Annotated in this window: 50 protein-coding genes, 1 tRNA gene and 1 pseudogene (1 of these 52 cut by a window edge); 19 read left to right on the top strand and 33 right to left on the bottom strand. The window is 67.0% G+C overall.

What is annotated here, in order from left to right; translation table 11 throughout:
* Positions 1 to 1176: the 5' portion of an alkaline phosphatase PhoX gene (locus tag AZG88_RS13780; RefSeq protein ID WP_061698009.1), read on the bottom strand. It extends 237 nt beyond the left edge of the window; only the first 1176 of its 1413 coding nucleotides appear in the window; its start codon is at positions 1174 to 1176; the stop codon falls past the left edge of the window.
* 177 nt (positions 1177 to 1353) lie between these two features.
* Here AZG88_RS13780 and AZG88_RS13775 point away from each other — a divergent pair, with 177 nt between their 5' ends.
* The 3 genes from AZG88_RS13775 to AZG88_RS13765 all read left to right on the top strand — a co-directional run bounded on the left by AZG88_RS13775 (position 1354) and on the right by AZG88_RS13765 (position 3213).
* The gene (locus tag AZG88_RS13775; protein WP_095867030.1) at positions 1354 to 1671 is read left to right on the top strand and encodes an ArsR/SmtB family transcription factor; all 318 of its coding nucleotides are present in this window, start codon (positions 1354 to 1356) and stop codon (positions 1669 to 1671) included.
* Entirely contained in the window at positions 1668 to 2168 is a 501-nt protein-coding gene (locus tag AZG88_RS13770) for an SRPBCC family protein (RefSeq protein WP_061698008.1), read from the top strand. The genes AZG88_RS13775 and AZG88_RS13770 overlap by 4 nt, the downstream gene beginning before the upstream one ends.
* A 61-nt stretch (positions 2169 to 2229) precedes the next feature.
* Positions 2230 to 3213 (top strand): sigma-70 family RNA polymerase sigma factor, encoded by a 984-nt coding sequence (locus tag AZG88_RS13765; protein WP_061698007.1) that lies wholly within the window; start codon positions 2230 to 2232, stop codon positions 3211 to 3213.
* 3 nt (positions 3214 to 3216) lie between these two features.
* On the opposite strand, the gene AZG88_RS13760 is transcribed toward AZG88_RS13765, so the two are convergent.
* Both AZG88_RS13760 and AZG88_RS13755 read right to left on the bottom strand, forming a co-directional pair.
* The gene (locus AZG88_RS13760) at positions 3217 to 3621 is read right to left on the bottom strand and encodes a VOC family protein (RefSeq protein WP_061698031.1); all 405 of its coding nucleotides are present in this window, start codon (positions 3619 to 3621) and stop codon (positions 3217 to 3219) included.
* Positions 3622 to 3717: 96 nt separating this feature from the next.
* Positions 3718 to 4389: a type 1 glutamine amidotransferase gene (locus AZG88_RS13755; RefSeq protein ID WP_061698006.1), complete on the bottom strand. Its 672-nt coding sequence runs from the start codon at positions 4387 to 4389 to the stop codon at positions 3718 to 3720.
* A gap of 335 nt (positions 4390 to 4724) precedes the next feature.
* On the opposite strand from AZG88_RS13755, the gene AZG88_RS13750 reads away from it, so the two are divergent.
* The gene (locus tag AZG88_RS13750) at positions 4725 to 6116 is read left to right on the top strand and encodes a WS/DGAT/MGAT family O-acyltransferase (protein WP_061698005.1); all 1392 of its coding nucleotides are present in this window, start codon (positions 4725 to 4727) and stop codon (positions 6114 to 6116) included.
* Between the two features lies 1 nt (position 6117).
* Here AZG88_RS13750 and AZG88_RS13745 read toward each other — a convergent pair whose 3' ends face one another.
* Complete coding sequence (locus AZG88_RS13745; RefSeq protein ID WP_005238102.1) at positions 6118 to 6414, bottom strand: SelT/SelW/SelH family protein; 297 nt, start codon at positions 6412 to 6414, stop codon at positions 6118 to 6120.
* Positions 6415 to 6552: 138 nt separating this feature from the next.
* On the opposite strand from AZG88_RS13745, the gene AZG88_RS54985 reads away from it, so the two are divergent.
* Positions 6553 to 6678 carry a hypothetical protein gene (locus tag AZG88_RS54985; RefSeq protein WP_257014312.1) on the top strand — a complete coding sequence of 42 codons (126 nt, stop codon included), beginning with the start codon at positions 6553 to 6555 and terminating at the stop codon, positions 6676 to 6678.
* A gap of 39 nt (positions 6679 to 6717) precedes the next feature.
* Here the strand turns inward: AZG88_RS54985 and AZG88_RS13740 are convergent, their stop codons facing one another.
* The gene (locus tag AZG88_RS13740; RefSeq protein WP_061043873.1) at positions 6718 to 7491 is read right to left on the bottom strand and encodes a serine aminopeptidase domain-containing protein; all 774 of its coding nucleotides are present in this window, start codon (positions 7489 to 7491) and stop codon (positions 6718 to 6720) included.
* Positions 7492 to 7628: 137 nt separating this feature from the next.
* Here AZG88_RS13740 and AZG88_RS13735 point away from each other — a divergent pair, with 137 nt between their 5' ends.
* The 5 genes from AZG88_RS13735 to AZG88_RS13715 are packed head-to-tail and all read left to right on the top strand — an operon-like array spanning position 7629 to position 13753.
* A complete protein-coding gene (locus AZG88_RS13735; RefSeq protein ID WP_007300648.1) occupies positions 7629 to 8606 on the top strand; it encodes an ABC transporter permease in 978 nt (325 codons plus the stop codon).
* Positions 8603 to 9529, top strand: a complete 927-nt coding sequence (locus tag AZG88_RS13730; protein WP_005238098.1) for an ABC transporter permease — start codon at positions 8603 to 8605, stop codon at positions 9527 to 9529. Before AZG88_RS13735 ends, AZG88_RS13730 begins: the two co-directional genes overlap by 4 nt.
* Complete coding sequence (locus AZG88_RS13725; RefSeq protein WP_061698004.1) at positions 9526 to 11382, top strand: dipeptide ABC transporter ATP-binding protein; 1857 nt, start codon at positions 9526 to 9528, stop codon at positions 11380 to 11382. Before AZG88_RS13730 ends, AZG88_RS13725 begins: the two co-directional genes overlap by 4 nt.
* 30 nt (positions 11383 to 11412) lie before the next feature.
* Positions 11413 to 13098, top strand: a complete 1686-nt coding sequence (locus tag AZG88_RS13720; RefSeq protein WP_061698003.1) for an ABC transporter family substrate-binding protein — start codon at positions 11413 to 11415, stop codon at positions 13096 to 13098.
* Positions 13099 to 13147: 49 nt separating this feature from the next.
* Positions 13148 to 13753, top strand: a complete 606-nt coding sequence (locus AZG88_RS13715) for a hypothetical protein (RefSeq protein ID WP_061698002.1) — start codon at positions 13148 to 13150, stop codon at positions 13751 to 13753.
* Positions 13754 to 13757: 4 nt separating this feature from the next.
* On the opposite strand, the gene AZG88_RS13710 is transcribed toward AZG88_RS13715, so the two are convergent.
* The 6 genes from AZG88_RS13710 to AZG88_RS13685 all read right to left on the bottom strand — a co-directional run bounded on the left by AZG88_RS13710 (position 13758) and on the right by AZG88_RS13685 (position 20780).
* A complete protein-coding gene (locus tag AZG88_RS13710; protein WP_061698001.1) occupies positions 13758 to 14126 on the bottom strand; it encodes a hypothetical protein in 369 nt (122 codons plus the stop codon).
* 110 nt (positions 14127 to 14236) lie between these two features.
* Entirely contained in the window at positions 14237 to 16096 is a 1860-nt protein-coding gene (locus AZG88_RS13705; RefSeq protein WP_061698000.1) for a glycosyltransferase, read from the bottom strand.
* Between the two features lie 13 nt (positions 16097 to 16109).
* Positions 16110 to 18038 carry a cellulose biosynthesis cyclic di-GMP-binding regulatory protein BcsB gene (locus tag AZG88_RS13700; RefSeq protein WP_061698030.1) on the bottom strand — a complete coding sequence of 643 codons (1929 nt, stop codon included), beginning with the start codon at positions 18036 to 18038 and terminating at the stop codon, positions 16110 to 16112.
* The gene (locus tag AZG88_RS13695) at positions 18035 to 19231 is read right to left on the bottom strand and encodes an NAD-dependent epimerase/dehydratase family protein (protein WP_061697999.1); all 1197 of its coding nucleotides are present in this window, start codon (positions 19229 to 19231) and stop codon (positions 18035 to 18037) included. The genes AZG88_RS13700 and AZG88_RS13695 overlap by 4 nt, the downstream gene beginning before the upstream one ends.
* Positions 19232 to 19347: 116 nt before the next feature.
* Complete coding sequence (locus AZG88_RS13690; protein ID WP_005238086.1) at positions 19348 to 20331, bottom strand: TIGR00341 family protein; 984 nt, start codon at positions 20329 to 20331, stop codon at positions 19348 to 19350.
* The gene (locus AZG88_RS13685; protein WP_061697998.1) at positions 20325 to 20780 is read right to left on the bottom strand and encodes a DUF6069 family protein; all 456 of its coding nucleotides are present in this window, start codon (positions 20778 to 20780) and stop codon (positions 20325 to 20327) included. Before AZG88_RS13685 ends, AZG88_RS13690 begins: the two co-directional genes overlap by 7 nt.
* A 287-nt stretch (positions 20781 to 21067) precedes the next feature.
* On the opposite strand from AZG88_RS13685, the gene AZG88_RS13680 reads away from it, so the two are divergent.
* Positions 21068 to 22963: an alkyl/aryl-sulfatase gene (locus AZG88_RS13680; RefSeq protein WP_061697997.1), complete on the top strand. Its 1896-nt coding sequence runs from the start codon at positions 21068 to 21070 to the stop codon at positions 22961 to 22963.
* Positions 22964 to 23006: 43 nt separating this feature from the next.
* Here AZG88_RS13680 and AZG88_RS13675 read toward each other — a convergent pair whose 3' ends face one another.
* From AZG88_RS13675 to AZG88_RS13650, 6 genes are all read right to left on the bottom strand, one after another.
* Positions 23007 to 24281: a zinc metalloprotease gene (locus AZG88_RS13675; protein ID WP_061697996.1), complete on the bottom strand. Its 1275-nt coding sequence runs from the start codon at positions 24279 to 24281 to the stop codon at positions 23007 to 23009.
* Positions 24282 to 24303: 22 nt separating this feature from the next.
* Positions 24304 to 26241 (bottom strand): DNA/RNA non-specific endonuclease, encoded by a 1938-nt coding sequence (locus AZG88_RS13670; protein WP_061697995.1) that lies wholly within the window; start codon positions 26239 to 26241, stop codon positions 24304 to 24306.
* An 83-nt stretch (positions 26242 to 26324) separates the two neighbouring features.
* Positions 26325 to 29282 (bottom strand): CHAT domain-containing protein, encoded by a 2958-nt coding sequence (locus AZG88_RS13665; RefSeq protein ID WP_061043883.1) that lies wholly within the window; start codon positions 29280 to 29282, stop codon positions 26325 to 26327.
* 12 nt (positions 29283 to 29294) lie between these two features.
* Positions 29295 to 30695: a lipase/acyltransferase domain-containing protein gene (locus tag AZG88_RS13660; protein WP_061697994.1), complete on the bottom strand. Its 1401-nt coding sequence runs from the start codon at positions 30693 to 30695 to the stop codon at positions 29295 to 29297.
* Positions 30696 to 30818: 123 nt separating this feature from the next.
* Positions 30819 to 31388 carry a dCTP deaminase gene (gene dcd / locus AZG88_RS13655; protein WP_005238072.1) on the bottom strand — a complete coding sequence of 190 codons (570 nt, stop codon included), beginning with the start codon at positions 31386 to 31388 and terminating at the stop codon, positions 30819 to 30821.
* A 9-nt stretch (positions 31389 to 31397) separates the two neighbouring features.
* Positions 31398 to 32066, bottom strand: a complete 669-nt coding sequence (locus AZG88_RS13650) for a TetR/AcrR family transcriptional regulator (protein ID WP_082833303.1) — start codon at positions 32064 to 32066, stop codon at positions 31398 to 31400.
* An 86-nt stretch (positions 32067 to 32152) separates the two neighbouring features.
* Between AZG88_RS13650 and AZG88_RS13645 the strand changes: the two genes are divergently transcribed.
* Both AZG88_RS13645 and AZG88_RS13640 read left to right on the top strand, forming a co-directional pair.
* Entirely contained in the window at positions 32153 to 32977 is an 825-nt protein-coding gene (locus AZG88_RS13645) for an oxygenase MpaB family protein (RefSeq protein ID WP_061697992.1), read from the top strand.
* Between the two features lie 96 nt (positions 32978 to 33073).
* Positions 33074 to 33147 (top strand) — tRNA-Gly (locus AZG88_RS13640).
* Between the two features lie 122 nt (positions 33148 to 33269).
* On the opposite strand, the gene AZG88_RS52555 is transcribed toward AZG88_RS13640, so the two are convergent.
* The 3 genes and pseudogenes from AZG88_RS52555 to AZG88_RS13625 all read right to left on the bottom strand — a co-directional run bounded on the left by AZG88_RS52555 (position 33270) and on the right by AZG88_RS13625 (position 36778).
* Positions 33270 to 34268 (bottom strand): hypothetical protein, encoded by a 999-nt coding sequence (locus AZG88_RS52555; RefSeq protein ID WP_197487820.1) that lies wholly within the window; start codon positions 34266 to 34268, stop codon positions 33270 to 33272.
* 772 nt (positions 34269 to 35040) lie between these two features.
* Positions 35041 to 35280, bottom strand: a pseudogene (locus AZG88_RS49825) (Lrp/AsnC family transcriptional regulator); the annotation flags it as partial.
* Between the two features lie 577 nt (positions 35281 to 35857).
* Complete coding sequence (locus AZG88_RS13625) at positions 35858 to 36778, bottom strand: helix-turn-helix transcriptional regulator (RefSeq protein ID WP_061043912.1); 921 nt, start codon at positions 36776 to 36778, stop codon at positions 35858 to 35860.
* Between the two features lie 168 nt (positions 36779 to 36946).
* On the opposite strand from AZG88_RS13625, the gene AZG88_RS13620 reads away from it, so the two are divergent.
* From AZG88_RS13620 to AZG88_RS13605, 4 genes are read left to right on the top strand one after another with little or no spacing between them, the layout of a single operon-like run.
* Positions 36947 to 38203: an MFS transporter gene (locus AZG88_RS13620; protein WP_061697989.1), complete on the top strand. Its 1257-nt coding sequence runs from the start codon at positions 36947 to 36949 to the stop codon at positions 38201 to 38203.
* A gap of 35 nt (positions 38204 to 38238) precedes the next feature.
* Positions 38239 to 38589 (top strand): cyclophilin-like fold protein, encoded by a 351-nt coding sequence (locus AZG88_RS13615; protein ID WP_063886805.1) that lies wholly within the window; start codon positions 38239 to 38241, stop codon positions 38587 to 38589.
* Between the two features lie 29 nt (positions 38590 to 38618).
* Positions 38619 to 39644, top strand: coding sequence for a zinc-dependent alcohol dehydrogenase family protein (locus AZG88_RS13610; protein ID WP_197487819.1), 1026 nt, complete (start codon positions 38619 to 38621; stop codon positions 39642 to 39644).
* A 45-nt stretch (positions 39645 to 39689) separates the two neighbouring features.
* Positions 39690 to 40808, top strand: coding sequence for an alpha/beta hydrolase (locus AZG88_RS13605; RefSeq protein ID WP_061697987.1), 1119 nt, complete (start codon positions 39690 to 39692; stop codon positions 40806 to 40808).
* Positions 40809 to 41615: 807 nt separating this feature from the next.
* Here the strand turns inward: AZG88_RS13605 and AZG88_RS13600 are convergent.
* The 3 genes from AZG88_RS13600 to AZG88_RS13590 all read right to left on the bottom strand — a co-directional run bounded on the left by AZG88_RS13600 (position 41616) and on the right by AZG88_RS13590 (position 45017).
* Positions 41616 to 42278: a GntR family transcriptional regulator gene (locus tag AZG88_RS13600; RefSeq protein WP_061697986.1), complete on the bottom strand. Its 663-nt coding sequence runs from the start codon at positions 42276 to 42278 to the stop codon at positions 41616 to 41618.
* A gap of 171 nt (positions 42279 to 42449) precedes the next feature.
* On the bottom strand, positions 42450 to 43832 hold the full coding sequence (locus AZG88_RS13595; protein ID WP_061697985.1) for an MFS transporter: 1383 nt from the start codon (positions 43830 to 43832) through the stop codon (positions 42450 to 42452).
* A gap of 303 nt (positions 43833 to 44135) precedes the next feature.
* Positions 44136 to 45017: a DUF1932 domain-containing protein gene (locus AZG88_RS13590; protein ID WP_061697984.1), complete on the bottom strand. Its 882-nt coding sequence runs from the start codon at positions 45015 to 45017 to the stop codon at positions 44136 to 44138.
* A 351-nt stretch (positions 45018 to 45368) separates the two neighbouring features.
* On the opposite strand from AZG88_RS13590, the gene AZG88_RS13585 reads away from it, so the two are divergent.
* Both AZG88_RS13585 and AZG88_RS49815 read left to right on the top strand, forming a co-directional pair.
* Positions 45369 to 46016, top strand: a complete 648-nt coding sequence (locus tag AZG88_RS13585; RefSeq protein WP_061698029.1) for a 4-carboxy-4-hydroxy-2-oxoadipate aldolase/oxaloacetate decarboxylase — start codon at positions 45369 to 45371, stop codon at positions 46014 to 46016.
* 29 nt (positions 46017 to 46045) lie between these two features.
* Complete coding sequence (locus AZG88_RS49815; RefSeq protein ID WP_082833302.1) at positions 46046 to 46438, top strand: WhiB family transcriptional regulator; 393 nt, start codon at positions 46046 to 46048, stop codon at positions 46436 to 46438.
* Between the two features lie 447 nt (positions 46439 to 46885).
* Here the strand turns inward: AZG88_RS49815 and AZG88_RS53585 are convergent, their stop codons facing one another.
* The 10 genes from AZG88_RS53585 to AZG88_RS13525 all read right to left on the bottom strand — a co-directional run.
* Entirely contained in the window at positions 46886 to 47374 is a 489-nt protein-coding gene (locus AZG88_RS53585; protein ID WP_231913984.1) for a hypothetical protein, read from the bottom strand.
* Positions 47350 to 47640, bottom strand: a complete 291-nt coding sequence (locus AZG88_RS53580) for a hypothetical protein (protein WP_005243463.1) — start codon at positions 47638 to 47640, stop codon at positions 47350 to 47352. Before AZG88_RS53580 ends, AZG88_RS53585 begins: the two co-directional genes overlap by 25 nt.
* 698 nt (positions 47641 to 48338) lie before the next feature.
* Positions 48339 to 49793 carry an aldehyde dehydrogenase (NADP(+)) gene (locus AZG88_RS13560; RefSeq protein ID WP_231913983.1) on the bottom strand — a complete coding sequence of 485 codons (1455 nt, stop codon included), beginning with the start codon at positions 49791 to 49793 and terminating at the stop codon, positions 48339 to 48341.
* A gap of 17 nt (positions 49794 to 49810) precedes the next feature.
* On the bottom strand, positions 49811 to 50569 hold the full coding sequence (gene rpiA, locus AZG88_RS13555) for a ribose-5-phosphate isomerase RpiA (RefSeq protein WP_025432007.1): 759 nt from the start codon (positions 50567 to 50569) through the stop codon (positions 49811 to 49813).
* Between the two features lie 24 nt (positions 50570 to 50593).
* On the bottom strand, positions 50594 to 51244 hold the full coding sequence (locus AZG88_RS13550) for an HAD family hydrolase (protein ID WP_061697980.1): 651 nt from the start codon (positions 51242 to 51244) through the stop codon (positions 50594 to 50596).
* On the bottom strand, positions 51241 to 52773 hold the full coding sequence (gene xylB / locus AZG88_RS13545; protein ID WP_061697979.1) for a xylulokinase: 1533 nt from the start codon (positions 52771 to 52773) through the stop codon (positions 51241 to 51243). Before xylB ends, AZG88_RS13550 begins: the two co-directional genes overlap by 4 nt.
* On the bottom strand, positions 52773 to 54209 hold the full coding sequence (locus AZG88_RS13540) for an aldehyde dehydrogenase family protein (RefSeq protein ID WP_231913981.1): 1437 nt from the start codon (positions 54207 to 54209) through the stop codon (positions 52773 to 52775). The genes xylB and AZG88_RS13540 overlap by 1 nt, the downstream gene beginning before the upstream one ends.
* A gap of 26 nt (positions 54210 to 54235) precedes the next feature.
* Positions 54236 to 55186 (bottom strand): C-terminal binding protein, encoded by a 951-nt coding sequence (locus tag AZG88_RS13535; protein WP_061698028.1) that lies wholly within the window; start codon positions 55184 to 55186, stop codon positions 54236 to 54238.
* A 1-nt stretch (position 55187) separates the two neighbouring features.
* On the bottom strand, positions 55188 to 56375 hold the full coding sequence (locus AZG88_RS13530; RefSeq protein ID WP_005243473.1) for a fumarylacetoacetate hydrolase family protein: 1188 nt from the start codon (positions 56373 to 56375) through the stop codon (positions 55188 to 55190).
* Between the two features lie 55 nt (positions 56376 to 56430).
* A partial coding sequence (locus tag AZG88_RS13525; protein WP_231913980.1) for an SDR family NAD(P)-dependent oxidoreductase occupies positions 56431 to 57193 on the bottom strand: 763 nt, incomplete at its 5' end.

The raw sequence follows: 57193 nt of genomic DNA, 5'->3' as shown, positions 1-57193 counted from the left end.
GTCGGGCCCGTCGTAGTTTCCGGTGTCGACAGAGGGATCGGGATTGACGCCGAACAGGGTCTTCAGCGTGACGGTCTGCTTCGCCGGGTCGTAGAACCACACCTGGCCGTCGTGCTCGGCGACGCTGCCGTCGCTGGTCCGCGCGTAGCTGGCGACGAAGTAGGCGCCGCCGTCGCCCCACCACTGTCCCTCCAGCTTGCGGCTCCGGGTGACGACGTCGTTCCCGAACTGCTCGCGCACCGACGTGCTCGTCGCGTCACGGTCCGGCACACCTACCCACTGCACGGTGTACACGGTTCCCGGCTCGGTGGCCTGCGACAGGTCGGGGACGTGGGTTCCGCCCTGGAAGCACGCCATCGCTTGGAGAGCGCCCGCGGTGTCGCCGCCCGGAGACTGCGCGAGTTCACGCAGCGCGTTCGGCCGGCCCCGGAAACCCTGCGGCGGCGTCCACCGGTAGTACAGTCCGTTCGGCCCGGACGCGTCCTCCGTGAGGTAGATGGTGCTCGACGCCGGATCCACCGCCACGGCCTCGTGCGCGTACCGGCCCAGGAACTTCAGCGGCACAGGACTTTTACCCTTGTTCGCGTCCTGGCTCGCCGGGTCCACCTCGAAGACGTAACCGTGGTCGAGCAGGAACCCGTCCTCCCCCGCCCGCGCCTCCGTCTCCTCGCAGGTCAACCACGTTCCCCACGGGGTGATGCCGCCCGCGCAGTTGTTCACGGTGCCCGCGACGCTGACGTACTGGCCCTGCCGTGCCCCGTCGGCGCCGACCGCGGTCGTGGTCGTGCCGCCGCGCGCGCCCGTGTCGTACGTCAGTCCGTCGAGAGCGGGCACGCCGAACGGTTCGTCGCTGCCGATCTCGTGATTGGTGACGAGTGTGGAACCGCCGGGTCGCGCGAACACCCCGATGGCGTCGGGATCGCTCGGCACCGGTACGCCACCGTCCAACTGCGTCTCACCCGACCGGGCGACGACGGTGTACGAAAAACCCACCGGGAGCGAGAGAATGCGGTTCGGGTCCGGCACGAGCGGTCCGTAGCCGATCGCCTGTCCCGGTGCTGCGGACGCGAACGCCGGCCGGACGAGGGCTTCGACGCTTCCGGCGAGTGCCACACCGAGGCCGGTGAGCGCGGTGCGACCGAGGAATCCGCGGCGGTTGAGTGGTGCAGTGGACACTGTCTGAAACCTCCATGGTGACGAACCGGGACCTCCGGACGGTAGGTACCGCGTTGCCCTGCTTCGTGGACGCACCGTGGCGGGCGCATGAACCGGGCGAGAACTTCCCCCTGTGAGTACTTGTTAACCGCCTCACGGGCGTTGACATGTGACTAAATGGTCACCTATTGTCGATTCATGGACGACGATCACGTCTTCAAGGCGCTGGCCGATTCGACCCGCCGCCTGATACTCGACCGATTGTTCGCCCAGGATGGTCAGACGCTCACCGAACTCGAGTCGCAGGTCGAGATGACGCGATTCGGGGTCATGAAGCATCTGCGTGTACTCGAAGACGCGGGACTCGTCGTCACGCGCCGCGCCGGCCGGGAAAAACTTCACTATCTCAATCCTGTGCCGATACAGCTGATCCACAACCGGTGGATCGACAAATACACCGAGCGTCACACCAGTGCGCTCGCTCAGCTGAAAGCCGAACTGGAGGAAGAGAAATGACTACCGCCGACGCATTCCAGATCTACGCGGTCTATATCAAGGCGACACCGGAGGCCGTCTGGGACGCCATCACCAAACCCGAGTGGTCGCAGCAGTACGGATACGGCGGCCTCGTCGACTACGACCTCCGCGCGGGCGGTGCGTTCCGATCGCGCGCGGACGACGCGATGAAGGAATACCCGGGCGTGCCGGACGTGATCGTCGACGGCGAGGTGATCGAATCCGATCCGCCGAAGAAGCTGGTGCAGACGTGGCGGATGCTGATGGACGCCGACAACGTGGAGGGGTTCACCACCCTGACCTACGAGATCGTGCAGTCGAGCCGGCCCGGAGTGGTGAAACTGACTGTCACACACGACCTCACCAACGCACCGGGTCTGGCCGAGATGGTCGCGGGCAAGCGGGAGTCCGAGGGCGCGGGCGGCGGCTGGAACGAGGTGCTGAGCGGAATGAAGACGCTGCTCGAGACGGGGCAGCCGATGGTGAACTGGGGCTGAACGCCGCGTCGGCGGGCGCGAGGGCCCGACATCTGTCGGACGGCCGCAGTAAGCTCCAACCATGACGGCTGCGCAGTCGCTCGACGGGGATTTCCTCGCACTCGCCGACCCTTACCGGCGCGAGTTGCTCGCCCATTGTTATCGCATGATGGGCTCACTTCACGACGCCGAAGACCAGATGCAGGAGACCTTCATCCGGGCCTGGCGGGGGTACGACGGCTACCAGCAGCAGGCCTCGCTGCGGACGTGGCTGTACAAGATCGCCACCAACACGTGCCTGACGGCCCTGCAGAGTAAATCCAAGCGTCCGCTGCCGAGTGGGCTGGGCGCGCCCGACTCCGACCCGACCGCCGACCTCGTCGAACGACACGAGGTGCCGTGGCTCGGACCGCTCCCCAACCGCCTCATCGACGACGACGCGAACGATCCCGCCACCGTCGTGACGTCGCGCGAGTCGGTGCGGCTGGCGTTTATCGCCGCCCTTCAGCATCTTCCTGCACGGCAGCGTGCGGTTCTCGTCCTCCGCGACGTGTTGCAGTGGAAGGCGTCGGAGGTCGCGGCGGCTCTCGGTACCACCACGACGGCGGTCAACAGCCTGCTGCAGCGTGCACGTGCGCAACTCGAACTGGCCACGCCGACGGCCGACACTCTCGTGGAACCGGAATCACCCGAGGAGCGCGACCTCCTCGACCGCTACGTCGCCGCGTTCGAGGACTACGACATCGACGCGATCGTCGAACTGTTCACCAAGGACGCCGTCTGGGAAATGCCCCCGTTCGACGGCTGGTATCGCGGGGGCGCCTCGATCGGCACCCTGATCAGCGGAAACTGTCCGGCCAAGGGGCCGGGCGACATGCGCCTGCTGCCCACGGCGGCCAACGGACAGCCGGCCCTCGGCCTGTACATGCGCGGGGAGGACGGCGTCCACCGTCCGTTCCAGCTCCACGTCCTGGACGTCACGGCTGACGGGGTCTCCCATGTCGTCTGCTTCTTCGACGTCGATCTGTTCGAGAAGTTCGGACTAGCGGAGACCCCGCCCGCCTGATCCCTACGCCGGCACGGCGGCCGGATCCATCCACATGACCTCCCAGACGTGACCGTCCAGGTCGCGGAACGCGCGTCCGTACATGAAGCCTTCGTCCTGGAGCTTGCCCCACGACGTCCCGCCGGAGGCGAGGGCCTTGTCGACGAGGCGGTCGACCTCTTCGCGGCTGTCGGCGGAGATACACATGAGGGCCTCGACGGACTTGGAGGTGTCGCAGATGCCGCCCTCGATGAAGTCCTTGAACCGGGACTCGACGAGGAGCATCACGGACGTGTGCTCGTTGATCACCATGGCGGTGCAGGAGTCGTCGCTGAACGTTGAGTTGAACTCGAAGTCGAGTCCGGCGAAGAACGTCTTGGTCGCGTCGAGGTTCTTGATCGGCAGGTTCACGAAGAGCATCCGGGACATGTGATTCTCCTTCTCGGGTTCCGCCCAGTGCGGAAGATCATCGGTACAGACCGCGGCGGTGCGCAAAACTCATCGGCGACCGCTTGCCCGATCCTCTCAGCTGTCGGCGAGGTCGAGGAACGAGCCGATCATGATCCGTCCGGCCGCTTCCACGTCGTCCAGGTGTTCCCCCGACGGCGCGGTGCCCGGCGGCATGTGGGCGTGTATCACCGGCAGCTGCGCGCGGGTCAGTTCGACGTGGAACTGCAACCCGTACGCCCGGCGGCCGATCGCGAACGCCTGATTCTCGTAGAGGTGGCTGCTCGCCAGCCCGACCGCGCCGGCGGGGAGGTCGAAGGTGTCGCCGTGCCAGTGGACGACGGGCACCTCGGCGCCGGCCGAACCGAAGACGGGATCGCGCGTCCCGTCCTCGGACACCGTGACCGTCCCGGCACCGTTCTCCGGGGTCGGCCCCCGGCGGATCGCGCTGCCGAACGAGGCGGCGAGAAGCTGCGCGCCGAGGCAGATTCCCAGCATTGGAAGTCCGGCGTCCACAATTTCTTTGATGAAGTTTCGCTCTCGCGGAAGTTGCGGGTGGGTAACGTCGTCGAGTGCGCCCATCGGACCGCCCATCACTACGAGGCCGCCGACGTCGTGAAGGGCCGGGAGCTCCGACGCCCGGTACATGGGGTACTCGGTGTACCGAATTCCCCGCTCCGCCAGCAAGGTACCGACAAGCGCCGGTCCTTCGAACGGCACGTGCTTGACAACCGCCCATGGCTTGTTCATGCCACAATTCTTACCGAGTAGGGACTTTCGACCCTATGCAGGCCCGGATTCGCGAATTCCGCACTGAGTGCACAAAATTCGGATGTTCACACGGAGTTCACGTTCGGTGTACTCCACCCGAATGACACCATCCAAACTGGACGCTTGTCTAGTGGCATGGCTCACGCGAAACCTGTAGAAATACGAGCGTCACTCTTTCGTGACCCGTCCCATATCAATTAGTTATCCGGTGGTGGTCCCTGACAAACGGAACGTCACCATCTCCCGTTACCTCAGACCACAGACGAGCCCTCCCGCGATCCGGGAAGTCGTCTACGGGATGGAAAGGGCCCTAGATGCCGCTCCCCATGTCCCCTCTCGACTCGATGTTCCTTCTCGGAGAGTCCCGTGAGCACCCGATGCATGTCGGCGGCGTAGAGATCTTCCAGCTCCCGGAAGGCGCCGACACCTACGACATGCGCGCGATGCTCGACCGCGCGCTCGCCGACGGCGACGGGATCGTCACGCCCCGGCTCGCCAAGCGAGCCCACCGGTCCTTCTCGACGCTCGGTCAGTGGAGCTGGGAGACCGTCGACGACATCGACCTCGGTCACCACATCCGGCACGACGCGCTGCCCGCCCCCGGGGGCGAGGCCGAGCTGATGGCACTGTGCTCACGGCTGCACGGATCGCTGCTCGACCGCAGCCGCCCGCTGTGGGAGATGCACCTGATCGAGGGGCTGAGCGACGGACGGTTCGCCGTCTACACCAAGATCCACCACGCGGTCGCCGACGGCGTCACCGCGATGAAGATGCTGCGCAACGCGCTCAGCGAGAACTCCGAGGACCGGGACGTGCCGGCCCCGTGGCAGCCGCGGGGACCGCGGCCGCAGCGGACGCCGTCGAAGGCGTTCAGCCTGTCGGGACTGGCCGGTTCCACGTTCCGCGCCGCCCGCGACACCGTCGGTGAGGTCGCCGGGCTCGTGCCCGCGCTCGCCGGCACCGTGTCCCGCGCCTTCCGCGACCAGGGCGGCCCGCTCGCCCTGTCCGCACCCAAGACCCCGTTCAACGTGCCGATCACCGGTGCCCGCCAGTTCGCGGCGCAGTCGTGGCCGCTCGAACGTCTCCGGCTCGTCGCCAAGCTGTCCGACACCACCATCAACGACGTCGTGCTCGCGATGTCCTCGGGATCACTCCGCAGCTATCTCGAGGATCAGAACGCCCTGCCCGCCGAGCCGCTGATCGCGATGGTGCCGGTTTCGCTGAAGAGTCAGCGCGAGGCGTCGAACGGCAACAACATCGGGGTGCTCATGTGCAACCTCGGCACCCACCTCCCCGACCCGGCGGATCGCCTCGACACCATCCGGACGTCGATGCGCGAGGGCAAGGAGGCGTACGAGACGATGAGTGCGACGCAGATCCTCGCGATGAGCGCTCTCGGCGCGGCACCGATCGGCGCGAGCATGCTGTTCGGGCACAACTCGCGGGTGCGCCCGCCGTTCAACCTCATCATCTCCAACGTTCCGGGTCCCAGCTCGCCGCTGTACTGGAACGGGGCGCGGCTCGATGCCATCTACCCGCTGTCGGTACCCGTCGACGGCCAGGGCCTGAACATCACCTGCACCAGCAACGACGACATCATCTCGTTCGGGGTCACCGGCTGCCGCAGCGCGGTGCCCGACCTGAAGTCGATCCCCGCCCGGCTGGGGCACGAACTGCGCGCCCTCGAGCGCGCGGTCGGAATCTGACCTAGGGACTCTTGCGGTCGCTGTGCCCGAGGTGGCGGTCGGGCGCCACCCGGTCCCGGACCAATTGCTTGAGCACGGTGATGTCGGGGAAGCCGCCCTGCTCCTTGCGGTCCCAGATCAGTTCGTCGTCGACGGTGATGCGGAAGATCCCGCCGGTGCCGGGGACGAGCGCGACCTCGCCGAGGTCCTGCCCGAACGTGCCGAGTAGTTCCTGCGCCATCCACGCTGCCCGCAACAGCCACTGGCACTGGGTGCAGTAGGTGATCGCGACCCGGCCGTCTGCGCTGCTCGTCGTCATCGTGCCAGGTTAGCCGAAGGTGCTCCCCCGCTTGCTGTTCGAGTTGCACGGAGGACACCTGTTCGTCATGCGGACGTCAGCATCGTGAGGCAGACTGTCGATCGCCATGCTGTGCCCCCTCGACGAAAGGAAGCCGCCATGTCCACCGCGCTCGAAGAATCGCGTCGCCACGCCATCGAGCTGACCAACGAGAAGATCCAGGCCGTCAAGGACTTCTTCACCAACATCTTCCACCTGGACACCACGCACCGCACCGAGGCCTGAACACGTGGGGAGGCCTTCGCCGAGAAGGCCTCCCCGTGTTCACCGGATCGTCTCGAAGAACTGCACGACCTCCGCGGTGCGGAAGTGGTCTTCCGAGACGTGCGGTCCGCTCACCTCGACGAACTCGACGGCGTCCGAGCCGCGGCGGAGCATCTCGACCCACGGTCCCGTGACGCCGGCAATGTTCGCCACCTCGTCCTCCCGCGACGCGTACACCCGAATCGGCACTCCGACATAGTCTCCCGGCTCGTGCCGGACAGCGTCCCAGTGCTCCGTCTTCGGTTCGAGGTCGTGCCCGTCCGCGGACACGCGGAAGGCGTCCCGCACGGTGTCGCGTCCGTGTTCGCCCCGGTCCCACACCGCGCGGAGCGACAGGGACGGAGCGATGAACACCGCGCCGTCCCACGCGACCTCCCGCAGGCGAACTGCGTTGGCGGCGGCGTTGCCGCCCATCGATTCGCCGATGAGGAATCGGGCTGTTACCGGCCACCGACGGGACACCCACTCGTCCAGTGCGACCACGGCGTCCTGCGCCAGCCGGTTTCCCCACTGGTCGCCGTGCAGGTACGGGCTGGCGACCAGGTAACCGGCGTCCAGCAGGCCGTCCCGCAGGGCCGCGCGATCGTCGATCGACCTCTCGTCACCCGTACGCCCGTGCAGGTAGCACGCGACCGCGGACGGCGTCACCCCGCGCGGCACCGCGACCAGCGCCCGATCGCCGGAGCGCGGGACGGTCACCGCGTGCTCCTCGTACGTCGTGAGGTGTGCCGTGCGCCTCGTCAGCGGTTCGGCGGACCCGGCACGAAGTATCACCCCGCCACGCTAACAAGCGGGGACGCGACGTGCCTGGCGGCGATCTCCGACCCGGCGCCGGTTTCGCCGAGTCGAGCTGACGTCCGACGCCACGCTCCTATAATTTCAAGCCTGAGCCCTAGTTGCGAGGGGGACGGATGGCCGGCTTCCTGCTACGACGAGCGCTCAATTACGTGGTGCTGTTGCTGCTGGCGTCGTTCCTGACGTTCAGCCTCGCCTCGCTCACATTCCGTCCGCTCGACAGCCTGGAGCAGCGCAACCCCCGGCCACCCCAATCGGTGATCGACGCGAAGGCCGCCGAACTGCATCTGGACGACCCGATCCCGGTGCGGTACGCGAACTGGCTGGGCGGCGTGGTCCACGGCGACTTCGGCACCACCATCACGGGTCAGCCGGTGTCGGACGAGTTGGGTCGCCGGATCCTGGTGAGCATGCGGTTGCTGATCCTCGGTTCCGTGATCGGAGCGGTGCTGGGTGTGCTGATCGGCGCCGCCGGTGCAATTCGGCAGTACAAGTTCAGCGACTATTTCACCACCGTCCTGTCGCTGCTGATCCTCAGCGCGCCCGTGTTCCTCGTCGCGACCCTGCTGAAATACGGTGCTCTCCAGATCAACTCGGCCACCGGAAGCCAGATCTTCCTGTACACCGGCGAATCCTCGGCCAGCACGATCACCGGGTTCTGGCCGCAGTTCGTCGACCGGGTGCAGCATCTGGTGCTGCCGACCATCGCGCTGGCGTTGGGCAGCATCGCCGGCTACAGCCGGTACCAGCGCAACGCGATGCTCGACGTTCTGGGCAGCGACTTCATCCGGACCGCGCGGGCGAAGGGACTGACCCGGCGGGCGGCACTGCTCAAGCACGGTCTCCGGACGGCGCTGATCCCGATGGCGACGCTGTTCGCCTACGGATTCGGGGCGCTGGTCGTCGGCGCCACGTTCACCGAGACGATCTTCGGCTGGCACGGTATCGGCGAGTGGATCGTGATCGGCATCGACAATCAGGACACCAACATCGTCGTGGCGATCACATCGTTCACCGGGCTGATCGTGCTGTTGTCGGGCCTGCTGTCGGACGTGGTGTACGCGGCGCTCGACCCGAGGGTGCGTGTCGGGTGACCGAGATCCAGATCGCGTCCACCGATGCGGCGGTGTCGGCCGTCGGTCGCCGGACCCTGCTGTGGCGGCGGTTTCTCCGGAACAAGCCCGCCATCGCCGGGGTGTGCGTCCTGGTGCTGTTGTTCGTGGGCAGTTTCGTCGGGCCGTACCTGCTCCCCTACGACTATCAGCAACTCGACTACACCGCGCTGCTGCAGCCGCCGAGCGCCGAACATCCGTTCGGCACCAACCAGATCGGCCAGGACGTTCTCGCCCAGACGTTGCGCGGGCTGCAGAAGTCGCTGATCATCGGAATCTGCGTCGCGATCTTCTCCACCGCCATCGCGGCGCTCGTCGGTGCGCTGGCAGGGTACGTCGGCGGCTGGCCCGATCGGGTGATCATGTGGCTGGTCGATCTGCTGCTCGTCGTTCCCAGCTTCATCATCATCGCCGTGTTCACTCCGCGGCTGAAGTCCTCGAGCTCGATCGCCCTGCTGATCCTGCTGCTGGCGGTGTTCGGCTGGATGATCACCGCCCGGATGGTCCGGGGGATGACGCTCAGCCTGCGCGAGCGGGAATTCGTCCAGGCGGCCCGGTACATGGGTGCCCCCACCCACAAGATCATCACCAGCCACATCGTTCCGAACATCGCGTCGATTCTGATCATCGACGCGACCCTGAACGTCGGTGCCGCGATCCTCGCCGAGACCGGGCTCAGTTTCCTCGGGTTCGGCGTCCAGAAGCCGGACATCTCCCTCGGGTCGCTGATTGCCGACGGCACCGAATCCGCGCTCACCTACCCGTGGCTGTTCCTGTTCGCGGGCGGACTGCTGGTGATCACCGTGCTGTCCGCGAACCTGGTGGGCGACGGTCTGCGCGACGCGGTCGACCCCAGCTCGACGCGCGCCCGGTCCCGCAAGCGGAAGACGAAGGCGAAGCGGTGACCGGGCAACCGCTGCTCGAGATCGAGAACCTGCGGGTCAGCTTTCCCAGCGAGGAGGGCCGCGTCGAGGCGGTGCGTGGTGTCAGCTACGGCGTCTCCGACGGCGAGGTGCTGGCCATCGTGGGTGAGTCGGGTTCGGGTAAGTCGGTGGCGTCCCTCGCCGTGATGGGTCTGCTGCCCGAGCACGCGCGCGTCACCGGCTCCATCCGTGTGCAGGGCCGCGAGTTGCTGGGCATGGGTGACAAGGAGCTGTCGGCGCTGCGCGGGAAGACGGTCAGCATGGTGTTCCAGGACCCGCTGTCCGCGTTGACACCGGTGTACCGGGTCGGTGACCAGATCGCCGAGGCGCTGCTCGTCCACGGCCGGGCGAGCAGCAAGAAGGATGCCGCGCAGCGGGCTGTCGACCTGCTCGACCTGGTCGGGATACCCGATCCGGCGGTGCGCGCCAAGGCCTTTCCCCACGAGTTCTCCGGCGGCATGCGCCAGCGCGTCGTGATCGCCATCGCCATCGCCAACGACCCCGCGCTGATCATCTGCGACGAACCGACCACCGCCCTCGACGTGACCGTGCAGGCGCAGATCCTGAACCTGCTGCGCAAGGCCCGCGACCTCACCGGCGCCGGCGTCGTGATGATCACCCACGACATGGGCATCGCCGCGACGCTGGCCGACCGCGTGGTGGTGATGTACGCGGGCCGGGTGGTGGAGTCGGCGTCGGTGCGCGAACTGTTCGCCGAACCCCGGATGCCCTACACCGCAGGGCTACTCGTGTCCGTGCCGCGGATGGATGCGCCGATCCGGAGCCGCCTGGTCTCGATCGCCGGTGCCCCGCCCGCGCTGCATTCGCTGCCACCCGGCTGCACGTTCGCACCGCGCTGCCCGCTCGCGGTCGACGCCTGTCGGCTCGCCGAGCCGGAACTCGTCTCCACCGGACGCGGTCATCAGGCGGCGTGCATCCGCGTCGACGAGACGCGCACCCGAGACCTGTTCACGGCGTATCGGCGGGACCAACCGGTCCCCGCCCCCACCGCCGAGACGGCACCCGAGCACCGCGTGGTGTTGCAGGTGGCCGATCTCGTGAAGACGTATCCGATCACCAGCGGTCTGGTGTTCCGCCGCAAGCGGGGTGAGATCCGGGCGGTCGACGGCATCAGCTTCGACATCCGCGCCGGCCGCACGCTGGCGCTGGTGGGTGAATCCGGCTCCGGAAAATCGACCACGTTGACGCAGATTCTCGACCTGGCCGCGCCGGAATCCGGTTCGATCGCGGTGCTGGGCGCCGACGTCGCGGCGCTGGGGCCACACGAGAAGCGTGCGATCCGGCGCAAGATGGCGGTCGTCTTCCAGGATCCGACGGCGTCCCTGGACCCCCGGCTGCCGGTGTTCGACGTTCTCGCCGAGCCACTCCGACTGGACGGCCGCAGGCGTGAGGAGGTCGGCCGCCGGGTACCGGAGTTGCTCGACCTCGTCGGGTTGCGACGCGAGCACGCCGATCGCTATCCGGCCGATTTCTCGGGCGGCCAGAAGCAGCGGATCAGCATCGCCCGGGCGCTCGCCCTCGATCCGGAACTGCTGATCCTGGACGAGCCGGTCTCGTCGCTCGACGTCTCGATCCAGGCCGGGGTGCTCAACCTCCTGCGCGATCTCCAGGAGCAGCGGGGCATGTCGTACCTGTTCGTCTCCCACGACCTGTCGGTGGTCCGCAACATCGCGCACGACGTCGCGGTGATGTACCGGGGCAGGATCGTCGAGTCGGGGGCAGCGCAGACGATTTTCGAGGCTCCGCAGCACGAGTACACCCGGGCACTCCTCGAGGCAATTCCCGTTCCGGATCCGACGTATTTGGCACACTGAGCTCAGCGAACTTCGAGGAAGGGCACATCCATGATGATTCGTTCGGCGCGCACCCGCCTCGCGGTATCGTTCCTGGCCATCGGCCTGATTCTCGGCGGCTGCGGGGGTTCGGACACCGGTGGTGTCGAGGCCGGGTCCGGGTCGATCGGCACCACCAACGACATCAACCCGCACGACCCCAGCGAACTGCGCGACGGCGGAAACCTGCGGTTGGCGTTGTCGGGTTTCCCCCCGAACTTCAACACCCTGTCCAACGACGGCAACGACACCGAGATCGGCGCGATGCTGAAGCCGATGATGCCCCGCGCGTTCAGCACCGACGCCTCGGGAGCGCTGTCGGTGAACCACGACTACTTCACCGACGTCGCGCTCACCGGCACCGACCCCCAGCAGGTCACGTACACGATCGACCCGAAGGCAGTGTGGTCCGACGGCACCCCGATCACGTGGGCGGACATCCAGTCCCAGGCCGCGGCGCTCAGCGGGAAGGACAAGGAATTCCTGATCGCGAACACGTCCGGGTTCGAGCGCGTGGACAGGGTCGAGCGCGGCGTCGACGACCGTCAGGCGGTGATCACGTTCGCCGAGCCGTACGCCGAATGGAAGGGCCAGTTCGCGGGCAATTCGATGCTCTACCCGAAGTCGGTCACCGCGACCCCCGAGGCGTTCAACGAGAGTCTGCGCGACGGGGTCACGCTGACGTCGGGACCGTTCCGGATCGCGTCGATCGACAGGGCGCAGAACCGAATCACACTGGGCCGCAACCCCGCATGGTGGGGCAACACTCCGAAACTCGACACCATCACCTACAGCGTGCTCGACGACTCGGCGCGAATTCCCGCGCTGCAGAACAACGAGATCGACGCGTCCGGACTGGGCACCATCGACGAGGTGAAGACCGCGCAGAGTTCGGCAGGCATCGCGATCCGCCGGGCACCGGGAAACCAGTTCTCGCACATCACGTTCAACGGCGCGGAGGGGTCGATCCTCGCCGATCCGGAATTGCGGGTGGCGCTGTCCAAGGGCATCGACCGGCAGGGCATCGCGACCGCGATCCAGAACGGTCTGGTCGACGATCCCCAGCCGCTGAACAACCACGTCTACCTCAACGGCCAGGAGGGCTACCAGGACAACAGCGCAGCCGTCTCCTTCAACCCCGAGGAGGCCGCGAGGCGGCTCGACGAACTCGGCTGGAAACTCAACGGCGAGTTCCGGGAGAAGGACGGGCGCAGGCTCGAGATCCGCGACGTGATGTACCAGTCGACCACCTGGGTCCAGATCGCCCAGATCCTTCAGCAGAACCTCGCGCAGATCGGCGTCAAGCTGAACATCGACACCCGTGGCGGCACCGGGTTCTTCACCGATGTCATCCAGCCCGGAGACTTCGACATCGCCCAATTCTCCTGGGTGGGTGATCCGTTCCCGCTCAGCGGCCTGCCGCAGATCTACGCGTACAACCCTGACGACCTGCAAGGCAACTACGGCCGGATCGGTTCGCCCGAACTGAACGCGCTGATCGAGCGGACGATCTCGGAACTCGACCCGCAGAAGGCGATCGAACTGGCCAACGAAGTGGACACCGCGGTGTTCGAGGAGGGATTCTCGCTGCCGCTGGTGCAGGCGCCGGGCAACGTCGCGGTGCGCGACAACCTGGCGAACTTCGGCGCCGCCGGCCTCGCGTCCTACGACTACACCACGATCGGCTTCCTGAATTAGCGGGTTCGAGGCCGCCCGCTACCCCGTTGCCGTCGGCGCGTGCGCGCTGGTGGTGTGCGGCGGGTTCGCCGTGGTCGCCGACGCCGATCAGCTCAGCGCACTGGTCGTGGTGGCGGCGACGGTGCTCGGTGTCACCGGTTACACGTGGTTCGCTGCCACCCGTTCGGGGTCGGAGCCGGGTCGCCCTGCCACGGTGCACCGGGTCCGCCAGCAGCATCGGCTGACCAGCAGGTCCTGGATCGAGGTCCGTCAGGAACCGGGTTCACTGTGGATTCCGGTGTTCTTCGATCCCGCGCTGATCACGATGCCGACCCCGACCGCGGCGACGGTGCACGACGCGGGGCGTCGCCGTGTCGTGGTCTGGGAAGGCTGTCGACTCCTCCCGTCCGGGCGAGCGCGTCGTTCGGAGCCGGCCGGGCGGTTGATCGACAACCCGTCGCGCCCGGATCCGGACGGCCCGGTGCGTGCCAGGGCAGCCGCTCGACCGGCGCGCCGGATCGTCCTCGACGCCCAGTTCGCGGTGGCGGCACCGTTCGTCGGGGCACTGTGGGTGTACGTCGCGGGCGGTGGGCTTCCGGCGTTCGCCGGCGCGACCTGTGTGGCTGCGGCTGTCGCGGTGTGGTTGGCGGCCGTCCGCGGCTCCGACCCCAGCTGAGGGGTCAGGACATGGTGACGCCCGCGCTGACGAAGCACGGCAGCAGTCCGGCGATCTCGCTCAGCACGGGGCCGAATCCCACGGCTGCGGGCACCGGGTCGTTGACGAACGCGACACCCCGGAATCCGGTGGTGAGGTTGGTGAACTGCACCACGGCACCGTTCCACTGCGCGAGCGGCGCGGCGGTGGTGTACCGGATCCGGTCGGGCGCGACCCGCTCCGCGTTGAACGTCAGCCACGCGCCGGGGGCGCACGTCGACATCGAGCCGGGAACGAAGGGCACCGCCGAGGCGGCCGCGGGCACTGCGAAAGACAGTGCGCCGGCGGCGGCGATCACTGCACCCAACCGGCCCACCATTTGTCGAGTAGACATCGGAATTCCTTTCGGGGCGCGCCAATCCGTCTCCCCGAGTACGGCGGAACCGCGTCACTGAGTGTGAATACCAGGTCAGTGAATTATATCTCCGCAGGTAGGTCCCACCGCTAGGGTGAACGACCCACTCGTGGGCCGAATGCCGTCGTGTAGCGCCGCAGCCGGGTGGGGATCCGCGGGTGCATCGGCGGGTAGATGAGGCTGAGGGTGGATGCCAGGGTGAAGTAGCTGCGCAGCAGGCGGAAACAGAGGTAGGCGGGGATGTACCTCACCGAACTCGGCCGCCAGATCAAACAGACGACGACCGTCATGATCATGGACATGCCCAACATGGTGGCGACGACGGGTTGCCATTGCAGCGTGGTGAACGTCGATTGAAACACGAATCCGGCGATGACCGCGAAGAGGAGAAGTGGTGCCAGCATGGCCCTGCGGGCGGCGTTGACCAGGTTGAACGGCAGCACGAAGGTGCCGATCATGGTTTGCCGATCCAGCAGGATCGCCCGATTGCGGGCGGAGAGGTGGTAGATGCTGCGGAACCATCGGGTTCGCTGTTCGCGAAGGTGGGCGTAGGACGCGGGGGTCTCGCTGTAGTACACGGCCTTCGGATCGGCCACGCTGTGGTAGCCGGCCGCGGTCAGGCGCATGCAGATGTCGGTGTCTTCGCCGTTCATTCCCTGCACCATGCCGCCGACCTCGAGCACCTGGCTCCGGCGGTAGATGGCGAACATACCCGGGATGCCCATGACGCCCTGGTAGCCGTCGAGGGACACCTGGAAGAAGCCGTGCCGCATGTACACCTCGACCAGACGGCACTTGTCGATCCACGTTTTCTCGTCGCGGGGCATCGGAATACCACCGACGCAGCCGACCCGGGGATCGGCGAAGTGTCGCATCGCAGTCTCCAGGCAGCCCGGCCCGATCACCGTGTCGGCGTCGATGCGCACGACGAACTCTTCCTCGATGTGTTCGAGACCCACGTTCAGGGCGACGGCCTTGCCCGGTGTCGGGCAGTCGAGCACAGTGCCGGCGATGTTGGCGCACTCGCGGATGACCTGTTCGGCCACATCGTGTGTGGCGTCTGTCGAGGCGTTGTCGACGACGTAGAGGTGGATACGACCGGCATAGGTCTGCGCGGCCCGGTCGACGGCGGCGATGGTGTCCCCGATGTCGTGCGCCTCGTTGTGGGCGGGAACGAGAATTGCTGTGGGCGGGGAGAACTCGTGGCGGCGTGACTTCTTCAGCGCGCGCACACCCAGCAACGCGGTCGAGACGGCCAGCAGTTGCTGCATCAGGAAGACACCGGCGCCGATGCCGCCCAGTATGGCCCAGCTCTTGAGAACTTCGACGAGGTCGTAGAGGACGTGCAGCGCAACAGCCGCCCCCGCGATTGCGAACACCAGGCACCCCGCCAGCTTGAAGAAGGCGCTCGGAGGTATTCGCGGGTCGAGCGGCAGCGGACCCTGGGGAGGAAGTTGAGCCTGCCGGAGAATGGTGTGCGGAAAGATGCCCAGTGCGATCAGCCCTGAGATCATCTGCGCGCCGAACACCGAGATCGAGATGATCCCGGCGCTGTGGAGTAGCCAGGCGAGGACGTCGATGACGAGACAGAACAGGGCGTACTTGCCCAGCAGTGATACTCCGATGAAGACCCGGCGCCAGATGTTCGAATAGGCGTGGATCGCGTAGGTCAGGAAGAACATGACGAGGAACAGCCTCAGCGGAAACACGACCTGGCCGCGCCCCTCGGACAGGATGACCAGATCGCGGGGCATCTCGGCGAAGTCCGTATGCACCAGCAACGTTCGGATGCACATGGCGATGATCGACAACCCGACGAACGTGACCAGGAAACCGTTGGTCCCACTCTGCGGCCGGTCGACGGCGTAGTCCGCAGGCGCACTGTCGACCGACCGAAAGAAGTCGGTGACCGCCGCGGGCCCGGGTGGTGCATGCTCGACGTCGGTCATCGGGACGTCCCGGTCATCGGGGTGCGTTCACACGTACGGGAGCGCTGGAGGCAGTGGTGCCGTCGCCCTCGACGATGACACTGCCCTGTGCCGTGACCACTCGGGCCGATTCGCTGCCGAAGTCCGGTAGGGGGATCGTCCCGGGCGCCCCGACGTACTGGATCACGAGTCCGCCGGCGCCAGTCGTGCTGGTGGCGGTTTCGACGACCATTCCGTCGTCGAACGACGAGATGTTCAGGGCAGGCGTCTCGGACCCCGCCACGATGCGGCCATCCTGGATACGCACGGGCGGATTCACGTCCGGACTTTGCCCGATCAGCACGAACGGCCTGCCCGGGGCCGGCTGGGAGTTCCACTCGAACACAGGATCATAGTGTGTCGGAATGAATGTCGTCAGCACGGGCACGGTCGCGTTGAGCTCGTCGACGGCACTCGACTGCGCGGCCTCCGGCCAGTAGACGGCAAAACCGGGGGCCAGCGTCCGGGGCAGCGCCGTGAATCCCGCGCCCGGGTCGTCGCCGAGAACGAGTGCAGACGCGGCCTCGAGCTGCATCGGGTACGTGGTGACCCGCACGTCGCAGCCACCGAGGTCGCGGTCGCGCTGGACCGTCAGAGTCAGAGTGTTCTCCAGCAGTTGCGCCGAGGCGGGCAACTCGATCACGGCCTGCGCCGACGTCTCGTCGAGTCTGCGGCTCTCGACGAGCTGTCCGTTGAGTTGGACGTTGAGAATCCAGGTGAGGTCGTCCGGCGACGCGGGTAGCGCCATCGCCACCCGAACCGACTGCGGCAGGCGACCGCCGGGCAGGTCGGCGAGTGAGTACCCGATCCGCCAGCGGTGATCCTCGGCGATCTGCACCACGGAGGTGTCGGCGCCGAGCGCATCCAGGCTCACCTCGTTCCCACCGAGCGGTGTGGTGGCGAGCGCCTGCGGATCGCTCCGGTCGGAATCGGCAGTGGCAGCCAGCGGGTCGGTCAGAAACTGCGAGATCAGGTCGCCGTTCGGCGCCAGCACGCCCACGACCGGTGTGTCGTCGACCGTGCCGAGAACGATGCCCCCGTCTGTTCCCTCCGAGGCGGACCAGCCGAGGCCTGCCAGCCTTTCGGCGGAGCCGAGCGCCACCGCATTCTGCACACCGGAACCGGGCATCGTCTCCGAATACGTCACCTCGTAACCGGCACCGGTCAGCGCGATCCCCATTTGTGCTGCCGCCCCGCGCCACTCGTCACTCTGGTCGGCGAGCACCAGGGTGAGGCGACGATCCCAGGACACGACCGCATCGCGCACGGTGTGCACACGTTCGGACAGGGCCGCCTCGACCACGCTCGCGGGGTCGAGGTGAACCTGCATGCCCGCCGCGTGATCGGGTGTGCACGTCCGGTTGTCCAGCGTTCCCTCGACCTGGACCTGAACCCGGACCTGCCCGTCGCTCGACAGTTGCTCCGGAACGTCGACCATCAGGTTCAGTTCGTTGGCGTCCCCGCGTGCCAGTTCGCTCTTGTAGACCTGTTGCCCATCCATCCTGACGGTCAAGAACACGACGCTGTCCTGGGCCACCTGTGTCGTCCCGGTCAGCCGCAGCCGGGTCTGCTCGCGCGCGGAGTCGGCGGGGAAGGTGACGGCGAATGTCGTCGACGGTGAATCGTCGGTGAGCCAGACACCGTCGTCGTAGCCCGCCCCCGACAACGATTTGGTGTAGTGGCGGTCAGCGGGAACGTCGAGACTCGTGTCGTCGACGTCGCGGGTGAACCACACCGGTCGTACGAGCACGAAGACGAGAAGAAGTGCCAGCGCGGCCGCCAGGATCCACCAGGCGGAACGCGGGACGGTGCGCCCCCGTTCTCCGCGGAAGTACCCGGACTCGGACGGCGCGCGATCTTCAGGCCGCTCGTCACCTCGTGAGTTCTCCGGATCTGCGCTGTCGTCCGGAGGCGTGTCGTTCACCGGCTCTGCTCCGCGGCCACCGATCTCCGGTCCCTGTTCCAGTACGAGGTACACGGAATCCGGCTCACGTCGACGCGGTCGGCGTATTTCTGGGCGATCTCGACGGACTCCTTCAGCAGGCCCGTGGCCAATCTGGTCGGTTCGAGACCGAGCCCGAGTAGATGGTCGTTGCGTGCACTGAGCTGGTTTTCATCGGCTTCGGCCCGCGGGTTGGGGACCGCGCTGACGTGGGCTCCGACCGTATCCGCGACGAGGTGCGCCAAGTCGGACACCCGGTGGGTTTCGGTCACCTGGTTCATCACCCGCACCCGGCCACCGAGGTCCGCTCCGGATTCGGCGGCGAGTCGGATACACCGCACGGTGTCCCTGATATTGATGAACGCTCGGGTTTGTCCTCCCGTCCCATGCACGGTCAGTGGGTACCCGACGGCCGCCTGCACCAGAAAGCGATTGAGCACAGTCCCGAAGTCGCCGTCGTAATCGAAACGGTTGATCAGGCGCGGATCGAGCACGGTTTCATCGGTTTGCGTACCCCAGACGATGCCCTGGTGCAGGTCGGTGATGCGCACGCCGTCGTTGCGCGCGTAGAACTGGAACAGCAACTGGTCCAGCGACTTGGTGAGGTGGTACACGCTGCCCGGCTGGGTGGGGTACAGGATGTCCCGGGTGTGCGGACGCCCATGACGATCGGGATAGCTGACGGTGAGATACCCCTCGGGCAGGTCTACCGGCACCGACTCGTAGCCGTAGACGCCCATCGTTCCGAGATGCACGACGTGGGCATCGATACCCACCTGTACCACGGCGGCCAGCAGATTGTGGGTGGCGTTGAGGTTGTTGTCGACGGTGTAACGCTTGAGGGCCGGTGACTTCATCGAGTACGGCGCCGCCCGCTGCTCGGCGAAGTGCACGACGGCCTCCGGGCTCTCGGCCGCCAGCAGCTCGGTCAACGCATCGTAATCGTGGGCGAGGTCGAGTTCGACGACACCGATCTCGTTGCCGGTGACCTCGCGCCAGGTCTGCACGCGCTCGGCGAGCGGAACGATCGGGGTGAGCGATTGCACCCCGAGCTCGTCGTCGATCCGGCGTCGCACGAGACTGTCGACGATCGTGACCTGATGCCCGTGCGCCGAAAGGTGAAGCGCGCTCGGCCAACCGCAGAATCCGTCTCCTCCGAGGATCAATATCCGCATGGATTCACCCTTTGCATCGGCGGACGCGCGACGTGTAAAGGTCGGTAGTGGTTAACGAAAAACCATACCGGACACCCTGCAAGTTCGGAGGCGTTTCGAGGTCGGCGGACAACCGGTCACTCCGCCACGAGTCGAGCCCCGACGGTGTGCACCACCTGCACGTCAGGGTTCCACGGGACCAGCGCATCAACAGATTTCTCGAGCTCGTCGACCGGCGGAAGTGTCTCCGGACCGAGTACCGCGACGGTGGCAGTGCCGCCCTGCCAGGTGACATCGGTGACCTCGGCGCCGGGAGTGCCGGCGAGCCAATTCTCCGCTGCGGTGGAGATCTGCCGCGCCCACAGCGAGGACAGCGAATTGACTACCATGGGGATCGCGACCGCGACCAGGACCAGCGCCAGGACGGTATACGCGCGTCGCCGGTGCGCGCCGGTGGCGCTCCCGACTTCCCGGGCGTATCCCGCGGCAACGAGCACAGCCGTCGCGGTGATGACCATCGCCACGACATTGGACGCGAACAGCACGAACGCTCCCACAGCCAGCGACGGTGCCCCCGATCCCAGGCACACCCCCACCACCGCGAGGGGAGGGACCAGGGAGATGGCGATGGCGACGCCGGGAAGAACGTCACCGACGTCTTTCCTCGCGACGGCGACGGCACCGACCAGGCCGGTGGCCAGCGCGGCGGCCAGGTCCATCAGGGTCGGTGACGTACGGCCGGTTACTTGCGAATTGGTCAGTACATTCGTCGGATTCGGCAACACCTGCGCGAACACCATCCCCAACACGACGACGAGGGCGATGCCGGCGAGGACGTAGAACATGCTGTGCCCGATCAGGCGTCCGTTGCCGGTGGTGATGCCCAACCCCACCCCGAGAATGGGCGTCGACAGCGGCGCGACGATCATCGCACCGATCACGGTGGCGGTGGAATCACCCACCACACCCGCCACCGCGATCACGGCCGACAGCGTCAACATCACCCAGAATGCGGAACGCTTGGCGTCCCGGTCGCCGACCGAGAGATCGAGGCGTTCGCCCAGTTCGGTCAGCGTGCGACGTTGTCTGTCGGGAATGATCCCGAGGCGACTGGTCACCATGTGTCCGGGCGCGCGGTCTGCGCCGATCCCGCGACGCCGGAGAGCAGCGAGACGATCGCGATACCGACGGTGAAGTAGATCGCCGCGCTGCCGATCCGCGACGCGGTGGTGGCGTCGACGGTGAACGGCCACAGCGCCGCGACGAGGGTGGCGAGTATGCAGATCCAGCCGAAGAATGTCGCCGCGCGTGGCGTCGAGACCAGGAGCACGTGCAGGAGTGCGGTGGCGATCAAGGCCGCGACGGCGGCCCCCACTGCGAGGGTGCTCGCCTGGGAGTTTCCCACGGTGGTCGCCGGGGTGATCACCGGGATATCGAGCAGCCCGCGGACGATCAACAGCCCGACGACCGCGGCCAGGGCCGCAACGATCGCGGTAGCGGCACCTCCGGCCCACAGTCGTTTCGCGTCGACGGTGGGAGCGGCCGGTCTCCCGGGCTGGATCTGGTTCATCGAATGGCTCCTTCCGAATGTCGGGCGGAGGGGGTTTCCAGCCACGGTAGGCCGTTCGGAATGCTGATTTGTCATCCTTCGCGGGTGAAAGGGAACGGGCGGTTCGCGTGGTTTCACCTCTCTCGGGTGAGGTCACGTCGTGACCGCGGTGACACTCTGCAAGGTGAGTCCGGGCGCCGCGCCGGAGGAAGGTCGCCGGCCGCGCGCCATGTGAAATGACCACGAGGTCGACGCCCGCGGACAGTTGCGGCCGGCGGCGTCCGGCGTGGCATGTGGGAAGGGGTTCCATGTCCAGTCAGACAGATGCCACGGCGAGCGTGCAGGCCGCGAACGAGGACGCGTTGCAGCAGCTGCCGTTCGGAGACGAGCAGGATCTGGCCGATGTCGAGCGGGGCTTCGTCGCAGCCCTCGAGCCCGGTGTCGTGACAGGGACCGACGGAAACGTGGTGTGGGACAGCGACGCGTTCGCGTTCCTCGAGCAGGATTGCCCGCCCACGGTGCATCCGAGTCTGTGGCGGCAGTCGCGGCTGTGCGCACGTCAAGGCCTGTTCGAGGTCACCGACGGTATCTACCAGATCCGTGGCCTCGATCTGTCGAACATGACCCTGGTCGAGGGCGACACCGGCGTGATCGTCATCGATCCGCTGATCTCCGCGGAGACCGCGGCCGCGGGACTGTCGCTGTATCGCGCGCAGCGCGGTGATCGTCCGGTGACCGGGGTGATCTTCTCGCATTCGCACATCGATCACTTCGGTGGCGTCAAGGGGGTCACCACCGAAGACGACGTCGCGGCGGGGCGTTGCCCGATTCTGGCACCGGCGGGTTTCGTCGAGCACTCCGTCGCGGAGAACGTGTATGCCGGCGCCGCGATGGCACGACGGTCCGCATACATGTACGGGGCTGCGCTGCCGCGCGGGCCGCAAGGGGCCGTGGGCGCCGGGCTCGGCCCGACCACCTCGACGGGAACCCCCACCCTCATCACGCCCACCGTCGACATCGATCACACCGGCCAGACCGAGACCGTCGACGGGGTTCGGATCGAGTTCCAGCTCACCCCGGGCACCGAGGCGCCGTCGGAGATGAACTTCTACTTCCCCGACCGGCGAGCGCTCTGCATGGCCGAGAACGCCACTCATACCTTGCACAACCTGCTGACGTTGCGGGGCGCGCTGGTTCGCGATCCCCATGTCTGGGCGAAATACTTGACCGAGTCGATCAACCGGTACGCCGCCCGCACCGACGTGCTGTTCGCGTCCCATCACTGGCCCACGTGGGGAACCGAGCGGCTCACCGAGTTCCTGTCCGTCCAGCGCGACCTCTACGGGTATCTCCACGATCAGACCCTGAGGGCGCTCAACAAGGGCGCCACCGGAATCGAGATCGCCGAGTCGATCGAACTGCCGCCGAAAGTGGCGCAGGCGTGGCACACGCACGGCTATTACGGTTCGGTCAGCCACAACGTCAAGGCCATCTACCAGCGCTACATGGGCTGGTTCGACGGCAACCCCGCGAAGCTGTGGGAGCACCCGCCCGTCGAATCCGCCAAACGGCACGTCGAATTCATGGGCGGGGTGGACGAGACGCTCCGCAAGGCCCGCGAATCCTATGCGGCGGGCGACTTCCGGTGGGTCGCACAGGTGCTGAACTACGTGATCTTCGCCGAGCCCGACAACGCCGAGGCGAAGGCGTTGCAGGCCGACACCCTCGAGCAGCTCGGGTATGGATCCGAGAACGGCACCTGGCGGAACTTCTTCCTCATGGGCGCCTACGAACTCCGCAACGGGTCGGTCGGGACGCCGATCGTCACTGCCTCCCCGGACATTTCGGCGGCGCTGACGGTGGAGCAGGCCTTCGACGCGATCGCGCTGCGGGTCGACGGGCCCCGCGCCTGGTCGGCAGACCTCACCATCGACTGGAACGTCAAGGACGAGGGTGTCGTGCACCGAGCTCAGCTGCACAACGGGGTGCTGGTGCACTTCGACGTCGACGGGGAGATGCCCGCACCCGATGCGGCATTCACCCTGACCCGGCAGGACCTACTCGCCGCAGTGCTCGGGGGCAAGGACCTGGGCGAGATGATCTCGGGTGGCAGCGTCGAAGTGGACGGCAATTCCGCCGCGTTGACGGAGTTGATCGGCTACCTCGACGCCCCCGACCCGGACTTCGCGATCGTCACACCGTAGTGCCGCCGAACCCGCGACCACCTGAGCAGGTCTGGTCGCGGGGTCATCCGGAGGCGTCACCGAGGTCCAATTCGAGTCGGTCGTCCTCGAGCCGGACCACCCGGACGGTGCGTGAGTCGCCCGCCGCCGTGGTCACCTCGAGCCGCCCGTCGTCGGCGGGCACCCACGTCCCCTCTCGTGCCTCGTTGGCGTCTCCCCGGCCGATCGCCCAGTCGACGAACGAACCGTCCGGCCGGAATTCGATACCGCCACGCCCCCTCGCGCGCGGGAAGTCGAATTCGGCGGGCCGGTACACGCGGACGCCGTCGTGGTCCTCCTCGAAGGAATGCCGCCAGCGCCCCGCGGCACTCCGGGCGACCAGCGCGGAGGCGGCGGACTCCGTTCCCCCGGGCCGCCCCGTCCACAACTGCTTCCGGACGCCGTCCAGGCACGCTCCCATCCGTGCGCCCTGCCCCTTGGTGAACATCACCATCCCGGCGTCGTCCGTGTAGTCCATGTAATCCATGAACAGGTCGCCGTGGGGGCCGTTCCCGCAACTGATGTGCGGGAATCGTGGCATCCCGACGTTCTGCCCGCCCTGATTGGGGGTGTCGCCGACCTCGTCGGAGCCCCGGCATCCGGTGCCGTCGTCGCCCCAGATGTGGTAGAGGTTGAAGTAGTGCCCGATCTCGTGGGTCGCGGTGCGCCCGAGGTTGAACGGGGCACGTGCAGTGCCCGTCGTCCCGAACGCGGTGTACGTGATCACGACGCCGTCTGTGGCGACCGGACCGCCGGGGAACTGCGCGTAGCCGAGCAGACCACCACCGAGCGCGCAGACCCAGATGTTCAGGTATCGCTGCGTCGGCCACGGATCGGCACCGCCGGTCTCCGCGGACTTGACGCCGTCGTTCTGATCGAACGCATCGACTTCGGTTGCAGTTCGGGTGATTCCGTTCGTCGCCCGTCCGTCCGGATCCGTGTCGGCAAGGTAGAACTCGATTCCCGCGTCGCCGACCAGATCCTCGAACACGGACGGGACGGTGTCCACGTCGTCGTTGGTGGCCCGGAAGTCCTTGTCGAGCACCGCGATCTGGCTCTCGATCTGCGCGTCGGAGATGTTCTGCGCCGCAGTCTTCCACACGACGTGAACGACGACCGGAATCCGTGCGACACCGCGGGCGGCGATCGACTGCAGCGATTCCAGGTCGATGGTCTGGTTCTCGATCTCCGATCGGGCGATGCGATACGACTCCGACTCGGTCAACAGCCGCCGGTGCACATCCATCGCCCCGCAGGTGCGCTGCGTGGGCAGATCGACATCTGATTCGTTGGTGCTCATGGCGTCGGGCTCCCTTTCGGTTTCAGAGAATCAGGTCCTGGGGACGGATCAGTTCACGAGGCAGGGCGCTCGCCTCGATCCGCTCGAGCGGATCGGCCGCGATGTAGGGGTCCAGGACCAGACCGGTCAACTGGGCGATCCGCCGCACGGGTACCTGGAACGTGCGGTATGCGCCGTAGGAGAACGCCTCCTCCCCCTCGGCGAACTCGTCCAGCAGGGCGGCCTGGCTGAGCAGGTATCCGGTGACCGAGAGACCGCCGTCCTGCTTGACCATGGCCACCATCTTCCAGAACTGACGCGGCAGCGCCACCCCCCGATATTCGGGGTCGTCGGGCGCGAGAACGGGTCCGGTGACGACGCTGACGGCGAGATCGGCGTTGTCCGCGTTCTTCAGGACGTAGTCCTCGAGGCCCAGCCACAACGTCTGCCCCGCGTTGAAACTGTGATGTTGCGGAGTGCAATTCGTGAAGTGGAACGTGTCGTCGTTCGCCGCCTTCGCGAGATGTCCCCACGCCGGGTCGAGTCGGCGCACGAGGTGACCGCGGTCGAGCGGATTTTCGCGATACACGTCCTCCCCCGTCTGCTGATCGGCCGGAAGTCGCGGGTCGAGTATCCAACGGTCGCTGTCGCGCCGCGGACTCTGCGATTGCGTTCCGTCGATGTTCACGGCGGTGAACAGCGCGAGTGCCCGCTCGCGGTGCATCACGACGCTGAAGTGGTGATACTTCAACTCCGGTGACGCGACCGACGGCGTCCCGGGCCGCGGAAGGGGTAGCGGCGCACGCAGGAAGGTCGCGTCGTACCCGCCGCGCGTGCTGTAGTCCGGATCGATCGAGATCGCCTCGGGCTCAGCGGGTCGCCCGGCGGCGGGCGACGCGACAGATCCGAGACGGACGGTGATCTCCAGGGGAACCCGGACGGTGACTTCCTGTTCGTGTTCGACAGCCGCGGGGACCGTCGGTGCCGTCCGCTCCGCGCGGACGATCTCGTCGACGAGGTCACGCGACTGCGGGGGCAGGTTCTGCGCCCGCACGTACTCGAGGATGCGGCTGATGCGCACCCCCTCGTTGAGGACACCACCGAACTCGGTGTGCTGCGGCGCCCGCACACTCGCGTGATGCAACGCGACCACCTCCCACTGGTCGTTGAAGACCGGGGAACCCGAGGATCCGGGTTCCGTGTCTGCCGAGTAGTGCAAGAACCGCTCGGGAATGTCGACGATACGGTTCTCCCGCAGGGCAATCTGCTTCTTCTCGCCGCGAGGGTGCTGCACGATGGTCACGAATTCACCGATGACAGCCTTGCCCTCCGCCTGGATCAGCGGGTTGAAACCGAATTGGGCAAGCTTTCCGGGTTCGGCCCCGACGGCGACGAGCGCGAAGTCGCGTTCCCGGTCGGCGAGATAGAACCGACCCGGGTCCAGCGGAAACATCTGCACGGGACGCGGTTTTCCGTCGATGCCGTCCTGGTAGTCGAACTCGATCACGCTGCTGCGGCCGGTGTCCGCGTCCGGCAGCACGTGATGGTTGGTCAGCAGCAGAGTGGGTGAGACGAGGAAGCCCGTGCCGTAGCCCTGCAGGGTTCCTCGTACGTCCCGGATGTTGACGCGTCCGATCGACCGGGCGGCGGCGGCACCGGCATCGAGGTATCGGACGCCGACGAAATCGGCTGTGTTGATTATTTTCTCGAGTAACTGATCCGGGAGGGTGTCCGACTCCCGATCCCCTGCCGCGTAGTAGCGACCGAGCCGGTCCACGCGCTTCGCGATCCGTTCGGGAGTATCCGCGGCGGCGACGCCTCCGGGGCCGTTGAGTGCGTCCACGTGCTCGCCCCGCTGCGGGGCCCGTTCGCGGGCACGCAGTTCCGCCGCATCGCGCTGTCGCTGCCGTTCCGCCTCGAACGTTCCCCCAGGCATCGTGCGCTGCGACTGTCCGTCTCCGATGTTGTCGACGATGGTCATGACTCGGTCCTCACGTAGGTCGGGCGGCTCGTCCTGTGATTGCGAGCCTTCCCGTCGCGGGCACGTCGGTCATGCGTAGTGGGCTACTCGTTTCTCGGTCCGACCACGGTGTCGGCGCGTTCGTACTGTTCGACGCCGTTCCGGACGACCCGTCGGATGCGGTCGCCGTCGGCCACGAGGTCGTCGAGCAGCGGAACCGCCACTTCCGGCCGGATGGGGGTTTCCGCGAGGAGTTGCCCGAGTTCGAGTGCCTCCGACCCGAGCGCCCCGACGATGACCTTCCGCCGCGCGCAGTCCAGTGCCGCGTCCACCTCGAGCTGCTTCGCGGTGTCACCCCGCGCCGCAGGTATCGGTGTCGCCGTCTCGACCAGCAGCGCTCGGACGTCCTGCGCCGTCAGATCGCGGTCGGTCGCCCAGACCAGCATCGCCGCGACGGCCACGTACAGCGCGGCGAACGTCGTGCCGTCCATCTCCGGTCTGTCGACGAGCCGCTCGCACGCCGTTCCGGTGATCGTCCGCGGCGCATAGATGTCGGGTTTTCCCGCGTCGGGGAAGTACGGGGTTTCGTGAGTGAGGGTGCCGTCGTCCTCAACGGCTCCGACGGCGAACGCATCCGCACTCCACGCGGGATACGCCGGCTCGTCCGCGTGGTCGCCCGAGGCGATCACGAGCCTTCCCTCGCTCACCAGGCGCGCAATCACCGCATTCTGCGCATCCGTCGGCACGGCGTTGCCGTAGTCGAATACCAGGATGTCCGCATCGGCCAGGGCTGCGTCCTCCATCCACCGGCAGACGTCGCGTTCGGACGGGATACCGTGCGCGAACGCCAGCTCCTGAGGAAGGAGTTCGGCCAGCGCCGATTCGCCCTGCCCCGTCTCACCGGCCACCACTCGCCCCGGAACCCCGTGCCGGATGGCGCACTGAGTGACGGCGACGGCGATCTCCTCACGACGGCCGGCAGTGAACGGGCCCGCCACCGCCAACCGCAACGCACGACGCACCGGTGCCGCGGCCGTCGCGTCGACCTCGGGCACACGGGATTCCGCGCCGAAGAAGTCGGACCCGTTGGACACCTGGGCCGCCGGCTTGACGGCGCCGACGCCGAGCTGTCGGACCAGGATCGGCAGGTCCCGCGGCTCGAAGGTCCCGTTCCGGGCGGCGAGATCGGCCAACTGCTCCCACAGTTCCAGGTGCCGCACGTCGGTGTAGAGCCGGGAGAGGTCCTCCTCCGGATAGCGGGTCAGGGTCGGCAGATTCCGCCGAATCCATTGCCACACTTCGGGCCACGACAGGGCGTCGAGACGGATCGTGCGCACTTCCGAGGCGCGGAGCGACTCCGTCAGTCCGACGAGTTCCCCGGTGGCCGCCACGCCGAGCCGCGCGTCGACGCGCCGCTGGGTCAGCAGGACGAGCGCGGCGAGAAGGTCCGAGGCACCGGGTTCGTCGCCGAGCAGCAGGTCACCGTCGTCGATCACGATCGCAATGGGGACTTCGGTGAGGTCGTCGAGCAGTCGCTCCCACCACTCGCCGGCACTGAGACTGCCCGGCCGCACGGTGCGCGCCCCGGCGTCCCGCAACAGATCAGCGACGAGCCGGCACAGTTCGTGGAGCGGGTCGGGTTTCGCGAGCAGGCGTTTCGTGCTGACGAACAGATGGGCGATCTTCGGGTCGAGCTCCTCGAGCACCCGGTCCAGAAGAGCGGTCTTTCCCGTGGAGGGCATGCCGACGACGTGCAGCAATCGAGCGGTCGTCTGCCCGGACAACACGTCCACCCCCTCGCGCAGCTCCGCGAGGCGGGAGATGAAGCGGAGTTCGCCCTGACGGATCCCGATCCGCCGCGCGATCCGCCGCGGCGAGGGCTCGGGCCGCGCTTTCGCCTCCGGGTCGATGATCGCGCCGGGCTCGCTACCACCGACGAACAGACACGGCACCGCCCAGTCGAGTAGGGGGTCACCGCTGTTCTCGTCGCCGTTGATCGCGAGCCGCGCCAGCCGCAACGCCTCGGCGACGGGCTGGCCGGCGGTCAGTGCCTGGTAGAAGAAACGAGTCAGCAGTCGCTCCGTCCGGAAGGGCAGCACCGCCTGCATCCCGATCACCATCGGGCACGCATCACGCACGCAGATGTCGGCGGACGACAGCGGCCCGGGCCACGGGTCGTCGTCGGTGGCACCGTCCGGCGCCCGGGCCGTCTCGCAGCCCGCGAACACGGCCAGCCGGAGGTCCGGCAGCTGCTGTAGCAGCAACGCGAACTCTTGGCTCGGCAGAAGCATCCCGCGACCGTTGCCCTGCTCCACCTTCAGTCCGTCGGGATTGGCATGGCCGAGGTAGTGGAAGAGGTGAAACCCGCGTCTCTGCATGCCCATTCGGCTGCGGAGCCGTTCGACGGACGGGCGGTCCTCGACCACAACGCGGAGCAGACCCCGGTCGACCAGTGGCCGCAATTCCGACAGCAGGCTGCGTTTCTCGGCATACAGGTCGAACGGGGCCTCGGAATCCTCGGGACCCGACCGCAGGGGGCTCGACATCACCAGCAGGAGGTTGAGCGGCGGCTCGATCGGCGTCTGCCGCAACGGGTAGGTGCGCGACCGTCCCGACCGCACCACGTGGACGTCGCGCGCCATGGCGAGGAACTGGTCGGGTCGTTGCGGATCCAGCAGCAACTCCCACGGCCAGGCGCATACTTCCTGCGGTGCGGCGAGGACGCGCACGAGGAGCTGGGTTCCCGTGGTCCGGGCCAACCCCCGGCTCTGCTGCAGCAGCGTGACGATGTCCGGGACCCCGAACACCAGATCCGTCAACACCTTCCCGACGTCGAGCGCATGGGTTGCGGCGTCGGTGCGCGCGTGCCGGACGGTGTCGGTCAACCAGTCGGACGGTGTGTCGATCGTCTTCCCGGTGACGTCGTTCGGCAGCTTCCATTCCGGGACCGGTCGCCGCACCGCGAACACCGAACCCATCCGCGACTGCGCCGAGAGCCAGACGTGGTCGCCGGCCCGGAGAACGCTGATCTCCAGTGCCTCGAAACCGGGTGTCGGTCCCATGCGTCCGCGCTCCTAGACGTCCACGGACCGGGCGATCTCGTCGAGGTCGACCACACTCGCGACGTCGGTGACCGGATGCACCCCGGGTGCGCGGACGGTGATCCGGTAGTCCTGGGCGGCCAGCCCGTCGAGGCTCGTCTGCTGCCAGCCGTCGACGGTCGACGCCAACGGGTGTTCCCGACTCGGACCGCCGGCCATGGGCTCGACCGTCGCGAGAAGCCGAGCGCCCCCGGCTCCGGTGCGTGCCCGGATCACCAGCGGCTCGGCGGTCGTGACGTCGTCGACTTCCAGCGCGACCGATTCGTTCACCGCCGGAAACACGTTCGGAGGCGCGAGTGTCGCGGTGTTCAGGATTCCGCCCACATGGTCGAGCACCGGGTCGTCGTTCTGGAGGGAGCCGTGCCGCTGGCTGAAGAAGGCCGCGTTCTTCCATCCCGCCATGAGTTCGTGCGGGGTGGACGACAATTTCGGCACGGTGCCGTCGCCGCCGCTCTCGCCGGGTCCGCGGACGGTCATCGTCTCGACCTTCGTTCCGGCGAGCCGGGCGGCCCACTTGGTGGGCTGGAAGTCGCCGATGACCGGACGGATGTCGTAGCCGTCGTGTCCCGAATCCAGCCGTGCGGTGACGGCGTCGCGCAGAGCTCGGTGCAGGCTCACCGCCGCACCCATCCGGCCGGTGTCGAGACCCGTCCCCGACCAGTCGAGCGCCTTGTCGTCGAGCGCGAGCCACGACCCGTCGTCGCCCGCCATGCACCGATACGACGGCAGCAACTGGTAGGCGGACGTGAACGACCGGATCAGCGCACTGAGGTCGACGGTGAACGGGCCCCAGCCCTTGCGGAAACCGTTGACGAGGAAGTCGAGCGCATTGACCGAGCCCGAGTACGGGGTCCCGAACGTGACGAGGGTGCGGGTGTCACGCCACCCGTCCAGGAATTCGAGGAACAGCCGAGCGACGATTCCGCCCATGGAATGGCACACCAGCACGAGCTTCGCGTCCGCGTTGCCCGACTTCTCTCGCCACCGCGTCAGCCACTCGTGTGTCCGTCGGGCCAGGGCGCGGGCCGCCACCCGGTTGTCGCGCCGCCAGTCGTAGGGGAACTCGAAATAGTTGTCGCCTGGAAGCACCCCGAATCGGCGGACGACGTCGTCACGGAATTTCGTGTACCCGTCGATCTTCCAGTCCAGCCCGGGAACGAAGTGGAAGTCCGGGACCAGACGGGTGGCCACGACGCCGTCACCGAGGTCGTCGACGTCCGGGTCGTCGCCGTCCAGCTTCAGGCGTTTGATGTTCCCGCCCAGCGACAGCACGCCCGCCAGCGCGACGCCCGGTGTCGGTGCCCATACGTCCTTGCCGTCACGGGCGAGGACCGACCCGCCGATGCCGGGCAACAACACGACTACGTCTTTCATGGCGGCCTCCGGGATCGAACGCCCAGGAGAGGGCGGCTTCGAATCCCAGTCTTCTCTCACCCGCCGCAATACACACGAGTAGCGGACCACTCGGTTTGCAATATTTTCGTCGGGTCGCGGGGCTCAGCTCTGCGCGAAGTTGAGGTAGGCCTTCGACGGCGTCGGGCCCCGCTGGCCCTGGTACTTGGAGCCGACGGCGGAGCTGCCGTACGGGTGTTCCGCCGCGCTCGACAACCGCAGCAGGCACAGCTGGCCGATCTTCATGCCCGGCCACAGGGTGATGGGCAGGTTCGCGACGTTGGAGAGTTCCAGCGTGATGTGCCCGTTGAAGCCGGGGTCGATAAACCCGGCCGTGGAGTGCGTCAACAGTCCGAGGCGGCCGAGCGAGGACTTGCCCTCGAGGCGTCCCGCCAGGTCGTCGGGCAGCGAACACACCTCCAGCGTGGAGCCGAGAACGAACTCACCCGGGTGCAGGACGAACGGCTCCCCCTCGGCCGGCTCGACCAGCGTCGTCAGCTCGTCCTGCCGCTGAGCTGGGTCGATGTGCGTGTACCGGGTGTTGTTGAACACCCGGAACAGGCTGTCGAGGCGCACATCCACGCTCGAGGGCTGGACCATCGAATCGTCGAACGGGTCGATGCCCAGACGTCCAGCGGAAATTTCGGCACGGAGATCGCGATCGGAGAGGAGCACAGGTAGAGGTTAACGGGTGTGGATGGCCATGGAGAGCAGCAGTTCGGTGCAGGTGTCCACGAGCTCCTCCTCGGGGAGGGTCACCGTGCCGTTCAACCACGCCGTCAGGGTCTGCGCGAGGCCCCCGACCATGAAGTGCGCGGCCAGGTCGAGGCGCGGGCTCTCGGCCACCTCGTAGTACCCGACCGTCTGCTTGGTAGCCAGGCCCGCGAACAGCCGCGAACTGTCGAGCCGGCGCTGCGCCAGCACCGCGCTCGACTGCGCCACCGAGAACATGAGACGGCCCTGACGCGGATCCTCGGCGACCTCCCGCACGATGTTGCGGACGCCGGCGCGCACGATGTCGCGTTCACCCGGCCCGGCCTTCGACACGGCGTCCAGGGTGCTGGTGGCGATCCGGTCCACCACGTGGTCGTAGACGGCGACGGTGAGCGCGTCGCGGTCGGTGAAGCTCTCGTAGAAATAGCGGGTAGCGAGGCCGGCCTGCTTGCAGACGCCGCGCACCGTCAGGGCGTGGTCGCCGTCCGCGCTGCCCAGCAGGTCGAGGCCGGCCTCGATGAGCTGGCCGCGTCGTTCCGATGTGCGCTGATCGCGCTCCTGGCCGCCATAGACCCGTCCGCCGTCGCCCGTCGAGTGTCCGACGTTCGCGTTCACCGGTGCGGTAGCCATGCGCACCATCTTTCCACCGGACTCTGGACGGCGAACATATATGTGAGTACGGTCGTGTTCAGATAGCGAATCCGTGGTGGGGAGAGGGAACAAAAATGTCGACGTCACTCGAAGTACCGGACCGTCTCGATCAGGTCATGGACGGCGCCGGACTACTGGCAGGCGCCGCGAACATCATCATGCAGCTCGCCCACCCCGGGGTCGGGTACGGCGTATACGAGAGCAAGGTCGAGAGCGGCCAGCTGTTCAGACATCCGATCAAACGGACCCGCACCACGCTGACCTACCTCGTGGTGGCGGCCCGCGGCACCGACGAGGAGAAGGCGGCGTTCCGCAAGGGCGTCAACCGCGCCCACGCCAAGGTGCGCTCCACCCCCGACAGCCCCGTGCAGTACAACGCATTCGATCCCGAACTGCAGCTATGGGTGGCCGCCTGCATCTACCGCGGATTCGAGGACGTCAACCGCGCCCTGCACGGCGACCTCTCCCCCGCAGCCGCCGAGTTCTTCTACAAGGAAGGCGCCACGTTCGGCACCACCCTTCAGGTGCCCCCGGAGATGTGGCCCGAAGACCGCATCGCGTTCGACGAGTACTGGAACAAGGCCCTCGACAAGGTGTCGATCGACGACACCATCCGCGAACACGTCCTCTCCATCGCACGCCTCGAATTCCTGCCCGCCATCGTCTCCCGCCTGTTCGGCCGGCTCAACATGTTCTTCACCAACGGCTTCCTGCCCCAGCAGTTCCGCGACGAAATGCACCTGACATGGACCGACAAGGATCAGAAGCGCTTCGACCGGACCCTCCGCACCATCGGCGCCATCAGCAGGCGCATCCCCGTCCGCATCCGGGAGTTCCCGTACAACGTGCTCATGTTCGATTTACGACGCCGAATGAAGGCCGGCAAACCTCTCGTATGACACACCGCGAGTGTGCTCGGGTAGTCCGGATCACCATCTGATAATGTTTCCGCCGCAGGGTGTTGGGCCTGCCTACGGGCGCCCAATATCGTGCGCGCCGATGTAGTTCAATGGCAGAACATCAGCTTCCCAAGCTGAATACGCGGGTTCGATTCCCGTCATCGGCTCCATCCATCCACGGGGTGTTCACCCATTAGGGTCCGTTGTGTTCACCCATTGGGCCCGCGATCGGACTCGGACCCCACTATCTGCGAATTCGACCCTATTGTGTCCGTTTCGGGCGGTTCTCCGGTCAGCGTGCGGCACGTTCGACGTGGTAGGAGCAGTAAATCTGGCGAACCCGTGCTCGATAATTGGTCATTTTCGGCGGATGGTCGAGGTCGGCCACCGGGATCTGTGGATTCCGGCGCCGGGCGGGGTAGCTATCTGCCGGGACGAGTGGCAGACGACGATTCCGTGTGGCCCTTGTTGGCTCGATTGATGCGAGGCCGCCGGCGCGGTGTGCGCTCGGGTTCCGGTTCCCCGAGGAACCGGCCCCAACAGTCGAGCGTTCCGCGGGCGGGCGGCCGCGTCGTGCAGGATCAGCAGGTTCAACGCAGCGAGGGCGAACCCCGCGAGCAGGGTGTAGCGACGGATTCCGAAGCCGCGGAAGAACCCACGATGCATTGTCATCCGGTTCTGCTTCAGGTCGGTCGAAGACGCTCTCGATGCCGACCCTGCGGTGACAGGACGCTTCCCAGGCGAGGGTGCCGTGCTGGAACGGCATCCGCATATCCGGGTAGTCCGTGTCGTTGAGGGTGAGGGTGCGCCCGCACCCGCATTCCGTGCCGGGTGTGCAGGAGGTCGTCGGCACGCTGTGCGGTGCGCGCATCGAGGTCGGGTTGTTCGGGCAGCGGACCCGCGCCGGTGGGACGGCGGGCCCGCGGTAGCGGCGCGCCCCGTCAGGTTGGCGGGCCCCGTGCGGGACGAAGGCGTAGGCCTGGCGCGCCTGGTGACGTCGCTCGGTTCGGGCACGGACCTCGTCCTTCATGTCGACGTCGATCGGGTCGAGATCCTCGAGTCCCGCCGGCAGGCTCGCCGAGTACAGGGTGCCGTCGATCCATATCGTGTGTGTACCGTCGCGTCCCGGGTGCGTCCCGCGCTGGTTCGGGTGCAGGTCGTAGATGGTGGTGTAGCCCAGCCGCCAGACCGGGATCGCGAACTTGTCGTCGGTGACGAAGTTGTAGGCGCGGTCGGCGATGAGATGGCGCGGCTTGCCGATGCGGTCGCCGAGCGCCTCAACAGCGGGCATGCCGCTGAATCCCTTGTTCGACCCAGCCGGCGAAAGGTTCATCGACCGCGCGACGTGCACCACCGGTAGTTGGCCGGGCGCCGACACAACATCGGTGACGACATGGAGATCGGACCCGCAGAAGAACATCGTTCCTCGAGCTCCGGACTACGCCATCCCATCCGGGCGTCAATGTCGATCGTGTAGATGTCGCGGCCGTCCGCGCCGACCGGGGCATCCGGGAGGTGATGGCCGCGGCGGCGGGCATGCGGATGGTTCGGATCCAGTGGGGCGAGCGGATGATCGGGTGGCGGAGGCGAGTCGGGGGTCGGCGTCGACGACCGGTTTGCGGTGCCGCACCCGCCCCCACGTCGAGATGTCGGTCGAATCCAGGACGCCGGCACCGGTCGGCGGGAAACACCACAACGAGGCATCGAGCAGTGCCTGCGCGAAACGGCACTCGTCCCACTCCGGATACCGCGGCGAGCGGGTATGCCTTCATCAACCGGCGCAGCGCGTCGTTGACGCTCTTGTAGCTGATGCCGACGTCCGTCTGCAGCCCGGGACGCCGCGTTGCCAGTCCGACCATCCCCGCACGACTTCCGCGACCAGCTGAAAAGCACACCCGGGAGAGGACCGAGGAGATGCGAACGTGTCAACACCAACCCCGGATCCGACACGGCAGCGCGCACCCTCATCACCAAGCTGAGAGCACTCCTCGGCACGAAACTCGTTGCATACCTTGCCGAAGCACCCGACACCGCCATCGTTCACGGATGGCTGCACGGCACCACCCGATCCTTCCCAGATGCTTCCTCCCGTTCGCCTGCACTCGGACCGCGATCATGGCCTGCAGGTCGCGGCCAAGCGCGATGGGGTCGATGTCGGCATGGACCCCGCGGATCACCCCGCGTTCCACGAGCGCCCGCACCCGTCCCAGGCAGGTCGACGGCGCGATACCGGCCAGCGCTGCGAGCGCAGTGTTGGGCGTGCGGGCATCGCGCGAGAGCTGATCGAGCAGGATGCGGTCGATGCCGTCGAGCGGCGTGTCGTATCAGCCGCCAGCCGCGGTGGGCGGCTGCGTATCCGGCGGCTGCGCCGAGGCCCGCACTGACAATCAGGCCGGCGATCAGGAACGGGATGGGGTCCACCGATTCCATACGCCCGGAAGCGGATGGTTCACCGACATACCCCGTGGTGAACCGCACCGGGTACGACAACCACCAGGCGAACAGGCTGGTACACACCAGGCCCGCGCCGAGTCCGAGGGCTGTCCCGATCAGTATCAGCGTCCGCACAAGATCAACTTCGCGACACCAGCTGTGCTGTTACCGCGGTGCCCGCCCGAGTGCCGCCTGGGCCGGCTCGCCACGGCATATTCCGCCCGAACCTGCACGAAATCCTTGGCCAAGGTGCTCAGACTGCATTTTACAGAGCAAAAAGTGTCTTCAGCTGGTGTTTTGCCAGGGACGCTGCGTAAATGTTTCCTTACAATAGTCACCCCGCACAGACCATGAGTGACGTGGTGCGACTCCTGAGTCGCCGCGTTTCTGCAGGTTTGCCGATTGGCCGGCATGTGCGTCACTTCGACAGAAGGAGTCGCTGCACCGCTATTCGCTGGTGCTGTGTGTCGGCTGGTCGGCTGCAGCTGTGGCGGCGAGGTTGGTGGCCGCCCAGTTGGCGAGCAGCGTCATGGCGTCGGCGGACGGGCTGCCGGGTTCGACGCTGTAGAGGGTCAGGACCAGGCCAGGGTCGGCGGGCAGCGGCATTGTTTCGTAGCCGATGGTGATCTCACCCACGACGGGGTGGTGGAAGGTTTTGGTGCCGGTGTAGTGCAGGCGCACATTGTGTTTGGCCCACCGGACCCGGAATTCGTCGCTGCGGGTGGACAGTTCACCGACGAGGTCGGAGATGCCGCGGTCGTATGGGTCGCGTCCGGCGTCGGTGCGCAACAGGTTGACCGCGCCGTCGGCCATCTGGTCCCAGTCGGGATAGAACTCGTGTGCGCGAGGGTCGAGGAAGCAGAACCGGACGAAGTTGACCGCCTTGCTGGGATCGGGGTGCAGTTGGTCCGGGTACAGGGGCGAATAGAAGGCGTAGGCGAGGCGGTTCGCGGCGACGAGGTCGTGGCGTGCGTTGCGCACGAATGCGGGCCCGTTGTAGCCGTCGAGGAGTCGCTGCACCATCGGCCGCACGGCCTTGGTGGTGCGGCGTGAGCGAACTCGTTGCGGGCTGGTGAGGGCACTGCGGTGCAGGTCGAACAGGTGGGAGCGTTCGGCGTCGTCAAGTTCCAGGGCACGCGCGATGGCATCGAGCACGGACTCGGAAACGCCGGTGACCTTGCCGCGTTCGATCTGGGTGTAGTAGTCGACCGAGAGTCCGGCCAGGGTGGCGACCTCTTGGCGGCGTAGGCCGGGGACGCGGCGTTTGGCGGCGTCGTAGACGGGCAGCCCGACGTGTTCAGGGGTGATCTTGGCCCGCCGTGACGCCAGGAATTGGCCGATCTCGGCGACTCGGTTGGTGGACTCCATACAACCGAGGCTACGACCCGCGCGTCGGCCGTTGCCAGGTGCTGCGAGGGGGGTGCTGCCAGCACCCCCCTAATCCTCGCCTCCCACGCGGGCAGCTGCCGGCGTTGCATGGGTGCTGCGAGCGCAGAGGTGCTCTGAGACCGAATCCTTCGATATCGACGAGGTGACATGACCACGCGAACGCCTGTCCGACCGAACACCGGCACTCCCCTGCCTGTGCTGGTGTATGTGCTGGCGGCCGGGATCTTCCTGATGGGCACGACCGAGTTCATGATCGCCGGACTGTTGCCCGACGTCGCCGCGGATCTGGGTGTGGATATCGCCCGGGCCGGGTTGCTGGTCACGGCGTTCGCGGTCGGCATGATCATCGGCCCACCGGTAATGGCATTGGCCACGCTGCGGTTGCCCGCCCGAGCCACCTTGATCGGGGCACTGATGGTGTTCTCCGCCGGGCACGTGGTGGCCGCGGTCAACGACTCGTTCACCGTCGTCACCGCCTCCCGCGTACTCACCGCGCTGGCTACCGGCACGTTCTGGGCGACCGGTGCGGTGGTGGCGGCCGCGGTCGTCGGCCCCGGGGCGAGCGCGCGGGCATTGGCGGTGCTCTCGGGCGGGTTGAGTCTGTCCGTGGTCGCCGGTGTCCCGTTGGGCACCTTCGCCGGCCAGTTCACCGGGTGGCGAGGTCCGTTCTGGATGCTGGCCGTGCTGGCGGTTCCGGCGCTCGTCGCCGTTCTTCGGTTCGCTCCGGCCACCGCGACCGGGGACACGGTGAGTGTGTCGGTGCGCTCGGAGATCTCGGCAGTGCGGCCGTGGCGGGTGTGGGCGGTGATGGGTGCGATCATGCTGGCTCAGGCCGGATTCCTCGGCGCCTACAGCTTCATCAGCCCCCTGCTGACCGACCGCGCCGGCATCTCCGCCGCGCTGGTGCCGCTGGTACTCGTCGGCTTCGGTGTGGGTGCCCTGGTGGGGACCGCACTGGGTGGTCGGATCGGCGACCGGCGGCCGCTGGCGACCATCGCCGCGGCGGTAGCACTGACCTCGCTTCTGCTGCTCGTACTGGCAGCGACCGCGAGCCACTCGGCGATCGTGGTGGGTCTGATCGTTGTCCTGGGTGCCTCCGGGCTCGGGGCGAACCCGGTGCTGATCGCCCAGACCATGCGATTCGCCGGACATACCTCCCGGCTGGCGTCCTCGCTGGCGACCGCGGCCTTCAACCTCGGCACCGCCACCGGATCGGCGTTAGCCGCGACCACCCTGTCGACGTCACTGGGTGTGGTCGGGCCGGCGGTCCTCGGCGCCGCGACCACCGCCACCGCGCTGATACCGATCGCACTGCTGGCGACCACCCGGGCGCGTCCTGCCGCCGGTAACCCGCCGCCCCGACCCTCCGACGAGACGCTGCGGGTCCCCACGTCAGTGAGCTAGAGCGCGGCTGAACACCGGCATCGACAGGAAAACCCATGCGCCCCAGGATCACCGGGCTGGTCGTCCACGCGACAGCCGTCACCGCCGGCGTCACCGCCAGCGCACGAGACTTCGCGTCCCTGCTGCCCGCCACGATCACCCTGCACGACCTCGGCGGTCGCGAGAAGGCCGGACCGCTGCCTCGCGAACTCACCGACGGTCAGGACCAGAGCAGCTACCGCGCAGGACAACTCGGCTATTGGGCGCCCAGAAGTGCCCTGGCCAACTACTGCCGCGAAGACGGTTTCACGATTCCCGATCCCGGGATCGTGATGATCGGCGAGATCGAAACCGGACTCGACGCCATCACCGATGCCGACGCCTCCCTCATCATCACCGCAGCCTGACCACCCCCCAACGACAGAAGAGGACCACCATGCGTGGAGTAGTGATGTATGCCCCCGGCGATGTTCGCGTCGTCGAGCGGCAAGACCCGAAGATCGTCGAGCCGACCGACGCGATCATCCGGATCACCGCGACCTGTATCTGCGGATCCGACCTGTGGCCGTACCGGGGTGTGGAACCGGTCGACCACACCCTGATGGGACACGAGTACGTCGGCGTCGTGGAGGAAATCGGTGAGGCCGTGAGGACCCTGAAGGTCGGCGACTTCGTCGTCGGGTCGTTCGCCGTCTCCGACAACACCTGCGAGATCTGCCGAGCCGGTTACCAATCCCGTTGCGTACACGGCTCCTTCGTCGCCCGAGACATCGGCACCCAAGCAGAGAAGGCCCGCATCCCCTACGCCGACGGAACGCTCGTCGCCACGCCCGGTCAGCCGGACCAAGACCGGATTCCCTCGCTGCTGGCCGCTTCCGACGTCCTCGGGACGGGCTGGTTCGCCGCCGTCGCCGCCGAGGCCGGACCCGGCAAGACCGTGGCCGTGGTCGGGGACGGTGCCGTCGGCCTGATGGGTGTGCTCGCCGCCAAACAGCTCGGCGCCGAACGGATCATCGCCATGTCCCGGAACGCCGACCGCCAAGGGTTGGCCCGCCAATTCGGTGCCACCGACATCGTGGAATCTCGCGGCGACGAGGGTGTCGCCGCGATCAAGGAACTCACCGACGGGCTCGGCGCACACAGCGTCATCGAAGCCGTCGGCACCGAGGAGTCGATGCTGCAGGCCATCCGCTCGACCAGGCCCGGCGGGCACGTCGGCTACGTCGGCGTCTCCCACGACGGTGTCACCCTGCCCGCCGACCAACTGTTCTTCGCCGAAATTCACCTGATGGGCGGCCCCGCACCCGTCCGCCGCTTTCTGCCGGAGCTGATCGACCTGATCTGGCGCCGCGAGATCGACCCCGGCAAGGTCTTCGACCTCACCCTCCCGCTGGACCAGGCGGCCGAGGGCTACCAGGCGATGGACGAGCGCCGTGCCATCAAAACCCTGCTCACCCTCTGACCTCCCGCCCCCGACTCACTCGCACACGAACATCAGGAGTACCGCATGACCACCACCAGAACCACCGCGCGGCGAGGCCATCGCCACTGGACCAGAATCGCTGGCACCGGTATTGCCACGCTCGCCGTCCTGGCCGCCTCGGCCTGCTCGGCCGCCGACTCGCCCACCTCATCGGCAGCTCCTGCCTCGCCGGTCGCGAACCTGGCCTCCGGTGATCTGTCCCACGGTGCCGACAACTTCTACACCAGCGACCAGGTCACCATGGAGAAGGTGACATTCAAGAACCAGTACCGGATGGACGTCTCCGGCAACCTGTTCGTCCCCAGAAACCTCGACCGCAACACCAAGAACGCCGCCATGGTGGTCGGGCACCCGATGGGCGCGGTCAAGGAGCAGAGCGCCAACCTCTACGCCACCAAGATGGCCGAGCAGGGTTTCGTGACGCTCTCGCTGGACCTGTCGTTCTGGGGTGACAGCGCCGGCGAGCCCCGCAACGCCGTCGCCCCCGACATCTACACCGAGGACTTCAGCGCCGGCGTGGACTTCCTGCGCACCCAGTCCTTCGTCGACACCGAACGCATCGGCGCGCTCGGAATCTGCGGCAGCGGCAGCTTCGTCATCAGCGCCGCGAAGATCGACCCCCGCATCAAGGCCGTCGCCACGGTCAGCATGTACGACATGGGCGGTGCCGCCCGCAATGGGCTGGGCCACTCGGTCACCCTCGATCAGCGCAACGCCGCCCTGGCGCAAGCCGCAGCCCAGCGAGACGTCGAATTCACCGGCGGACCCACCGAATACACCGGCGGCACACCCGAACAGGTGACCGATCAGTCCGGCCCGATCGAGCGCGAGTTCTACGACTTCTACCGCACCGCGCGCGGCAACAGCCCCGACACCACCACCCAGCCGACGCTGTCGAGCAACGTCAAGTTCATGAACTTCTACCCCTTCAACGACATCGAGACCATCTCGCCCCGCCCGATGCTGTTCGTCGCCGGCGAAGACGCGCACTCGCGCGAGTTCACCGAAGAGGCCTACCGCCTCGCCGGTGACCGCAAGGAACTGGTGATCGTGCCCGGTGCCGGTCACGTCGACCTCTACGACCGGGTCGAGATGATCCCCTTCGACAAGCTGACCGAGTTCTACACCCAGAACCTCACCTAACGGGTTGGCGGGCAGTGACCGGACCCGGTTGTGCATTTCCCTATCACCATCAACCTCGACGCGTGATGCCAGGGACACCGAGACGCATCCACAGGTGCACGGACAGAACCGTTCTCGCGACGACACAACCGCACCGCACCGCGGTTGCCGAACCGGGTTGACGGAGTACGGACGGAAGGACACCGATGACTGGGAACAGTGCCGACAACAATGAACGAGCGGGAACGATCGCGATCGGACTGGCCATCGCGATCACCGCCCTCCTGACCCACCTGGAGGCAGTGGCCTGTTGACTGCTCAGGCCGGCCCTCTCACGACGCGGGCCGTAACGGGTCTTGCCCACGCAGCGCACGCGGTCGGCAGGTCGGCAGCCGCACCCCGGGCGGGCCGGCAGAAGGCGGGGGCGGACTGGTATCGGGCTCCGCGGATTGGCGTACAGCGACGACGACACCCTTCGGGAGAGCGACCGGGCTGAGGTTCCGGCAAGTTCGTGAGAATCGAGCACCGACGCGGCGTTGAGAACCCGCAGGTTGTAGGCCTCGTGGAGTGACATCGAGCCGTGGAATCTACAGTTTGTGGGGATCTAGGACGCGTGCCGCCCCGGGGTTTCACGTCATTTGCGTCCCACTTCTCGCCGCGCTCGGGAAATTGTCAGCGGACGACATCTATGCGCCTGGTCAGGAGCGTCCGATGGGCCGGTATCGGAATGCACCTATCAGCGTTTTTACGAAGGGGCACGCCCCAGAGGCTGGTGTAGATGCGGACCTTCGAGTGTCCGTCCTTCAACTAGACAGGGGCTCCGCTGTCTCAGTCGTCCGGGTGTGATTGTCCGAAGCGTCCGGCGTCGAAGGCGACGTGTCCGACGCCGATGTGGGCGGACATGAGGGATTCGGCGACGGTGCGGTTCTGTGCGGTGATGGCGTCGGTGATGTCGCGGTGGAACTGGATGCTTCGGGCGATGTCGGTGTCGGAGTAGTAGAAGTAGGTGCCGAGGGTGACTGAGGTGTAGGCGAGTTGTTCGGCGATCTTGTACAGGCGAGGTGAGCGTGCGGCCGAGAGGACGAGCAGGTGGAACTCTCGGTTGTTGTGGTGGAGATCGTCTTTGTAGGTGGACTTCTTCGCTTCGGCGATCTTCGCCATTTCGTCGACGGACTTGCGCAACTCTGCGCACTCGTCCGCGGATCGGCGTGCGGCGGCCAGGCCCGCGCCGCGGGATTCGAGGATGCAGCGCAGTTCGAAGACCTCGTCGACGTCCGAGCGGGTCCATTGCGCGACGAACGCACCGCGATGTGGCTCGGTCTGGATCAGTCCTTCCTCGGTGAGGCGGCGGAGCGCGGCCCGGACAGGGGTGCGGCTGACATCGAGTTCCTCGCAGAGCTGCCCCTCGGTGAGGTGCGCGCCCGGCGCGTAGTGTCCGGCCATGATTCGGCTCCGGACCAGTTCGTAGACCATCGAACTCGATTGAGCCATCGGGTGTCTCCTCTGTGTGCGTTGTCCCCCGGTGCGACGGGCGTCCGGACCGCTGCACCGGGTGCTGTAGACCGCTGCGATTAGTCAGATTGTACTTCGATCGTACTGTTCCTGATGGGTCTGGGCGGGCTCGCCGAGGCGAGCCCGCCCAGTGCGGATTGGTGAGGGTGGTTAGGAGACGCGGACGTCGTCCTTGTCGGATAACTCCCGGGCGGCGTCGGTGGCCGCGAGTTCGCGGGCCTTGGCCTCGGCCTCTCGGACGAACCGGAGCCGGGTGACCAGGCCCGCGGCGATGACGAGCATGGCTGCGACGATGGACAGGCCCCAGTAGATGCCGCCGGTGGCGGTTTCGAGGGCGCCGAAGCCGAAGGGGCCGACGAAGCCGCCGAGGTTGGCGAGCGAGTTGATCGAGGCCAGGCCGACGGCCGCGGCGGGTCCGGTCAGGAACAACGAGGGCAGCGCCCAGAACGGTCCGTAGGTGGCGTAGACGGCGACGGTGATGACGACCAGCAGGATCACCGAGAACCACAGGCTGTCCTGGACGAAGACCATCGAGACCAGGCCGGCGGCGGCGACGAGCAGCGGAATCCCGACGTGCCAACGGCGTTCACCGTTTCGGTCCGAGTGCCGGGCCCACCAGACCATGAAGATCGCGGCGGCGGCGTACGGGAGGGCGGTGATGAACCCGACGGAGGTGTTGCTGAGCTTGTCACCGAGGCCGGCGACGATGCTGGGGGTGAAGAAGGCGAGGACGTAGATCGCGACGGACTTGCTGTAGTAGATGAACGACAGCGACAGGGTGCGGATCCCGGCCAGGCTGCGCAGGAACGACACCTGGCCGTGGGCGGCGGCCTTGGCCCGGTTCTCGGCGTCGATGGTCTCGGTCAGCCAGTCCGCTTCGTCGCGGGTGAGCCACTTGGCCTTGTGCGGGCCGTCGACCAGGACGAACAGGGTGACGAAGCCGAGCATGACAGCGGGGATGCCTTCGAGGATGAACACCCAGCGCCAGCTCTCGACGCCGAACCAGTGCACGTGGTCGAGGATCATCCCGGACAGTGGGCCCGCGATGAGGGTGGCCACCGGCAGGGCGATCATGAACTGGGCGACGACGCGGGCGCGTTCCCGTTCGGGGAACCACAACGTCAGGTACAGAAGCACGCAGGGGAAGAAGCCAGCTTCCGCGATGCCGAGAACCGTTCGGGCGATGGCTAATTGGGTGAAGTCATGTACGAAGCCAGTCAGGACGGCTACGGCGCCCCAGCTGAAGAGAATGCGGGCGATCCACTTGCGGGCGCCGACCTTACGCATCAGCATGTTGCTCGGCACCTCGAACAGGAAGTACCCGATAGAGAACAATCCCGCGGCGAGCCCGAACTGCGCCTTGGTGATTCCGAGGTCGGCGTTCATCTCCAGGGCGGCATAGCCGACGTTGGCGCGGTCGATGAACGCCATGATGTAGAGCACCACCAGAAACGGCAGCACCCGCATCTTGATCTTGCGGATCACCGCGCTGCGGTAGGCGCCGATCTCGGGCGCGTCCAGGTCACGGGACATTGGTGAACTCCTTCGTACAAGCTGCTGGGAAGTCGAGAGCGGGCGTTCATCCCGTGGGGCTGGACTCTGCCATCGTGACGAGCCGCATCAGGTTGCTGTGTTGCGCGCCACACTCGATCTGTAACGAACATACAATCTGAGAACAATATTGGCAATACTGCCGTGTTTAGTCGGTCATACCTGTGTTTTTGTTCCTTAAATTGTCACCTATCGGGCGGCGGGGTGCGCGGAGGACGCCTCTGGCCGACCCCGGGCCCACAGCCGGGGTCGGCCAGAGGGCAGACGGTGCGCGCGGAGATGGGCTCAGACCACGGCGGGGGTGTCAGTCTCGGACACGCTCAGTAGCCACGCGAGTGCGGAATCGATGGATGCCGCGGCGTCCGGGCCGGGCGGGTGGGCGGCGAGGGAGTGGACAGTGCGCTCGTAGAGGGTGCGCGTGCCCGCAAGTACCGACGAGGGCAGGTTTGCCTGATCGAGTTGGGCGACGGCGCGTTCGACCTCGTGCGCGCGGCGCTCGGCGTGCAGGAGGTGACTGCGCACCACCGCATCGAGGAAGGCGGTAAATCCCTGGGTGTCGATGTCGCCGAGCACCCGGTAGAGCTCCTCGCGCACGCCCTGCTTCTCCGCCGACACGAGGCACTCGACCGCCAGCGCCTCGATCCCCTTGGTCAGCACGGTGCGCAGCAGCTTCAGTGCCGCCGCATCCCCGGGCCGGGCGTTCTCCAGCGCCCGCGACGGTGCCCCAATCGTGGCGAAGTCGGCCACCGCCGCCTCGGCGGCGTCCCCGGAGACCAGCAGGGACGTGCGCAGGCCCGTCATGCCGATGGCGCCCATGATTACCGCATCCGCATACTCGATCCCCCTGCCGCGCAGGAAGTCCGCCGAGAACCGCTTGTCGGCCGGGGTGGCGGTACTCAGGTCGACGAACATTGCCTCCGGCGACAGGAAGGCTCCGGATTGCTCGGCCACCGCCGCGGCGACGTCGCCGGTCACACACGACCACACCCGGTCCACGCCGGCGAGCCAGTCGCCCACACGCTCATGAAGCGTTAAGCCCAGCTCGATCGCCAGCTCACGCGCAGCCGGTGACGGATACGCATCGCAGAGAACGACATCACAGGACTCCGCCGCGGCCCGGGCATACAGGCGGCCCACTTCACCACATCCGATGATCGCCAACTTCATGGTCTTCTCCTACCTCAGAGTGAGTACAAAATATGAGCGATAGTCCGGCAACGGCCCGTCAACTACCTGATCGAATCCCTATGATGACAGAGATTGTTCTGATACTGTACTTTTTTGTCGGATCCGTTACCAGGTGCCACCGCACCCGGCAACGGAGGAAGCCCTCGCCCTCCGGCGCCGGTGACCCGCGCCGACCGCGCAGCACCGGGGCGCCTCCATGAAACCGACGCTCCACCCCTGACCGCCGGGCCGCAGTCCGCCGGTCACACCTCACATCTGCAGAGCCGCAACATCTTCGGCAGACCGCACCACCATCGCGGCGACACAACCGCGCAGAAACAGGAGAACACCATGAGCACTCGACCCACCGGCGAGCAACTCGCCCGCCTCCGCGAGCTCGGTGCCGCCACCATCTACGAGGCCCAGGGGCAACGTGGCTCCATCGGTGCCGTGATCAAGCCGATCGACCCGTCGATGAAGCTTGCCGGTCCCGCGCTCACAGTGGACGCCGGTCCCGCCGACAACCTGATGCTGCACGCCGCCCTTCAGCACGCCCGCCCCGGCGACATCCTCGTCGCCGACGCGCGCGGCTTCCTCGACGCCGGAGCCTGGGGTGACGTCCTCACCGCCGCAGCGCAAAAGGCCGGGATAGCCGGCCTGGTCATCCACGGCGCGGTCCGCGACGCCGAGGAGATCATCGACATGAAGTTCCCGCTCTTCGCCAAGGGCCTGTCGATCCGGGGCACGACCAAGGCCTACAAGGGCAGCATCGGCCAACCCGTCGACATCGCGGGCACCACCGTCCACAACGGCGACATCATCGTCGGCGACCGCGACGGCCTGGTCGTTGTCCGCGCCGGTGAGGTCGAATCCGCCCTCGAGCTCGCCCAGGCCCGCGAGGACAAGGAAACCAAGTTCCGCGAACAGATCGCCGAGGGTGCCTCCACCGTCGAACTACTCGGCCTGACCGGCACTCTGAGCAGCTACTTCCCGAACTGACCTCGAGCTAAACGAAGTGGAGCGGGACGATGCCATCGCTCAGCCTGACGCCGCACCTACCCCAGCCCTGTACCCAGCTCTGGGACTGGCAGATGCACGCTCAGTGCCGGAACACCGGCACCGAACTGTTCTTCGCCCACGACAACGAAGGCCGCGGCGCGCGCCTCCGCCGCGAACGGCAGGCGAAAGCCGCCTGCGCCACCTGCCCCGTACAACGCGAATGCCGCACCCACGCGATCACCGTGCGCGAACCCTACGGCGTCTGGGGTGGCACCACCGAAGCAGACCGGCGATGGCACGAACCCGGCCCACCACCACACGGCCACCCACGCACACGGAACGGCCAGAGAAGGGCAATGCGCATTTCCTCGAAACACCCTGTACCCGGCCATAACTCGGACCGTCTAGCACGGAAATCTTAGCGCCGCGTGACCCGACAGTGCAGGAACCAGAGCACCGAGATCGGCCGCTAGCGTGCTCGTCGGTCGGCGACGTGCGTGTAGCGCTGCCAAAAAGTACAGCGGGTTCACTGGAGAGGCTGCGCACGTGTTTGCTTCACTCATCCCACAGACCGGCAGCACCCTGCAAGCTCCTCAGCCGGAGGTGTGCAGATCCTCCCGTGCGGACACTTACGGTGAGGCAGTCCACTCCCCTGCCAGCTCAGCCTCGTCGGCGGCTCATGAGGGTCATTGGAACTATGCGAGATGAGGGCCGGTTCGGCGGCCGCGACAACGATAAGGAGGTGTGAGTGGAAGCCCTCTTACGCGTGATTACCGGACAGTCAGTTCGCGGAGCTACCAAGGCCTGCATCATTGCTCGCCATAGGTGAACACCCTTCCACCCACTCCACTAAGTCCCTGGCCAGCGACTCAGCGGCCAGGACTCTTCTTGTTCGCAGCCGCACCACCCCGGCACACGGGCGGCGTACACACCGACTTGTCGGTACCGGAAGGCAGACTCCTGTGATGGACAGAATCACGCAGTAGCGGGTTGACCCAGTCCAGTGTCAACCGCGCTTCTGCTTCGTCAACTGTGAGCGCGGCCAGGGCGTCTTCAGCCTTGGGGACGATGCGTTTCCCGTTCTCATCGGTGGCGCGTCGGCCCGTGGGTTTCTGCGCGACAAGCCGCATCGCCGGGAACAGGGGCGCGGTGGGTTCGCCCCGCCTCGGGTGTGCGGCGAGGTTGTCTCGCAACACCGCGACGGTTGCGGGGCTCAGCGGCACCCTCCGCCGGCTCCCCTTGGTCTCGGGGGTGTCGTACGCCAACGCGCCTTCCACGGTGATGATGGTCCGCTCTACCCCCAGGGTGCCGGGCTTGGGTCGCGCGTTCGGATTCAGCGCCAAGGCAGGGAGTTCCACGCCGCCATGTCTGGGTCGTCGACAACGTCCACCACGGCCTGCGCCGGCACCATCCGCACGACGAAGTAGGCGTGCCGCACCGTGGAGGGCGACTTACCCGCAGCAACCATCCGCTGTACCCAGTCGGCTATCTGCTGGCGGGTGATCGCCCCAACCGCCTTGCCGCCGAATGTCGCGATGATCGCCAGGACGGCAGTGCTGTTGCCGTTAGAGTCCTTGCAGGCGCAATCACCGAGCCGAGGGAGCCGGCCGAACCACGGATTCACCCCCGAGGCCGATGCCCACGACCAGAAAGAGAATCGAGCACGTAAACCATTGGAGCAGAGTATTTCCTACCACAATGGCAACATTGTATTCGTGATCAGCAGCGCAACTTCGTCTGGTTAGTCGTAGTCTCCGAGCAAGAGAGACTGATACTCCGCGTGGGCCGAGAATCCCACAACGAGCACCGCACCCGCCGCGCCTACGAGGGATGACAGTTGCAACCTGGAGCACTTCATCGCAGGCGACGAACCATGGGGCAACATATGTGTCCAGCCGATACCCGGACGCGAAGGGGGCCGCACGCATAGCGGGGCAGGCTGCAACTGGACGTCTCTAGCGTGTCCACCGTCGACGAGCGCTGGCGCATCCTTACGGCGCCCCCGCTCAGCGTGGATGCGGTCCCTGAACCCGGTGGCCCAAGCACGGACCTGACTGAGATGCATGACGCCAACCTCCATTTCCTTACTCATTCCTTACTCAGGCCGCTCTCCATGCCCTGCACACCGCCGGAATCCTCCTGACGGCGATTCGCATTCGGATGCGATTTCGTAGACATGCGGCACCAGCCCAGGTGGAACCGATGGCAGGCGAGGGCTGTCATCGGTGGCTATTGCATGCCGGAGATGCCCTGTGTGTCCGATGTTGTAGCGCCACACCGTTGTAGCTCTACAACACCGTTCCCCCCTGATGCCTCAGCGTTTCAGCCCCGCCCCCAGACCTGCGATTGCCCTGCCGGCGACCGTTTTTGGGGAATGTTCCAGGGGTTGGCGTCCCGCAGTGGTTCGGGGAGCCAGGAGTCGAAGTAGTTCTGGAAGGCGACGGGGCGGAGGAATCGCTCGACGGCTGCGGTTCCGACCGCGGTGTGTAGTGGTGATGTCGTCGAGGGGAAGGGTCCGCCGTGGTGCTGTGCGGGTGTGACCGATACTCCGGTCGGCCACTCGTTGAGGAGGATTCGCCCGGTTCGTGTCTCGGCCAGGCGGAGGAGGTCGTCGAGTGTGTCCGCGTCGGCTTCTTCTGCGTGCAGGGTGATGGTGAGCGAGCCGTGCAGGCGACTGGCGGCGTCGGTGAGCTGCTTGACGTCGGTGTACTCGACGATTATCGAGAACGGGCCGAAAGCCTCGGTGAGCACGTTGTCCGCGTGCTCGACGAAGGTGGGGTAGTCGATGGACAGGAGTGCGGGCTGATGGCAGCCATCGACCGTTGTCGGTTCGACGAGCATCCGTCCGCCGATCTGGTCGCCGATCTCCTGGAGCCGGTCGGCGAAGCCGGAGGTGATGGAGTCGGTAAGTAGTGCGCCGGTGCGTTTTCCGCCGATCCGCTCGGTGAGGATGTCGTCCAGGCCGTGGCCGGCGGGCAGGAACACGATGCCCGGCTTGGTGCAGAACTGGCCGCTGCCGAGGGTGAAGGAGTCCACGAAGCCCTCGGCGATCGCCTGTCCACGCTCGTCGATTGCGGCCTGGCTGACGAACACCGGGTTGATGCTTCCCAGTTCTCCGTAGAACGGGATGGGTCGCGGTCGGTCGGCCGCGATGCCGGCCAGGAACAATCCTCCGCGCACCGATCCGGTGAAGGTTGCCGCGTCGACGCGTTCGTCGCGGAGCGCGTCGATGCCGGCGTCACGGCCCTCGATGACGTGGAAGGCTCCGGCCGGGGCTCCGGCATCGTCGAGTGCTGCGGAGACGAGTCTCCCGGTGAGCTCACTGAGTTTCGGGTGCCCTTCGTGGGCTTTCACGACCACCGGGCACCCGGCGGCCAGCGCCGACGCGGTATCGCCTCCCGCAACCGAGAAGGCGAACGGGAAGTTGCTCGCGGCGAAGTTGAGGACGACGCCGATCGGGATTCGCATGCGGCGGAGGTTCGGCCTCGGTCCGGAACCGAAGTCCGGATCGGGGTCGTCGATGCGGACGTCGAGGAACTCGCCGGTCTGTGCTTGTTCGGCGAACAGGCGCAGTTGCATCGTGGTCCGGGCGAGCTCGCCCCGCAGGCGGGGCTCCGGGAGGTGCGTTTCTTCCATCGCGACGGGTACCAGCTCGTCGGCTGCGGCGTCGAGACGGTTCGCGATTTCTACCAGTTGCGCGTACCGCTGCTGTGGGGTTTGACGGGCAAACTCGGCCGTGGCGGCTGCCGCCTGTCCCAGCACGTTGTCCAGGTCCATGTCTGTACCGGTTCCTCTCATTTGCGCCACTCCGGGATCCTGGCGGCATTCCGGTGCGGCAGTTCGATGAGTTTCGCCGCCCCGTCTGGGGAAGCGATGAGGATTTCGTGGGCGATTCCGGTGAACAGCCCGTTCTCGACGACGCCGGCGATCCAGTTGAGGTTCGTGTCGAGCAGGGCCTTGTCGGTGATCGCGACCATATGGGCGTCGAGGATGAAGTTGCCGCTGTCGGTGACCACGGGCTGCCCGTTCCGGTGTCGCTGAATGATCTCGATGTCGGTGTAACCGAGGTCGGTCAGCAGTGCGGAGATCGATCTCCGAGTCGCCTTCCACCCGAACGGGATGACCTCGATCGGAAGCGGGAAGGAGCCGAGCTGCTCGACCAGTTTGGTGTCGTCTGCGATGCACACCATCTTCGACGAGGCCTCGGCGACCATGCGTTCCCACAGCAGGCAGGCGCCGCCACCCTTGATCATGTCTCCGTCGTGGTCGACCTCGTCGGGCCCGTCCAGCGTCACATCGAGTGGGCGGTCGAGGTCGTTGAGATCGACGAGGGTGATACCGACCGACAAGGCCAGGTCGCGGGTTGCGGTGGAGGTGGGGACACCGACGACGTCGAGGCCGTCGGCGACCTTCTCTCCGAGGGCCCGCACGAACCATGCGGACGTCGTTCCGGAGCCGAGTCCGAGTTGGGCGCCGTCGTGCGCGTAGCGCTCCACCGCGGCCCGGCCGACGGCGTATTTCGCCGCGTCCTGGGGGGTTTCGGTCGTGTACATGTGGAGGAGTTCCTTTCGGGTGGGTCAGATGAGGGCGAGCAGGTCGTCGAACGAGTCGAGCCGGAAGTCGGCGTCGATATCGGGGTGTCCCCAGCTCACATGGGCGTAGCGGATGCCTGCGGCCGCCGCGGTGTCGCGGTCGATGTCGGTGTCACCGACGTAGAGCACTGTCGAGGGGGCGCCGAGGGCGGCGATGGTGTCGGTGAGATGCCGGGGATCGGGCTTGGGCCCGTCGGTGGCGTCGGAACCGATGACCGCCCCGATGATCTTCCCGAGCCCCAGTGCATCGAGGACCGCGTGGGCGATCAGTGTCCGCTTGTTTGTGCATACTCCGAGCTGGATGCCCCGGGCGTCCAGCTCGGCGAGCACTGCGGCGGCGGTGTCGATCAGGCGGGTCTTTCTCGCCGGATTCGCGCGGTAACGCTCGGAGTAGGTCCGGAGGACGTCGTCGACGATCGGTGCGGTGACGGGCAGGCCTGCGACCCGCAGGCACTGTTCGACGAGTGCGCGGGGGCCGCCGCCGAGTGCGTCGGCGACCTGCCGGACGGTGACCCGGTGATCACCGTGAGAGGACAGTGCCTCGTTCATGGCCGCGGCGATGTCCTCGCTGCTGTCGACCAGGGTGCCGTCGAGGTCGAAGACGACTGCCGTGAATTTCGTCTGCGTGGTGCTCATGTCTTCCTTGCGATGTCGATGTCGGAGAACACGTCGGTGAAGTGTCCGAACAGGTTTCGGTAACCCTCGAAGATCCGGGTGTAGCGGGTGACTTCGGTGGGACCGGGAAGATGTCGCGAGGACACCTCCAGGTGCCCGTAGGCATCGTCGAAGGATTCCCAGGTGCCTGCCCCGACCCCGGCGACGATCGCGGCACCGTACGCGCCGCCTTCGCTGCTGCCGGTCATGGTGACGACCTCGGTGTCGAACACGTCGGCCATCGTCTGCAGCCAGAAGCCGTCGCGGGTAGCTCCGCCGGAGGCGATGATCCGGTCGCACGGAATCCCCAACTCGGTGAAGGATTCGAGGATCTGCCGCATGTTGAGCAGCGCGCCCTCGATCACGGCGCGCACGAGGTGCCCGAGCCCGTGCATGCGGGTCAGCCCGACCATGGCCCCGCTCGCCGAGGGGGCGTAGTGCGGGGATCGCTCGCCGGCCAGATACGGCAGGAACAGCAGGCCGTCGGCGCCGACGGGCACCTTCTTGGCCAGGTCGATGAGTTCGGTGAAGCTGACGTCCTGTGCTCCCGGCAGTTGGTGGATGACGTCGGCGAGCCATTGCAGTCCCCCGGCGGCGGACAGGGACACTCCCATGACGTGCCAGTAGCCGGGCTGGTTGTAGCAGGACACCTGCACGGCGCCGGTGACGTTGTCCGGGCACGATTGTGAGACCGCGGCGACGATGCCGGCCGTGCCGAGGGTGACTCCGATGTCGCCGGGGCGGGTGATGCCCATCGAGGCCGTTTGGACGACCGCGTCCCCGCCTCCGCCGTACACCTGGACGTCCTCTCGCAGGTTCCAGGCGTGGGCGATGTCCGGGAGCAGGGTGCCGGTGGGTTCGGGGGACTCGACGACCTCGGGGAGCATCGACTCGCGCACCCCGACCGCCGCGAGCATCGCCGGGGACCACGTGCGGTTGGCGACGTCGAACAGGCCTGTTCCGGACGCCTCGGACACGTCCGTGACGAATTGTCCGTTCATCCGTAGGCGCAGGTAGTCCTTCGGGTTGAGGATTCGGTGGGTCCGGGCGAAGTTCTCGGGTTCGTGGTCGCGTAGCCAGGCCACCTTGCCTGCGGTGAATCCGGTGATGAGCCGGTTGGCGGTGGCGTCGAGGACCGCGTGGGGGCCACCCACGGTGTCGGTGATCGCGACGCATTCGGCTTCGCACCGCTGGTCGTTCCAGAGGATGGCGCGCCGGATGACCGTGCCGGTGTCGTCGAGGGCCACCAGGCCGTGCATCTGCCCGCTCAATCCGATGGCGACGATCTCGTCACCGCGGCGGGGCAGCTGTGCGGTGACCTCTCGAATGCAGGCATCGGTGGCCGCCCACCAGTCGTGCGGGTCCTGTTCGGACCACCCGTGACGGTCGGAGAACAGCGGGTACTCACGCACGGCGGTGGTCATCACCGCACCGGTGTGGTCCACGGCGACGACCTTGCAGGACGAGGTCCCGATGTCGACGCCGAGGTGCACTCGCGCGGCGGCGGTCATTACCGTGTCCCGTACTGGATGCGGAGGTGCTTGTACTGCAGGTACCCCTCCAACCCGGCCTTGCCGTGCTCGACGCCGAACCCGCTGCCCTTGCGGCCGCCGTAGGGGGCGTTCATGATTCCGGCGTCGACGTTGTTGACGGCGACATTGCCGAAATCGAGGAGCCGGCCGAGGTCGTGGGCCTGCGCGAGATCACCGGTGTAGAGGTAGGCCGCGAGACCGGCCTCGGTGCCGTTGGCGAGGTCTACCGCGTTCTTCAGGTTGCTGAAGGGCATGACGCCGACTACGGGGCCGAATGTCTCCTCGTGCATCACGAGCATGTGCGGGTTGCAGCCGGCGATGACCGTCGGCTGGTAGAAGTTCCCGGGCGCGAGCGTCTCGATCCGCGTGCCGCCGGTGGTGACGGTGGCGCCTCGGGCGATGGCGTCGCGCACGTGCTGGTCGACGACGTCGAGGCCGGCGCGGGTCGCCATCGGTCCGACGTCGACCGTGGGGTCCATGCCGTTACCGACGGTCAGCTCGGACACCTTCGCGGTGAGTCGGTCGACGAACTCGGAGTACACCGTTTCGTGCACGTAGATGCGGTTGATGGCGATGCAGATCTGTCCGGCGTTGCGGAACCCGCGGCGCGCGGCGCCCGCGACGGCGGCGTCGATGTCCGCCCGGTCGGTGACGATCATCGGGCACGAGCCGCCCAATTCCATCGTCAGGGGTTTCGCGGCGGGCACGCCGCGGGCGATCTTGCCGCCAGTCGCCGTCGATCCGGTGAACGCCAGCTTGTCGAATCCGGGATGACCGGCCACCGCCGGGCCCGTCTCGCCCCCGCCGAGGACCAGGTTCGCCACCCCGGCCGGCAGTCCTGCTTCGTCGATGCAGGCGAACAGCAGTGCCGGTGACAGCGAGGCGTACTGCGACGGCTTGATCACGATCGTGCAGCCGGCCGCGAGTGCGGCGCAGAGCTTCCACCCGACCAGTTCGAGCGGGTAGTTCCATGGGGTGATCGCCCCGATGACGCCGATCGGTTCCTGGACGACCATGCTGGCGAAGCCGTCGACATCGTTGGGGATCACTTCCCCGTGGATCCGGGTGGCCTCTTCGGCGTAGAAGTGGAACGCCTTGGCGAGTTTGTCGACCTCGCCGGTCGCCTCACCGATGGTCTTACCCATCTCGGTTGTGATCGCTTCGGCGAGTTCACGTTCGCGGGTCTTGACGATGTCGCCGATGGTGTGGAGGTAGCGGGCTCGCACGGTCGGGTTGACGTGTCGCCAGTCGGCGAAGGCGCGGCGGGCCGCGGTGACGGCGGCGTCGACATCGGTGGCGGTCGAGGCGGGGACCTCGGCGATGACCTTCTCGTCGGCCGGGTTGAGAGCCTTGAAGGTCGTCTCGCTCCGGACCCACCCGCCGTCGATGTAGTTGTTCAGTGTGGTGATCGTCATGGCATGCGCCTTTCGCTCGGGGGTGGTCAGTTCAGCGGGCATCGCAGCGGCTCGCCCCGGATCGCCCGGGCCGCCTCCTCGGCGGCGAGGCGCTGGAGATCGCGCAGCGACTGTTCGGAGTAGAAGGCGGCGTGCGGGGTGAGGACGGCATTCGGGTGCGCGCGCAGCCGGTGGTCGGGGGCCAGAGGTTCCGGATGGAAGACGTCGAGTCCGACCCCGGCCAGCGCGCCGGAGTCGAGTGCGTCGAGCACGGCGTCCTGCTCGACCAGGGCGCCGCGTGAGGTGTTGACCAGGAACGATCCGAACGGCATCTTGGCGAGATTGTCGGCGTTGACGATTCCGCGGGTGTCCGCGGTGGCGGGGGCGTGCAGCGAGAGCGCGTGGGACCGTCGGAACAGCTCGTCGAGGTCGACGAGGGTGATGCCGTGGTCGGCGGCGACGTCGGGGTTCGCGTACGGGTCGTGGGCGATCAGGTCGAACCCGAAGGGCTGCAGCCTTTTTGCGACGGCAAGCGCTATCCGCCCGGTGCCGAGCAAACCTACCGTCGTCTCGCTGGTCGAGCGGATCGGAGCGAGTTCGGTCGCGGACGGCCAGCCGCCGGCCGCCAATGCGCGGTCGAACTGGGCAACTTTGCGCAGGAGCATGAGCGTGAGGGTGACGGCATGATCGGCGACGGTGTCGGCGCCGTAGTCCGGCACATTGCACACCCGCACCCCCAGCCGGGTGGCGGCGTCGAGGTCGACGTTGTCGAAGCCGATGCCGTAGCGGACGACGACCCCGTTCGGGTTCATCGCGGCGAGCGCAGCGGCGGTCATGGGGGCGAAGTTGACCAGCGCGACGTCGGCGCCGCGGACCGCCTCGATCGCCTCGGCCTCGGTGGTGGCGTGAAAGACGGCGAAGTCGGCGTCGAGTTCTTTCGCGGCGGCGCGTTCGAAGTCCTCGCCGGCGAAGTTGTGGTCGGTGATCACCATCCGCATCTCAGGCACCGACCTTTCCGACCAGTCCGCGCCCGTGCAGGTTGGCGATGAACGACCGCAGTCCGAACTCCCAGCGCTGCGCCTTCTCGGAGTGGTTGACGCGGTTGACGAGGGTGCCGAGTTTCGGGCTCGAGATCCGCACCACGTCGCCGATGTGGTGGGTGAATCCCATGCCCTCGCCGCCGCGGTCGTGCGTCGGGGAGAACAGGGTGCCGGTGTAGAGGACGATCCCGTCGGGGTACTGGTGGGCGTCGCCCACGGTGTATTCGGCGAGGGTGCTGATGTCGCGGGAGATCTCGCGCATGTAGCTCACGTCGTCGAGAACGAAACCGTCGTCCTCCCCCAGTACCTGCAGGCGCACCTCGGCGGCGCGGACGTCGTCGAGGGTGAACGATTCGTCGAGCAACCTGATGAACGGTCCGAGCGAGGCCGAGGCGTTGTTGTCCTTCGCCTTGGGCAGCAGCAGCGCCGAGCGGCCCTCGACGTCGCGGAGGTTGACGTCGTTGCCCAGCATCGCACCCACGATGCGTCCGGTGGAGGTGACCGCGAGGGCGACTTCCGGTTCCGGGTTGTTCCACGAGGAGACCTGCGCGACACCGATTTCGGAGCCGCACCCGACCGCCGAGAGGACCGGCGCCTTGGTGAAGACCTCCGGGTCCGGTCCCAACCCCACCTCGAGGTACTGGGACCACTGGCCGCGGGCCTTGAGGTCTTCCTTGAGCCGGGCCGCGTCCTCGCTGCCGGGTTCGATGGAGGACAGGGTCGTGCCGATGAGCCGCTCGAAGTCGCCGCGGATGGCGTCGGCCTGTTCGGGGTCGCCGCCGGCGCGCTCTTCGATGAGCCGTTCGAGCAGTGACGTCGCGAACGTCACCCCGGCGGCCTTGAGCACCGACAGGTCGACCGGTGCGAGCAGATACGGGGCGCTGGTGCGGGCGGCGAGCGAGCTGGCGAGGACGTCGGCGATGGGCCAGGAGCGGGTGCCGACAGCGCTGCGGACGGCCTTGACCGGGTCCGGTGATTCGAGGAGGTCGGTCATGGTCGGGAAGGCGTCGGTGATGTCGACCACCGCACCCGAGCGCAGGGTGACGATGCACGGGCCGCCGATGGCGTCGTCGTGGACGCGACCGACGAGGGTGGCATTCGCCGCGTCGGCGGGCAGGACTGCTGCGTGCTGATCGATGAGGTTCATGGTGTCGAGATCCGTTTCGTTTCTATTGTGGTGGAAGTGTGAAGGCCGCAGGTGGTCAGCGGAGGCTGTAGCCGCCGTCGGCGACGAGTTCGCTGCCGCAGAAGTAGCCCGACTCGTCGCTGAGCAGGAAGGCCACCGCGGCCGCGATCTCCGAGGGTTCGGCCATCCGCTGCTGGGGGGTGGCGTCGAGCCATTGCCGGAACTGGTGTGCCTTCCGGGCGAGCAGCGGTGTGGCGACGTAGCCCGGGGAGACGGCGTTGACGCGGACGCCGCGGTCGGCCCATTCGGAGGCCAGCGACTTGGTCAGCGCGGTGGCCGCCGCCTTCGAGGCGTTGTAGGCGCACTGTTTCTGGGGGACGTTGACCACGTGATTGCCGCTCATCGAGGAGATGTTGACGATGGCGCCGGAGTTCTGCGCCAGCATCCGCCGGCCGAAGGCCTGGTTCGTGATGAACAGCCCTCGCAGGTTCACCCCGAGGGTGCGATCCCACTCGTCGAGGGTCATCTCCTCGGCGGCGATGTCGTCTTCGACGACGCCGGCGGCGGCGACCAGTCCGTCGATGCGGCCTTCACGTTCGGCGATGCGGGTGGCGACTTGCTCCATCGCGTCCGGGTCGGTGATGTCGACGATCGTCGACTCGCCGAGCGGTGAAGCCGTTCGGTCCAGCGCATACACGCTCGCGCCTTCGTCGATCAGCCGGGCGCACACGGCCTCACCGATGCCGCCCGCCGATCCGGTCACTGCCACGACTTTCCCGTTCAATCCGCGCATGGTGTTTCCCTTCCCGGTTTCTAGTGCGCGGCCGCGGCCGCGGCCA

This window comes from Rhodococcus sp. LB1 (assembly GCF_001583455.1).
GTDB lineage: Bacteria > Actinomycetota > Actinomycetes > Mycobacteriales > Mycobacteriaceae > Rhodococcus_F > Rhodococcus_F opacus.
This window is presented reverse-complemented; position numbering and strand designations above follow the sequence as displayed.

Excerpts from the sequence above, each read along its gene's own strand:
- AZG88_RS13600 (WP_061697986.1), bottom strand. The coding sequence starts at position 42,278 with ATGGCTCAATCGAGTTCGATGGTCTACGAACTGGTCCGGAGCCGAATC.
- AZG88_RS13710 (WP_061698001.1), bottom strand. The coding sequence starts at position 14,126 with ATGTCTACTCGACAAATGGTGGGCCGGTTGGGTGCAGTGATCGCCGCC.
- AZG88_RS13775 (WP_095867030.1), top strand. The coding sequence starts at position 1,354 with ATGGACGACGATCACGTCTTCAAGGCGCTGGCCGATTCGACCCGCCGC.
- AZG88_RS54985 (WP_257014312.1), top strand. The coding sequence starts at position 6,553 with ATGTCCACCGCGCTCGAAGAATCGCGTCGCCACGCCATCGAGCTGACC.
- AZG88_RS13675 (WP_061697996.1), bottom strand. The coding sequence starts at position 24,281 with ATGAGCACCAACGAATCAGATGTCGATCTGCCCACGCAGCGCACCTGC.
- AZG88_RS13735 (WP_007300648.1), top strand. The coding sequence starts at position 7,629 with ATGGCCGGCTTCCTGCTACGACGAGCGCTCAATTACGTGGTGCTGTTG.
- AZG88_RS49815 (WP_082833302.1), top strand. The coding sequence starts at position 46,046 with ATGCCATCGCTCAGCCTGACGCCGCACCTACCCCAGCCCTGTACCCAG.
- AZG88_RS13760 (WP_061698031.1), bottom strand. The coding sequence starts at position 3,621 with ATGTCCCGGATGCTCTTCGTGAACCTGCCGATCAAGAACCTCGACGCG.
- AZG88_RS13530 (WP_005243473.1), bottom strand. The coding sequence starts at position 56,375 with ATGAACCTCATCGATCAGCACGCAGCAGTCCTGCCCGCCGACGCGGCG.
- AZG88_RS13670 (WP_061697995.1), bottom strand. The coding sequence starts at position 26,241 with ATGACCATCGTCGACAACATCGGAGACGGACAGTCGCAGCGCACGATG.
- AZG88_RS13745 (WP_005238102.1), bottom strand. The coding sequence starts at position 6,414 with ATGACGACGAGCAGCGCAGACGGCCGGGTCGCGATCACCTACTGCACC.
- AZG88_RS13690 (WP_005238086.1), bottom strand. The coding sequence starts at position 20,331 with ATGGTGACCAGTCGCCTCGGGATCATTCCCGACAGACAACGTCGCACG.
- AZG88_RS13765 (WP_061698007.1), top strand. The coding sequence starts at position 2,230 with ATGACGGCTGCGCAGTCGCTCGACGGGGATTTCCTCGCACTCGCCGAC.
- AZG88_RS13540 (WP_231913981.1), bottom strand. The coding sequence starts at position 54,209 with ATGACGATCACCACACTGAACAACTACATCGACGGCGGGTGGGTCCGG.
- AZG88_RS13705 (WP_061698000.1), bottom strand. The coding sequence starts at position 16,096 with ATGACCGACGTCGAGCATGCACCACCCGGGCCCGCGGCGGTCACCGAC.
- AZG88_RS13680 (WP_061697997.1), top strand. The coding sequence starts at position 21,068 with ATGTCCAGTCAGACAGATGCCACGGCGAGCGTGCAGGCCGCGAACGAG.
- AZG88_RS13750 (WP_061698005.1), top strand. The coding sequence starts at position 4,725 with ATGCCGCTCCCCATGTCCCCTCTCGACTCGATGTTCCTTCTCGGAGAG.
- AZG88_RS13550 (WP_061697980.1), bottom strand. The coding sequence starts at position 51,244 with ATGAGCACCACGCAGACGAAATTCACGGCAGTCGTCTTCGACCTCGAC.
- xylB (WP_061697979.1), bottom strand. The coding sequence starts at position 52,773 with ATGACCGCCGCCGCGCGAGTGCACCTCGGCGTCGACATCGGGACCTCG.
- AZG88_RS13660 (WP_061697994.1), bottom strand. The coding sequence starts at position 30,695 with ATGAAAGACGTAGTCGTGTTGTTGCCCGGCATCGGCGGGTCGGTCCTC.
- AZG88_RS13615 (WP_063886805.1), top strand. The coding sequence starts at position 38,239 with ATGCGCCCCAGGATCACCGGGCTGGTCGTCCACGCGACAGCCGTCACC.
- AZG88_RS13665 (WP_061043883.1), bottom strand. The coding sequence starts at position 29,282 with ATGGGACCGACACCCGGTTTCGAGGCACTGGAGATCAGCGTTCTCCGG.
- AZG88_RS13620 (WP_061697989.1), top strand. The coding sequence starts at position 36,947 with ATGACCACGCGAACGCCTGTCCGACCGAACACCGGCACTCCCCTGCCT.
- AZG88_RS13685 (WP_061697998.1), bottom strand. The coding sequence starts at position 20,780 with ATGAACCAGATCCAGCCCGGGAGACCGGCCGCTCCCACCGTCGACGCG.
- rpiA (WP_025432007.1), bottom strand. The coding sequence starts at position 50,569 with ATGTACACGACCGAAACCCCCCAGGACGCGGCGAAATACGCCGTCGGC.
- AZG88_RS52555 (WP_197487820.1), bottom strand. The coding sequence starts at position 34,268 with ATGCCCGCTGTTGAGGCGCTCGGCGACCGCATCGGCAAGCCGCGCCAT.
- AZG88_RS13755 (WP_061698006.1), bottom strand. The coding sequence starts at position 4,389 with ATGAACAAGCCATGGGCGGTTGTCAAGCACGTGCCGTTCGAAGGACCG.
- AZG88_RS13605 (WP_061697987.1), top strand. The coding sequence starts at position 39,690 with ATGACCACCACCAGAACCACCGCGCGGCGAGGCCATCGCCACTGGACC.
- AZG88_RS13610 (WP_197487819.1), top strand. The coding sequence starts at position 38,619 with ATGCGTGGAGTAGTGATGTATGCCCCCGGCGATGTTCGCGTCGTCGAG.
- AZG88_RS13720 (WP_061698003.1), top strand. The coding sequence starts at position 11,413 with ATGATGATTCGTTCGGCGCGCACCCGCCTCGCGGTATCGTTCCTGGCC.
- AZG88_RS13585 (WP_061698029.1), top strand. The coding sequence starts at position 45,369 with ATGAGCACTCGACCCACCGGCGAGCAACTCGCCCGCCTCCGCGAGCTC.
- AZG88_RS13625 (WP_061043912.1), bottom strand. The coding sequence starts at position 36,778 with ATGGAGTCCACCAACCGAGTCGCCGAGATCGGCCAATTCCTGGCGTCA.
- AZG88_RS13590 (WP_061697984.1), bottom strand. The coding sequence starts at position 45,017 with ATGAAGTTGGCGATCATCGGATGTGGTGAAGTGGGCCGCCTGTATGCC.
- AZG88_RS13535 (WP_061698028.1), bottom strand. The coding sequence starts at position 55,186 with ATGCGGATGGTGATCACCGACCACAACTTCGCCGGCGAGGACTTCGAA.
- AZG88_RS13650 (WP_082833303.1), bottom strand. The coding sequence starts at position 32,066 with ATGGTGCGCATGGCTACCGCACCGGTGAACGCGAACGTCGGACACTCG.
- AZG88_RS13645 (WP_061697992.1), top strand. The coding sequence starts at position 32,153 with ATGTCGACGTCACTCGAAGTACCGGACCGTCTCGATCAGGTCATGGAC.
- AZG88_RS13560 (WP_231913983.1), bottom strand. The coding sequence starts at position 49,793 with ATGGACCTGGACAACGTGCTGGGACAGGCGGCAGCCGCCACGGCCGAG.
- AZG88_RS13595 (WP_061697985.1), bottom strand. The coding sequence starts at position 43,832 with ATGTCCCGTGACCTGGACGCGCCCGAGATCGGCGCCTACCGCAGCGCG.
- AZG88_RS13770 (WP_061698008.1), top strand. The coding sequence starts at position 1,668 with ATGACTACCGCCGACGCATTCCAGATCTACGCGGTCTATATCAAGGCG.
- AZG88_RS13695 (WP_061697999.1), bottom strand. The coding sequence starts at position 19,231 with ATGCGGATATTGATCCTCGGAGGAGACGGATTCTGCGGTTGGCCGAGC.